The organism is Falsiroseomonas sp. E2-1-a4 (assembly GCF_051433165.1).
In the GTDB taxonomy this organism is placed as follows: domain Bacteria; phylum Pseudomonadota; class Alphaproteobacteria; order Acetobacterales; family Acetobacteraceae; genus Falsiroseomonas.
This window is the reverse complement of record NZ_JBHMFS010000014.1, coordinates 1-57,671: the sequence shown is the minus strand read 5'-3', so window position 1 is coordinate 57,671 and position 57,671 is coordinate 1. Positions and strand designations below refer to the sequence as shown.

Annotated in this window: 45 protein-coding genes (1 of these 45 running past the window's edge); 30 read left to right on the top strand and 15 right to left on the bottom strand. The window is 69.2% G+C overall.

Annotated elements, in window-relative coordinates; genetic code table 11:
- Positions 1–596, bottom strand: partial view of an ATP-binding protein gene (locus ACFHNC_RS15920; RefSeq protein ID WP_437170214.1) — the 5' end (the start) only. 2,410 nt of this gene lie to the left of the window's left edge; the window shows 596 of its 3,006 coding nt (coding positions 1–596); the start codon lies at positions 594–596; its stop codon lies off the left edge, out of view.
- Between the two features lie 311 nt (positions 597–907).
- Here ACFHNC_RS15920 and pgi point away from each other — a divergent pair, with 311 nt between their 5' ends.
- Positions 908–2,632, top strand: coding sequence for a glucose-6-phosphate isomerase (gene pgi, locus ACFHNC_RS15915; protein WP_437170213.1), 1,725 nt, complete (start codon positions 908–910; stop codon positions 2,630–2,632).
- A gap of 3 nt (positions 2,633–2,635) precedes the next feature.
- On the opposite strand, the gene ACFHNC_RS15910 is transcribed toward pgi, so the two are convergent.
- Both ACFHNC_RS15910 and ACFHNC_RS15905 read right to left on the bottom strand, forming a co-directional pair.
- Entirely contained in the window at positions 2,636–3,292 is a 657-nt protein-coding gene (locus ACFHNC_RS15910) for a flagellar hook assembly protein FlgD (protein ID WP_437170212.1), read from the bottom strand.
- Positions 3,293–3,306: 14 nt separating this feature from the next.
- Entirely contained in the window at positions 3,307–4,212 is a 906-nt protein-coding gene (locus ACFHNC_RS15905; protein WP_437170211.1) for a flagellar hook-length control protein FliK, read from the bottom strand.
- Between the two features lie 1,093 nt (positions 4,213–5,305).
- On the opposite strand from ACFHNC_RS15905, the gene ACFHNC_RS15900 reads away from it, so the two are divergent.
- Positions 5,306–6,667: a flagellar hook protein FlgE gene (locus tag ACFHNC_RS15900; RefSeq protein ID WP_437170210.1), complete on the top strand. Its 1,362-nt coding sequence runs from the start codon at positions 5,306–5,308 to the stop codon at positions 6,665–6,667.
- Here the strand turns inward: ACFHNC_RS15900 and ACFHNC_RS15895 are convergent.
- Complete coding sequence (locus ACFHNC_RS15895) at positions 6,651–6,812, bottom strand: pentapeptide repeat-containing protein (RefSeq protein WP_437170209.1); 162 nt, start codon at positions 6,810–6,812, stop codon at positions 6,651–6,653. The two genes, ACFHNC_RS15900 and ACFHNC_RS15895, sit on opposite strands and share 17 nt — an antisense overlap.
- Positions 6,813–6,929: 117 nt before the next feature.
- Between ACFHNC_RS15895 and ACFHNC_RS15890 the strand changes: the two genes are divergently transcribed.
- The 8 genes from ACFHNC_RS15890 (at position 6,930) to ACFHNC_RS15855 (ending at position 14,865) form a co-directional block, all read left to right on the top strand.
- Positions 6,930–8,459, top strand: a complete 1,530-nt coding sequence (locus tag ACFHNC_RS15890) for a flagellar hook-associated protein FlgK (RefSeq protein ID WP_437170208.1) — start codon at positions 6,930–6,932, stop codon at positions 8,457–8,459.
- 17 nt (positions 8,460–8,476) lie between these two features.
- Positions 8,477–9,517, top strand: coding sequence for a flagellin (locus ACFHNC_RS15885; RefSeq protein ID WP_437170207.1), 1,041 nt, complete (start codon positions 8,477–8,479; stop codon positions 9,515–9,517).
- Between the two features lie 241 nt (positions 9,518–9,758).
- Positions 9,759–10,235, top strand: coding sequence for a flagellar biosynthesis repressor FlbT (locus ACFHNC_RS15880; RefSeq protein ID WP_437170206.1), 477 nt, complete (start codon positions 9,759–9,761; stop codon positions 10,233–10,235).
- A 191-nt stretch (positions 10,236–10,426) separates the two neighbouring features.
- Positions 10,427–11,572, top strand: a complete 1,146-nt coding sequence (locus tag ACFHNC_RS15875) for a flagellin (RefSeq protein WP_437170205.1) — start codon at positions 10,427–10,429, stop codon at positions 11,570–11,572.
- A 65-nt stretch (positions 11,573–11,637) separates the two neighbouring features.
- Positions 11,638–12,030 (top strand): flagellar biosynthesis regulator FlaF, encoded by a 393-nt coding sequence (locus ACFHNC_RS15870; protein WP_437170204.1) that lies wholly within the window; start codon positions 11,638–11,640, stop codon positions 12,028–12,030.
- A 1-nt stretch (position 12,031) separates the two neighbouring features.
- Complete coding sequence (locus tag ACFHNC_RS15865) at positions 12,032–13,324, top strand: DUF1217 domain-containing protein (protein ID WP_437170203.1); 1,293 nt, start codon at positions 12,032–12,034, stop codon at positions 13,322–13,324.
- Between the two features lie 188 nt (positions 13,325–13,512).
- A complete protein-coding gene (locus ACFHNC_RS15860) occupies positions 13,513–13,701 on the top strand; it encodes a hypothetical protein (protein WP_437170202.1) in 189 nt (62 codons plus the stop codon).
- A 105-nt stretch (positions 13,702–13,806) separates the two neighbouring features.
- Positions 13,807–14,865 carry an AbrB family transcriptional regulator gene (locus tag ACFHNC_RS15855; protein WP_437170201.1) on the top strand — a complete coding sequence of 353 codons (1,059 nt, stop codon included), beginning with the start codon at positions 13,807–13,809 and terminating at the stop codon, positions 14,863–14,865.
- 6 nt (positions 14,866–14,871) lie between these two features.
- On the opposite strand, the gene ACFHNC_RS15850 is transcribed toward ACFHNC_RS15855, so the two are convergent.
- The gene (locus ACFHNC_RS15850) at positions 14,872–15,906 is read right to left on the bottom strand and encodes a hypothetical protein (protein ID WP_437170200.1); all 1,035 of its coding nucleotides are present in this window, start codon (positions 15,904–15,906) and stop codon (positions 14,872–14,874) included.
- Positions 15,907–15,975: 69 nt separating this feature from the next.
- Entirely contained in the window at positions 15,976–16,491 is a 516-nt protein-coding gene (locus ACFHNC_RS15845) for an adenine phosphoribosyltransferase (protein ID WP_437170298.1), read from the bottom strand.
- 227 nt (positions 16,492–16,718) lie between these two features.
- On the opposite strand from ACFHNC_RS15845, the gene ACFHNC_RS15840 reads away from it, so the two are divergent.
- The gene (locus tag ACFHNC_RS15840; protein ID WP_437170199.1) at positions 16,719–16,913 is read left to right on the top strand and encodes a DUF2842 domain-containing protein; all 195 of its coding nucleotides are present in this window, start codon (positions 16,719–16,721) and stop codon (positions 16,911–16,913) included.
- A gap of 156 nt (positions 16,914–17,069) precedes the next feature.
- Here ACFHNC_RS15840 and ACFHNC_RS15835 read toward each other — a convergent pair whose 3' ends face one another.
- Positions 17,070–19,193, bottom strand: coding sequence for a DUF294 nucleotidyltransferase-like domain-containing protein (locus ACFHNC_RS15835; RefSeq protein ID WP_437170198.1), 2,124 nt, complete (start codon positions 19,191–19,193; stop codon positions 17,070–17,072).
- Positions 19,190–19,831 (bottom strand): hypothetical protein, encoded by a 642-nt coding sequence (locus tag ACFHNC_RS15830; protein ID WP_437170197.1) that lies wholly within the window; start codon positions 19,829–19,831, stop codon positions 19,190–19,192. Before ACFHNC_RS15830 ends, ACFHNC_RS15835 begins: the two co-directional genes overlap by 4 nt.
- Before the next feature lie 240 nt (positions 19,832–20,071).
- Between ACFHNC_RS15830 and ACFHNC_RS15825 the strand changes: the two genes are divergently transcribed.
- The 3 genes from ACFHNC_RS15825 (at position 20,072) to ACFHNC_RS15815 (ending at position 22,742) form a co-directional block, all read left to right on the top strand.
- Positions 20,072–20,380 carry a DUF4212 domain-containing protein gene (locus ACFHNC_RS15825; protein WP_437170196.1) on the top strand — a complete coding sequence of 103 codons (309 nt, stop codon included), beginning with the start codon at positions 20,072–20,074 and terminating at the stop codon, positions 20,378–20,380.
- 12 nt (positions 20,381–20,392) lie between these two features.
- On the top strand, positions 20,393–22,243 hold the full coding sequence (locus tag ACFHNC_RS15820) for a sodium:solute symporter family protein (protein WP_437170195.1): 1,851 nt from the start codon (positions 20,393–20,395) through the stop codon (positions 22,241–22,243).
- A 97-nt stretch (positions 22,244–22,340) separates the two neighbouring features.
- The gene (locus ACFHNC_RS15815) at positions 22,341–22,742 is read left to right on the top strand and encodes a hypothetical protein (protein WP_437170194.1); all 402 of its coding nucleotides are present in this window, start codon (positions 22,341–22,343) and stop codon (positions 22,740–22,742) included.
- A gap of 174 nt (positions 22,743–22,916) precedes the next feature.
- On the opposite strand, the gene ACFHNC_RS15810 is transcribed toward ACFHNC_RS15815, so the two are convergent.
- The 5 genes from ACFHNC_RS15810 to modA are packed head-to-tail and all read right to left on the bottom strand — an operon-like array spanning position 22,917 to position 25,912.
- Entirely contained in the window at positions 22,917–23,054 is a 138-nt protein-coding gene (locus tag ACFHNC_RS15810; RefSeq protein WP_437170193.1) for a hypothetical protein, read from the bottom strand.
- On the bottom strand, positions 23,039–23,185 hold the full coding sequence (locus ACFHNC_RS15805; RefSeq protein ID WP_437170192.1) for a hypothetical protein: 147 nt from the start codon (positions 23,183–23,185) through the stop codon (positions 23,039–23,041). Before ACFHNC_RS15805 ends, ACFHNC_RS15810 begins: the two co-directional genes overlap by 16 nt.
- Positions 23,186–23,244: 59 nt before the next feature.
- Complete coding sequence (locus ACFHNC_RS15800; protein ID WP_437170191.1) at positions 23,245–24,396, bottom strand: ABC transporter ATP-binding protein; 1,152 nt, start codon at positions 24,394–24,396, stop codon at positions 23,245–23,247.
- Positions 24,389–25,063, bottom strand: coding sequence for a molybdate ABC transporter permease subunit (modB, locus tag ACFHNC_RS15795; protein WP_437170190.1), 675 nt, complete (start codon positions 25,061–25,063; stop codon positions 24,389–24,391). The genes ACFHNC_RS15800 and modB overlap by 8 nt, the downstream gene beginning before the upstream one ends.
- Before the next feature lie 9 nt (positions 25,064–25,072).
- Positions 25,073–25,912: a molybdate ABC transporter substrate-binding protein gene (modA, locus tag ACFHNC_RS15790; RefSeq protein WP_437170189.1), complete on the bottom strand. Its 840-nt coding sequence runs from the start codon at positions 25,910–25,912 to the stop codon at positions 25,073–25,075.
- A gap of 545 nt (positions 25,913–26,457) precedes the next feature.
- Here modA and ACFHNC_RS15785 point away from each other — a divergent pair.
- Both ACFHNC_RS15785 and ACFHNC_RS15780 read left to right on the top strand, forming a co-directional pair.
- Positions 26,458–28,770, top strand: a complete 2,313-nt coding sequence (locus tag ACFHNC_RS15785) for an ATP-binding protein (protein ID WP_437170188.1) — start codon at positions 26,458–26,460, stop codon at positions 28,768–28,770.
- Complete coding sequence (locus ACFHNC_RS15780) at positions 28,770–29,240, top strand: response regulator (protein ID WP_437170187.1); 471 nt, start codon at positions 28,770–28,772, stop codon at positions 29,238–29,240. Before ACFHNC_RS15785 ends, ACFHNC_RS15780 begins: the two co-directional genes overlap by 1 nt.
- Positions 29,241–29,258: 18 nt before the next feature.
- On the opposite strand, the gene ACFHNC_RS15775 is transcribed toward ACFHNC_RS15780, so the two are convergent.
- Positions 29,259–33,452: a PAS domain-containing protein gene (locus tag ACFHNC_RS15775; protein WP_437170186.1), complete on the bottom strand. Its 4,194-nt coding sequence runs from the start codon at positions 33,450–33,452 to the stop codon at positions 29,259–29,261.
- Positions 33,453–33,888: 436 nt separating this feature from the next.
- Between ACFHNC_RS15775 and ACFHNC_RS15770 the strand changes: the two genes are divergently transcribed.
- From ACFHNC_RS15770 to ppsA, 4 genes are all read left to right on the top strand, one after another.
- Positions 33,889–36,597, top strand: coding sequence for an HAD-IC family P-type ATPase (locus ACFHNC_RS15770; protein WP_437170185.1), 2,709 nt, complete (start codon positions 33,889–33,891; stop codon positions 36,595–36,597).
- A 206-nt stretch (positions 36,598–36,803) separates the two neighbouring features.
- A complete protein-coding gene (locus ACFHNC_RS15765; RefSeq protein ID WP_437170184.1) occupies positions 36,804–37,121 on the top strand; it encodes a universal stress protein in 318 nt (105 codons plus the stop codon).
- A 391-nt stretch (positions 37,122–37,512) separates the two neighbouring features.
- On the top strand, positions 37,513–37,740 hold the full coding sequence (locus tag ACFHNC_RS15760) for a DUF2934 domain-containing protein (protein ID WP_437170183.1): 228 nt from the start codon (positions 37,513–37,515) through the stop codon (positions 37,738–37,740).
- A gap of 114 nt (positions 37,741–37,854) precedes the next feature.
- Positions 37,855–40,323 carry a phosphoenolpyruvate synthase gene (gene ppsA / locus ACFHNC_RS15755; protein WP_437170182.1) on the top strand — a complete coding sequence of 823 codons (2,469 nt, stop codon included), beginning with the start codon at positions 37,855–37,857 and terminating at the stop codon, positions 40,321–40,323.
- Between the two features lie 142 nt (positions 40,324–40,465).
- On the opposite strand, the gene ACFHNC_RS15750 is transcribed toward ppsA, so the two are convergent.
- Positions 40,466–41,950 (bottom strand): pyruvate kinase, encoded by a 1,485-nt coding sequence (locus ACFHNC_RS15750; RefSeq protein WP_437170181.1) that lies wholly within the window; start codon positions 41,948–41,950, stop codon positions 40,466–40,468.
- A 410-nt stretch (positions 41,951–42,360) separates the two neighbouring features.
- Here ACFHNC_RS15750 and ACFHNC_RS15745 point away from each other — a divergent pair, with 410 nt between their 5' ends.
- The 10 genes from ACFHNC_RS15745 to ACFHNC_RS15700 all read left to right on the top strand — a co-directional run bounded on the left by ACFHNC_RS15745 (position 42,361) and on the right by ACFHNC_RS15700 (position 57,628).
- On the top strand, positions 42,361–50,913 hold the full coding sequence (locus ACFHNC_RS15745; RefSeq protein WP_437170180.1) for a GH36-type glycosyl hydrolase domain-containing protein: 8,553 nt from the start codon (positions 42,361–42,363) through the stop codon (positions 50,911–50,913).
- Between the two features lie 107 nt (positions 50,914–51,020).
- Positions 51,021–52,424 carry a F0F1 ATP synthase subunit beta gene (gene atpD, locus ACFHNC_RS15740; RefSeq protein WP_437170179.1) on the top strand — a complete coding sequence of 468 codons (1,404 nt, stop codon included), beginning with the start codon at positions 51,021–51,023 and terminating at the stop codon, positions 52,422–52,424.
- Between the two features lie 13 nt (positions 52,425–52,437).
- Complete coding sequence (locus ACFHNC_RS15735; RefSeq protein ID WP_437170178.1) at positions 52,438–52,806, top strand: F0F1 ATP synthase subunit epsilon; 369 nt, start codon at positions 52,438–52,440, stop codon at positions 52,804–52,806.
- A complete protein-coding gene (locus ACFHNC_RS15730) occupies positions 52,803–53,102 on the top strand; it encodes an AtpZ/AtpI family protein (protein WP_437170177.1) in 300 nt (99 codons plus the stop codon). The genes ACFHNC_RS15735 and ACFHNC_RS15730 overlap by 4 nt, the downstream gene beginning before the upstream one ends.
- A 30-nt stretch (positions 53,103–53,132) precedes the next feature.
- Positions 53,133–53,435 (top strand): N-ATPase subunit AtpR, encoded by a 303-nt coding sequence (locus ACFHNC_RS15725; RefSeq protein WP_437170176.1) that lies wholly within the window; start codon positions 53,133–53,135, stop codon positions 53,433–53,435.
- Positions 53,426–54,136: a F0F1 ATP synthase subunit A gene (locus tag ACFHNC_RS15720; RefSeq protein ID WP_437170175.1), complete on the top strand. Its 711-nt coding sequence runs from the start codon at positions 53,426–53,428 to the stop codon at positions 54,134–54,136. The genes ACFHNC_RS15725 and ACFHNC_RS15720 overlap by 10 nt, the downstream gene beginning before the upstream one ends.
- 2 nt (positions 54,137–54,138) lie before the next feature.
- Complete coding sequence (locus ACFHNC_RS15715; protein ID WP_437170174.1) at positions 54,139–54,429, top strand: F0F1 ATP synthase subunit C; 291 nt, start codon at positions 54,139–54,141, stop codon at positions 54,427–54,429.
- Positions 54,430–54,433: 4 nt separating this feature from the next.
- Positions 54,434–55,228, top strand: a complete 795-nt coding sequence (locus ACFHNC_RS15710; RefSeq protein ID WP_437170173.1) for a F0F1 ATP synthase subunit B family protein — start codon at positions 54,434–54,436, stop codon at positions 55,226–55,228.
- Complete coding sequence (locus ACFHNC_RS15705; RefSeq protein ID WP_437170172.1) at positions 55,228–56,763, top strand: alternate F1F0 ATPase, F1 subunit alpha; 1,536 nt, start codon at positions 55,228–55,230, stop codon at positions 56,761–56,763. The genes ACFHNC_RS15710 and ACFHNC_RS15705 overlap by 1 nt, the downstream gene beginning before the upstream one ends.
- Positions 56,750–57,628, top strand: a complete 879-nt coding sequence (locus tag ACFHNC_RS15700; protein ID WP_437170171.1) for a F0F1 ATP synthase subunit gamma — start codon at positions 56,750–56,752, stop codon at positions 57,626–57,628. Before ACFHNC_RS15705 ends, ACFHNC_RS15700 begins: the two co-directional genes overlap by 14 nt.
- The last annotated feature ends 43 nt before the right edge of the window (positions 57,629–57,671 follow it).

The window sequence follows — 57,671 nt, the reverse complement described above, 5'->3', positions numbered from 1 at the left end:
GGCGCCAGATCCTCCACCACCCGGCCGAATTCCTCCACCGCGATCGCGGTCAGGACGGCGCCGCGGAACTGGCCATCCGTCCCCCGCAGCGGGCGCCCCCAGGCGAAGTGCCAGCCCCCGCCCGGCGCGCCGTGCAGCAGGCTGGTGACGTGGCTGGCCTCACCCCGGAGCAGCGGCGGGAAATAGGAGGTGGCGTCCAGCGGCTGGCCGAACAGGCGGCGGTCCATGCTGCTGGCGGCCAGCCGCCCCGCCGCATCCGCCACCCAGATCGCCTGCACCTCCGGCGTACCGCGGGCGATCTCCTCCAGATCCGTCCAGTTCGCGCCGCGCAGATCCTCGAGGTTGATGTTACCGCTCAGGCGGGCGACGCGCCCGGCGGTCAGTTCCGCGATGCGGAGCAGGCGGTTGGCCTGCTGGGCCAGCAGCGCCGAGGTATTCTCCGCATCCGTCCAGCCCTGGGCCAGCGTGGCGCGGCGGTCGGCCAGGCTCGCCACCAGGAACAGCCAGGCCGCGATCAGGGCGAAGGCGGCCAGGCTGAGGGCGAACCAGCGCCCGGCACCCCCCGCGTTGCGACCCCGATCTGACGCCAAAGACATCCCTTCCCCTTCGCGGCGATGGGCGCCGCCATGCTCATTCGTCACGGGTCCACCCGCATGATTCCCTCCTCACCCGAAATGCTCTAACCCGCAGACGGGCCGGAGCCGAAGGGCAATGGAACCCGCCGCGCCTCCGGGGCTTCACGGGTGGTGGACCACGCCGGGTCGTTCCATCGGCAGACTAGCGCAGAATGGCCGGCCGGATGTTTCGGGAATGTTGCGTACCCACGAATGGGAAGCACCTCGGCGGAACCGGGCCGGTTTGCCCAACGCCCGTCAACGCGCGGGAGCAAGATGAGGGGGAGACGGCGATGACCGAGGCTGGATGTGCGGCATGGGGTGCGGTGGCGACGCTGGCGCGGCAGCCCGGGGCGGCGGGCATCCGCCGGCTGCTGGAGGCGGACCCGCAGCGCGCCGGGCGCTTCGGCTTCCGCGCCGCCGGGCTGCTGCTCGATCTGTCCCGCACCTCGCTCACCGATCCGGTGCTGGCGGCGCTTCTGGCCTTGGGTGAGGCGCGCGGCGTGGCGCGCTTCCGCGATGCCATGGCGGCGGGGCAGCCGGTGAACGGCACCGAAGGCCGTGCGGCGCTGCACATGGCACTACGTGCGCCAGCCGGCGGCTTCCATGTGGGGGATGAGGATGCCTCCGCCACCGTGCGCAGCACGCTGGACGCCATGGCGGGCTTCGTGCGCGGCGTGCATGGCGGGCAGATTCTGGGCGCCGGCGGGGACCGCTTCACCGATGTGGTGAATATCGGCATCGGCGGCTCCGACCTTGGCCCGGCCATGGTGACGCGCGCGCTGTGGCGGCACGGCATGCCGATGCGGGCGCATTACCTGGCCAATGTCGATGCCCATGCGTGGGAGGCGCTGCGCCCGCAGCTCGACCCGCGGCGCACGCTGGTGCTGGTGGCGTCCAAGACCTTCACGACGCAGGAGACGATGACCAACGCCAAGCTGGTGCGCGACTGGCTGGCGCAGGCCCTCGGTGAACAGGGGCTGGGCGAGCATGCGGTGGCGGCGCATCTGGCAGCGCTGTCCACCAACCTGCCCGCGACCGCCGCCTTCGGCATCGCGCCCGATCGCGTCTTCGGCTTCCGCGACTGGGTCGGCGGGCGGTTCAGCCTGTGGTCGGCGGTCGGGCTGTCCATCGCCCTGGCCTGTGGGCTGGAGGCCTTTGCCGGGCTGCTGGCCGGGGCGCGGGAGATGGACGACCATTTCCTGGCCGCCCCGCCGGAGGCCAACCTGCCGATGCTGCTGGCAGCCACCGAGGTGTGGCATGTGAATTTCCTCGGCTACGGCGCCCGCGCCGTGCTGCCCTATGACGAGCGCCTGTCCCGCTTCGCCGCGCATCTGCAGCAGTTGGAGATGGAAAGCCTCGGCAAGCGGGTGACCAATGCGGGGCTGCCGGTGGGGCACGCCACCGGGCCGGTGGTGTTCGGCGAGCCGGGCACCAATGCGCAGCATTCCTTCCTGCAACTGATCCACCAGGGCACAACGCCGGTGCCGGTGGACTTCGTGCTGGTGGCGCGGCCGGATCACGCCCACCCGGCCAGCCACCGCATCCTGCTGGCCAATGCGCTGGCCCAGGCGGAGGCGCTGGCGCGCGGGCGGACCGAGGCCGAGGCGCGGGCAGAGATGGCGCGCGCCAAGCTGCCCCCGGAGGAGATCGACCGCCTGGCGCCGCACCGCACCTTCCCCGGCGACCGCCCGAGCACCAGCATCCTGCTGCCAGCGCTGACGCCGGCGACGCTCGGCGCGCTGGTGGCGCTGTATGAGCACAAGGTGGCCTGCCTCGGCGCCTATTGGGACATCAACCCCTTCGACCAATGGGGAGTCGAGCTGGGCAAGCAGTTGGCCAGCGGCATCCTGCCGGCGCTGGAGGGCGGTGCGACCGCGCCGGACGCCGCGACCGCGGCGGGGACCCAGGACGCCGCGACCGCGGCGGGGACCCAGGACGCCGCGACCGCGGCGGGGACCCAGGACGCCGCGACCGCGGCGATGATCGCCGAAATCCGGCGGCTTCAGGCCGGCTGAGCATCAGGTGCCGAGGTCGCGCAGGCTGTCGTAGCCAACGCTCAGCCCGCCCATCCGCAGCGTCACCGTGCCATTGTCCCGCAGCGCGCCGGTGACCTGGCCGGTGACGGTGAAGCCCAGCGGCACCACGGCACCGGCGCTGTCGCGGCCGCTGACGGTGATGCGGTAGGTGCCATCCGGGCGCTGCGCGCCCGCGCTATCCTTGCCGTCCCAGTTCCACGCCAGGGGCGCAGTGCCCAGCGTCACGTCGCTGCTGCGGACCAGCAGGTTGTTGGCGTCCCGCACCTCGACCCGCGCAAGCCGGGCGGTGCCGGCGGCGGGCAGGTTCACGGTCGCGCTGCCGGATTGCAGCGGCAGGCGATCCGTCTCCACCGCCACGCGGCGGCCGACCAGGGAGGCGGCTTCCCCAAGCTGGCTGGCCTGCTGAAGCGCCAGCAACTGCCGCAAGGTGCTGTTGGTGTTGACCTGCTGCTCGACGGTGGAGAATTGCACGAGCTGCTGGGTGAGCTGGTCGGCATCCATCGGCGCGGTCGGGTCCTGGTTTTGCAACTGCGTGGTCAGCAGCTTCAGGAAGGTGTCGAGATCGCCCGACAGCCGCGTGCTGGCGGAATTCGCGCCGGCGGTGCTGGTTCCGGTCAGGGATGTAATCGAGCCGCTCATGGGGGGATGCTCCGTCAGACTGCGAGGTCGATGAGGCCGGGATGCGCCGTGCGGCGGGGCGGCAGGGTGGGGGGTGCTGTGTCGTTCGCCACCTGGCGTCCGGCCGCACCGCGCCACGCCTGGCCCGGCCCGGCGCCGGATTGCGGGTTGGGGTTGCCCTGGCCGGCCGGGCCGGAATCGCCCTGGCTCAGCGAGAAGGACAGGAACGGCCCACGCTCGCCGAAGCCGGCATCGGACAAGGCGCGCTCCAGATCCCGCGCATCGCGTTGCAGCAGCGCCAGGGTTTCGGGGCGTTCGGCGGTGACGCGGATGGCGGCCTCGCCACGGCTGCGGTCGATCGCCACCTCGACCCGGCCGAGCTCCACCGGGTCCAGCATCAGGGTCAGGCTGCTATCCGGGCCGAGCGCCAGGGCCACCGCGAAGGGCGCCACCTGCCGCGCCGGCCAGGCCACCTGCACGGGCGGCGCGGCACGGGGCGGCGGCGCCGGGCAGGCCATCAGCTCCGTGACGGCGGGGGCGGGCGGCGCGTCCGGGCGCGCGGCCGGCTCGGTGACCGGGCGGTCCGCGGCTGTTCGCTCGGTGATGAGGCGATCGGGGGGCGGCGGCTCGGCGGCGCGGAGGGGGCCGGTCTCGGCCTCCATGGCCGCAGCCTCCACGGTGGCGGAGAGATCGGTCGCACGCGCGGTATCGGCGACCAGATCCGCGGCTGGGACGGGACCGGCCAGGGATGGCGCCTCACCGGCCTCGGCCCGCGCGAGGGCCGAGGCGCCCTGCGGCGGTGAAGCCTGGCTCGCCGTCACGGCTGCGGACTGCGCCGCCGCGACCGCCACAGGCGGCATGACGACAGGGCCACCGGGCACCGCCGCAACCCCCGCGGCCTGCCCCGCGACGACCACGGCGGCGGCAGCCGGGCGCGACATATCGGCTGGGGCGGGCTGGTCAGATGGCGTGGGGCTGTCCGGGACCGTTGCCGGGCCGGGACTGAGTGATGCCGCGGCGGGCGGCGCAAGACCAGCGGGCGCGGGTGGCGCGGAGAAAACCGGTGCGGGCGGCGCATTGGCGGTCGCCGCGGGTGCCGCAGCCGGGGCTGATGCGACTAGGGCCGATGCGGCCTGAGGTAATGCGACCGGGGGTGATGGTGATGTGACCTGGGCCGATGCGACTGGGGATGATGCGACTGGGGCCGGCACGGATGGGGTTGATGCGGGCGCCGCCATGGCCGCAGCCGGGGCAGAGCCGGGTGGCGCGGGGAAAGCCGGCGAAGGCGGCTCGGCGGTCTCTGCCCCAGGGGCTTCGGGGAAGAGCGACGCGGAAGACCCTGGCGCGGGCACACCCGCTGCCGGGATGATCGAGGCGGGCGGCGTTGCGGAAGCCGCCGCGGTGCCAATGGGCGCGTTGGGTGGCACGGAAGCGCTGGCCTCAGGCTTGCTCGGGCCCACGGCCTGCTGAACAGGCGGGGCACTGACCTGCGGGTCAATCGGCGGCGGCTCGATCGGGGATGGGTCGAGAGGCGGCGGCGCAACAGCTTCCGTGGCGGCTGGCGACACCGCGGCGGGGGAAGCCGGTTGCGGTGCCGCCAGGCCCGGCGCATCGGGCGCGGGCAGCGCCTCGCCCTGGGCCGAATCGACGGCAAGCGGATCCGCCGGCAAACCCTCCTCCGGCGGATGCTCGTCCGCCGCCGTCGGCAAGCCGGCCGCAGCCCCCATGGCGCGATCGAGCAGCGCCGCAAAGCCGCTGGCGGCGTCCGGCAGGATACCGATGGCGGTGGGGGGTGGCGCCTGGGCGGGCCGGGCGGCGGGCTGGATCTCCATGGCCAGCGACAAGGCAACGCCTGTGCCAGCCGCCAGGCCGCGGCGCCCGGCAGGGACGGGTCGCGCGCCGGCAGCTTTTGCCCCCACCCGGCAGGACCGGCCCGGCGCGGGGCCGCAAGGGCTGGCACGGCGGTTGCCTCGCCCTCCGGCCAACCCCCTTCGCGGCGCCACTGGCCGCCTGCCCCACCGGAGACCTCGCCCCATGTCGCTGCTCGGCTCGATGACCACCGCGATCAGCGGTCTTTCCGCCCAGGCGCGGGCGCTCGGCCATGTGTCCGACAACGTCGCCAACAGCCAGACCGTCGGCTTCAAGCGCGTCGATACCAATTTCACCAGCTGGCTCACCCGATCCAACCTGCGGCTGCACATGCCGGGCTCGGTCGAGGCGCGGCCGGACTACACCAACACCATCCAGGGCACGGTGGAGCAGGTGGAGAATCCGTTGGCCATGGCCATCGCCGGCCAGGGCTTCTTTTCCGTGGCGCAGGCGCGCGGCGGCCAGGGCGATTCGGTGGTGTTCGACGACCGGCAGTTCTTCACCCGCAACGGCGACTTCGCGATGGACCGCGACGGCTACATGGTCAACGGCTCCGGCTACTATCTGGAGGGTTGGCGGATCCAGCAGAATGGCGAACCGGACCGCACCAATCTCGGGCCGATCCGGATCAGTGAGCTGGTCTACAACCCGCAGCCCACCACCACGATCGGCCTGGCGGCGAACCTGCCGGCGAATGTGCCGACGGTGGCCGCCATTCCGGCCACCGCGCCCTGGGCGCCGGCCGAGGCGCCGGTCAGCAGCGTCATCCAGATCTTCGATGCGCTCGGCAACCAGCAGCAGGTGACGCTGGATTGGTGGCGCCTGGATGTGGACACTTGGCGGCTGCGCATCACGCCGGACAACGACACGCTGGCCCCGGCCAATGGCATCTTCGCCGACATCAATTTCGGCGGCCAGATCGCCGCCGGTCCGCCGGTGGTAAATGCGCCGCCCGGCACGATTTCCTCCATCGTCCCCCTCAACGCCACCACCGCCACGACCCCGATCGCCACGGGGGAACAGGCCGCGATCAACCTGAATGTCGATTACGGCTTCGGCAATCAGGCGATCTCGCTCGGCCTCGGCGGCTATGGCCTGCCGACCGGCCTGACCAGCTATTCCGGCACGGAATACAGCGTGCGTGACCTGCGCCAGGATGGCGTGCCGCTCGGCGCCTATTCCGGCGTGACGGTGCGGGAGAATGGCGATGTCGCGGTGAATTACGACAATGGCCAGACGCGCATCGTGGCGCGTGTGCCGGTTGTCGCCTTCAACGATCCGGACAAGCTGCAGCGCCTGGACGGACAGGCCTTCATGCGCACGGTGGAAAGTGGCGAGGCGCGGGTGACGGATGCGGCGACGAATGGCGTGGGCAAGCTGGTCACCGGCTCCATCGAACGCTCCAACGTCGATATCGCGGCGGAATTCTCCAAGCTGATCCTGGCCCAGCGCGCCTACACCTCGAACACCCGGATCGTGACCGCGGCGGATGAGATGCTGCAGGACACGATCAACATGAAGCGCTGACCGAGATGACACCAGATTCCATTGATCGGACCCTGCGGCCGGCGTCACCGCGCAGGCGTGGTCCACGCATAAGTGCTCCGCGCATGCGTGCTCCACGCATACGTGCTCCGCGCATGCGTGCTCCACGCATACGTGCTCCGCGCATGCGTGCTCCACGCACGACGCCGGCCGAGGCCGCGAATGCGGCCCGCCGCGTGTGCGGCGAGCCAGGCAAAGCGCCGGCGCCTGAGGCGCGGATTGGTCACGATCCGCGGCATTTGGCATGAGCCTCGACCTCGCGCTCTCCGTCGCCACCAGCGGGCTGCGCCTGCTGGACCGCCAGATGGCGCGGGCGGCGGATGACATCGCCAATGCCGGCACCGTGGGCCACACCCGCAAATCGCTGGAGGGCAATGCGCTGACCATTGCCGGCGCCGGGCAGGGCGTGCGGGCGAATGTCATCACGCGCGATGTGGACCTCGCCGTGCAGGCGGCGCTGCAACGCGCCGGCGGTGATGCGGCGGCGGCCGGGCTGCGCGAACGCCTGCTCGGTGGGGTGGAGGCGGCGCATGGCACGCCGGAGCTGGGCGACAGCCTGGGCGGGCTGGTCAGCAGCCTCCAGTCCGCCTTCATCGAATTGCGCGAGGCGCCGGCCGATGCGGTGCGCCGCAGCGCGGTGGTGACGGAGGCGCACACGCTGGCCGGCCGGCTCAACCAGGTCTCGGACGCGATCGGCGTCGCGCGGCAGGGCGCGCATGATGCGCTGCGGGCGGAAGTGGCGGCGGTGAATGCTGGCCTGTCCGACGTGGCGCGGTTGAACAGCGTGATCAAGCACGAACTCGCCGCCGGCCGCAGCGTCGCCGCGCTGGAGGATGAGCGCGATTTGGCCATCGGCGCGCTGGCCGGCTCGCTCGACCTGTCCGTGATCCGCGGCAGCGCAGGCGATGTCACGCTGGTGGCGCGCGGCGGCATCGTGCTGCCGCTGGTGCAGGGCAGCACGCCCTTCTCGCTGGCCGATGCGACGGTTGGCACCGGCGCCTTCCATGGCGGCGCCGGCACGCTGCCGGGCGTGATGCTGAACAACCGCGACGTCACGCGGCAATTGGCCGGCGGGCGCATGGGCGCCGCGGCGGAGCTGCGCGACGCGACGCTGCCGCGGATGCAGGCGGAGCTGGATGTGGCGGCGTCCCAGATTTCCCACCGGTTGGAATCGCAGGGGCTGCGGTTGTTCACGGATGCCGGCGGCACCGTGCCCGATCCCACCCTGCCCTATGCCGGCAGCGCCATGGTCGGCTTCGCCGGCGCCATCCGGGTGAATGCGGCCGTGGTCAACGACCCTGCGCTGCTGCGCGACGGCACGCATGATGTGGTGGGCGACCCGGCCGGCCCCAGCGCCTTCACCACCAACCCGCCCACCGGCCCGGCCGGCTTCGCGACGCTGCTGAACCGCGTGCTGGATTTCAGCTTCGGTGCGGAACAGGCCACAGGCGTGGCGCAGCCGGGCTTCGCGACCGGCGGGCTGGGGCCGGATGGTACCTTGTCCTCCCCGCTGTCGGGGCTGCGGACGCTGGCGGGCTACGGTGCGGCGCTGGTCGCCGAGCAGACCGGCGCCCGTGCCGCGGCGACGGAGGCCGTGGGCCGCGCGACCAGCCTGGGTGAATTGCTGACCAGCCGGATGAATGCGCGGTCCGGCGTGGATGTCGATGCGGAGGTCGCCGCGATGGTGCAGTTGCAGACCGCCTACGGCGTCAATGCGCGGGTGATTTCCACCATCCAGGCGATGTGGGATTCGCTCTTCAACGCGGTCCGCTGACCAGGGGAGGCCAGGCCATGTCCATCATCGGCAGCATCGGCAATCTCGCGGTGGACCAGGCGGCGCTGCGGCTGCGCCTGGATACCGCCTCCCGCCAGGTTTCCACCGGGCAAAAGGCGCAGGTCTTCGGCGACCTGCGGCCGGAGGCGCGGCGTGCCATCGACCTTCGCGGCGAGGTAGCGCGGCGCGAGGCCTATGCCAACGCCGCCGATCGCGCGCTGGCCCGCGCCGATGCGACGCAGACCGTGCTGTCCCGCCTGCAGGAGATTGCGGCGACGATGGGGTCGGAGGCGCTGCGCGCCAAGACCATGGCCGCCACCGGCGCCGAAGGCCTGGCGCGCACCGCCTCCGCCGCGCTGGAGGAGGTGGCGGCGCTGCTGAATACGCGCCATGGCGGCGAATACCTGTTCAGCGGCTCGGACGTGAACGCGCCGCCCGTGCCGGATGCCGAGACTGTGCGAACCGGTCCGATGGCCACCGCCATCGCCGCCGCCGTCGCCACGCTGGATCCGGCCAACGCCGCGGCCGTGCTGGCGGATAGCGTGACGGCGGCAACCGGCGCCGCCACCACGCCCTTCTCCGCCTTCCTGGAGGGTCCCGGAACCACGGAGGCGCAGCGCGCGGTGCAGGTGGCGGATGGCGAACGCGTGCAGGTCGGCGTCTTCGCCAACCGCAGCCAGGATGGGGCGGTGGCTACAAGCTGGGGTCGCGAATTGCTGCGCAACCTGTCGGTGATGGCCGCCGCGACACCCGCGGTGGCGGCGACGGACCAGGGCTGGGCCGATCTGATGGATGGCGTCGTCACCGCGATGGGTGCCGCGGCAACCAGCCTGGCGAATGAACAGGGCATGCTGGGCGCGGCCGAACAGCGGATCGGCGCCATACGCTCCGCGCACAAGGACACGCTGGTGGCGCTGCGGGCGCAGCTCGGCGCCGTTGAGGAAGTGGATCTGGCACAGGCCGCGGCCGAGATGAGCCAGCTCAAAATGCGACTGGAGGCCTCCTATGAGGTGACCAGCATGCTGTCGCGGCTATCGCTCACGGCGCTGCTGCGCTGATGGCGTCCCGCCAAGCTCTTCAACCCCCGGCCTTCAACCCTGGTTAATGCCGATGCACCATGATGCAGGGGCGTGGTGTGGACCAGAATGGGACGGGGCCGCACCACGCATCCTCGTAGGATCGAGACCGCGGCGCAGGCCGCGTGGTGGCGAAGAATTCGCGAAGGCCGGCATTCGCCGGCACCCCGGAATGGCGGAATTGCTACCCCCGCCGCCATGCCGACAGACTTGGGAGAGTCGCATGTCCACGTTGGTGCTCGAAATGCGTGCCGGCGAGTTGATGGTTGTGAACGGCGCTTCGCTGCGCTTTCGCAGCCGCACGCGGGTCGAGTTGGTAGCGAAGGCGCGCTTTCTGTTCGGCAAGCAGGTGATGTCGCCCGAGGGGGCGAACACGCCTTCGCGCCGAATCTATTTCGCGCTGCAATGCGCCTATGTCGGCCCGGAGGAGGAGCGTGAGGCGGCGATGGCCGACGCGCACCGCCTGGTGGCCGAGTTCCAGGAGGCCACCACCTCCGACATGGCGCGGCAGTTGCTGGAGCGTTCGCTGGCGCTCGCCGAGCAGGATGAATGGTACCAGGCGCTGCGCCTGGTGCGGCATGTGATGCGGCACGAGGCGACGGTGCTGGGGCTGGACGTGCAGACCGGTCTGCCCGCGCCGCTGGTGGGGCTTGCCGCGGCAGCCGCTGCGCAGGCGGCGACGCGCCCGCATCTGGACTGAGGTTTCACGAATTTCCTGCCCCTTTGGCGCCGGGCTTTACCACCCGTTCATGCCGCCGGAGGCAGGATGCCACTGCAGGTCCACAAGCTTCGGACCTTTAGCCGGACGGGCGACTTGGCCCGGCCGGTCCCGCGAGTGGGAGGCAAAATGCCGCCCCGCTTGCGGAACGCCTTTCAAAGGAGATGGGGACCATGTCCTCCGTCAACACCAACATCGCCGCCATGGCGGCCGTCCGCTCGCTCAGCACGATCAGCCAGGACATGGGCAAGACCCAGCAGCGGATCGAGACCAGCCTGCGCATCAGCAAGGCGAATGACGATCCGGCCGTGTTCTCGATCTCGCAGAGCATGCGCGCCGACCTGAAGGGCATGTCCGCGGTGAAGGACAGCCTGGCCTTCGGCAAATCGGCGTTGACCGTGGCACGCGACGCGGCGACCAACATCTCCAACGAGCTGGCGACGCTGCGGCAGACGGTGACGCAGGGCCAGCAGCAGGGCCTGGATGTCGCGCAGATCAACAACCAGATCACCAATGCGCTCGAGAACATCGATGCCTACGCCCGCACCGCGACCTTCAACGGCGTCAACCTGCTGACCGCGGGTGTGGCCGGCGTGCCGGGCGTGGATGGCACCAACCTGAACGTGGTGCGCGACATCAGCGGCACCGCCACCGCCATCACCGGCACCAACAGCACCTCCGCCGGCCTCGGCATCGCGGGCCTCACCGCATCGACCGGCGCGCGCAAGCTGGATTTCGGTGCCACGCTGGCGCCGGCGCTGGGCGAGAATCTGTCGGTCACCATCGGCGGCCGCACCAAGATCTTCGAATTCAATGACGGCTCCGCGACGTTGACGGCGCAGCCGAACGCGACGACCGATGTCTATGACGTGCAGTTCACGGCCGCCGACAGCCCGCTGACGATGGTCTCGAAGCTGATCAACACGATGCAGGAGAACGGCGTCAACGCCTCACTCAGCAGCGCCGGTGAGCTGATCATCAGCGGTGCCTCGACGGCGCTGACCACCTCGATCACCGGCGCCACCGCGGGCGTGGTGCCGGGTGGTACGGAGGCGATTGCCGCGGTGGCCGGCGCCATTGACCTGATGGGCACGCGGCTGTCCAACCTCGGTGCGAATCTGCGCCAGGTCGAGGGGCTGCAGAACTTCACCTCGCAGCTGAACGACTCGATCAAGGAAGGCCTCGGCTCGCTGGTCGATGCCGACCTCGCCGAGGAAAGCGCGCGGCTGACCAGCCTGCAGACCAAGCAGCAGTTGGCGACGCAGTCGCTGTCGATCGCCAACCAGCAGAGCCAGTCGCTGCTCAGCCTGTTCCGATAAGCCTGATGCGGGCGCCCTGGCGGTGACGCCAGGGCGCCTGCGCCCTTTTCCGCGCCGGAGGACTCATGAGCGTCTCGCGCTATGCCGCAACCCAGAACGCCGTCGCCTCTCCGCGCGAAATCGAATTGCGCGCCTTCCGCTACGTCAACGGGCTGATGGCGGCGGCGACCGACACACTCACCCGCGCCGTGGCGCTGGAGAAGGCGCATCGGCTGTGGTCGATCCTGATCACCGATCTCGTCTCACCCGGCAACCAACTGCCGGAGGATTTGCGCGGGCGGCTGATCTCGCTCGGCTTCTGGGCGCAGAAGGAAACCGGGCTGCGGCTGGATGATGGTGGCAGCCTGGAGCCACTTATGGCGCTGCATCGCGACATGATCGAAGCGCTGGAGGCGCAGCGCGGCCTTCCCGCCCCGCTGGCCACCGCGGCGCCGCCTTTCGCCGCCCGGGTCGCCTGACATGCTGCCCGGCCTCGGCGCGCTGACCGCTTTGGCCGTCGCCCAGCGCGAGGGGGGCAATCTGCAGGCGCGCTTCGCCGCGCGGCGCGACAATGAAGCGGCGATGACCCGCTTCCGCGAGGCCGCGACTCAGCACGATACGGTGGAATCCTTGCTGAAGGATCGCCGCACCCTTCAGGTGGTGCTGGAGGCGTTTCAGCTTGAGGGTGAGATCGACAAGCGCGGCATCCTCCAGAAAATCCTGACCGAAGACCCCGCAGCGGAGGGCAGCCTGGCCAACCGGCTGACCGACCGGCGCTGGCGCGAACTGGCCCGGGCCTTTGCGGGGCGCGAGGCCTCGACCCAGACGCCCACGCAGATCGCCGCGCTGTCCACCACGGCGGTGGGCGAAATCTCGCTCGCCCGCATGGCCGGGCTGGATGCGGGCCAGGTGCAGGCGCTGACCACGGCACAGGTGCGGGTGCTGGATGCGGCGCAGATCCGCGCCATCGGCAGCAGCGAGATCGCGGCGCTGGATGTGCAGGATGTGGCCGCGCTGGACGTGGCACAGGTTGCGGCGCTGCGGCCTTCGCAGGTTGCGGGGATGCGGACGGATCAGCTTGCCGCCATCGATGCCTCCGCTTTCGCCGGGCTGGGCGTGGCGCAGTTGCGTGCGCTGAACACGACGCAGATCGCGGCGCTGGGCAACGACCAGCTCGCGGCGCTGGGCACGGATCAGCTCGCCGCCTTCTCCGGCAGCCAGGTGCGTGCGCTGAACGAGACGCAGCGCGCGGCGCTGAGCACGACGCAGCTTCGCGCACTCGGCAGCGCCGGCCCGCCCACCGCGGCGCAGGAGGCGGCGGCGGCGGCGCTGGAGGTGCGGAGCCCCTTCGAGGATGGGGCGCTGCTCGACCGGCTGGCAGCCGATGCGATGACCAATCGCTACGAGAAGGCGATGGGCGATGGCAATGCCGGGCTGCGGGAGGCGCTGTACTTCATCCGCAACGCGGAGAAGATCAATACCATCGCGGAGCTGATGACCGACAAGGCGATGACCGCGGTGATGCGCGGCGCGCTGGGCCTGCCCGATAGTTTCGGCGTGCTGGAATTCGAGCAGCAGAAGCGGCTCCTGACGGCGCGGGTCGATCTGGATGCGCTGAAGGATCCGCAGGAGGTGGTCAAGCTGGCGCAGCGCTACCTGGCGCTTGCGGCCCCCTCGCAAACCGCGAGCAACCCGATCCTGTCGCTGTTCAGCGGCCGTGACGGTGCCTCGCTCGATAGCCTGGTCGGTAGCGGTATTTCCCTGCGGGCCTGACGCCGTACATCCGTCCAACAGCAGCCTGGCAGCAAAGGCGCCTCAGCCGCTGACATCGACCTTGGGGTCCGAGGAGGGCAGCGGCGGGTTTGCGATAGGCGTCAATCTCCCGCGGGGTCGGGATGGATTGGCGAAGCTCCCCATCCGGTGCGCGAAACTCCAGCACCACCAGGCTCAGCGACGTGTCGATGCGAAGCTGGCTCGAAGGCGCCGGCGCGGCGGGCGGCGGGCTGGCGGGTGTGCCGGCGGCCGGCGGGCTGGACGTGGGCGGGCTGCGCAGCGACTCGGTCGCAGTGCGCGCCGCCGCGACGGGTTGGGTGGCGCTGAGCATGAAGGGACTCCCACGAAAATATGAGACAACGCCTCATCTAGCGTGACGCTTGTTAAGGAAGCGTGAATCGGAGGGTGCTGGAACCTTCCCCGGCCTAGTTTGACCCCGGCGGCAGGCGGGCCGATGCTGTGGTGCACAAGATGGCGGTACCGTGACGAGCACCTCCTCCCCCTCCCCGCCCCTGTTCGCACATCTGCTGACCGCCCTGGTGGCGACGGGGGGCGGCGCGATCGCTTGGCTGCTAGATATTCCGCTGCCCTGGATGCTGGGCGCCATGGCGGCCACCGGGGCGCTGGCCTGGAATGATCGCGCGGTGGTGGCGGCGCCGGTGCGGCCCATCGCGCTGCTCTGCCTCGGCCTCGGCCTGGGGCAGACCTTCACCACGCCGGTGCTGGCCGCACTCGCCACCGCTCTGCCCTGGCTGCTGGTGGCGGCGGTGGTCAGCATCATCGTCGGCGCGCTGGTGGCGCGCTTCTTCGCCCGCATGGCCGGGACGGATGCGCGCACCGGCTATTTTTCCGCCGTGCCGGGCGGGGTCATCGTCATGGCGGTGCTGGCGCAGCGCTACGGGGTTTCGGTGCCGGCGGTGACGCTGGCGCAGACCATCCGCGTGATGGTGGTGGTGGTAATCTTCCCGCCGCTGATCACCTGGCTCGCCCCGCGCGGCGGCGCCGGCGCCTTCTTCGCCGAGCGGCCGCCGGTGGACCTGGCCGGACTGGCGCTGCTGATTGCGGCGGGGCTGGGCGTGGCGCTGGTGATCCGCATGCTGAACCTGGCGAATCCCTGGATGCTCGGTCCCTGCGCGCTGGTGATCGTGCTCTCGGCCTTCGAAATGCTGCCCTCCGGCGTGCCGCTCTGGATGATCGATGCGGCGCAGGTCGGCATGGGGGCCGGGCTCGGGCAGCGGATGAGCAAGCGCTTCCTGCTGGCCTCCCGCCGCCTGGCGCTGGCCTCGGTGGGATCGACCCTGATTTTGTCGGCGCTGATGGCGGCGCTCGGCATCGGCCTCGGGCTGATCTCCGGCCTGCCGCCGGCAGCTTCCGTGCTGGGCATGGCGCCGGGCGGCATGCCCGAGATGACCATCACCGCCAAGGCGCTGGATCTGGCGGTGCCGCTGGTGCTGGGCTTCCACCTGGTCCGCACCGTGGTGTGCAACCTGCTGGTCGGCCCGGTCTGGAAGGTGGCGGAGCGGCTGGGGCTGGATAAGTAGGGCGGTTCAGCTCGACCGGTAGTTCAGCCGCCGCAGCAGCCACAGCCGGTAGGCCAGCGCGACATCCGGCGGCGGGCACAGCGTGCCGAGCAGCAGCGTCGTCTCGCCCGGCCCGATTCGGCGGGTGCCGGCTTCGGGCGCATCCGGCGCTTCCTCCGGCCAGCTGCGCGCGGCACCGCGCCACAGCGCGACGACATCGGCCGGGGTCAACGCCGGCAGCACCAGCAGCGCCCGGCCGCGCAACGCCGCCGCGGCGGCGCGGGCGGCGGTGAGCAATTCCGGATGCGCCGGGTTCGGCATCAATTCGCCGAGCGCGGGCACGTTCGGCAGGGACAGGTCCCGCGCATTCCCCGCGCCGTCGAAGGCGAAGACCGGGATGAGGCCGAGCTCGGCGGCCCGCGCTTCCGCCATTGTGCCGGACAGCACCAGCCCATCCGCCGCCCCCTGGCCCACCGCAGCCTCCGTCGCCGCATGGCGGCGGGTGCTGTCGGCGGGGGGGCAGAATACCGGCACATTGGCGCGGCCGAGCAGATCCAGCGCCAGCAGCGCCGCCACCTCCGGCGCCGCGGCGGAAGGCACGGCAATTCGCAGCGGCGCGTTCAGCGGCGCGCCCGGGCGCAGCGCCAGCAGGCTGGGCTGCACGCTGCCGCAGATTCCGGGCCAGTGGCGCGGCTCGTACCGGGCCCTGGTGTCGCCCACCAACTGCGCCTGCACCGCGAGTCCGGGCAGCAGCAGCAGCAGCGGTCCGTCGCGCAAGGTTGCGGAGGCGAAGCGGTTGGCGGCGGTGATGCCATCCGGCCCGCCCAGCACCGAAACCCGCAGCGCCGCCGCCCGCACCAGGCCGCGCGCCAGCGCAGCGGCGGCGCGCGTGGCCAGCAGTTCCGCCGTGCCGCCATCCGGCCCCGGCGCCAGAACGGTGGCGGATTCGGGCACCAGGCCGGTGGTTGCGGCACGGCCGGCACGCGGCCATGCCAAGGCCGCGAGCGCCGTGGCCGACAGCAGTCGGCCGGCTGCCCGGCGGGTCGGGCGGAAGTTTCCCATCCCTGCGGCGTCCATTTCGACGCTCACCTAGCCGCCCGATTGGGGCAGAAACGTGGCAATACCGTCGGCCTAGCTGTCGTAGCGCAGCAGCGATTCGAAGGGCACGTCGATGCGTGCGCGACCGCCGAGGAAGGTCAACTCGATCAGCGTGGCCGCGCAGGGCACCTCCGCGCCGGCCTGGCGCAGCAGCGAAATGCCGGCGGCGAGCGTGCCGCCGGTGGCCAGCAGATCATCCAGCACCACCACGCGGCTGCCCTTCTGCACGGCATCCGCCTGCATCTCGATGCGGTCCGTGCCGTATTCCAGCGCGTAGTTGAGACCGATGGTCAGGCCCGGCAGCTTGCGCGGCTTGCGCAGCATGACGAAGCCGAGCCCCAGTTCCAGCGCCAGCGGTGCCGCCACCAGGAAGCCACGGCTTTCGATGCCGGCCAGCATGTCCGGCTTGTGCGGGCGGATCACATCCGCCATCCGCGCCATGGCGGTGCGCCAAGCGGCGCCGTGCCGCAGCAGGGTGGAGATGTCGTAGAACAGGATGCCGGGCTTCGGGAAATCCGGGATGCCGCGGATATGGTCCTTGAGGTCGATGCTGGGATCGACGGCGAGGCGGTCGGGATTGGGATCGGCCATGCTACGGGTCGCGTGCTCCTGCCGCGGCGCGCTGTGCCGGGCCACCCTGCGGGCCGGGCCGCGCTGCCGCGCCGGCGGAAGCTACGCCGGCGCGGGCCGGTGCCGCAACCTTGCCCGCCTGCGGCGCGGAAGACCCGGCCTGCCGGGGGCTTGGCGGATGCGGCAGGCTGGGCCACATGCGGTTCATGTCGCGTACCACACTCGCCCTGCTGGGCGGCCTCCTCGGATTCCTGCTGTATGTGATGGCCGTGGTGGCGCTGGCCGACCACGTGCTGAAGCTGCATTGGCTGGTGCAGCTTGCCTATTTCATCATCGCCGGCATCGCCTGGGCCTGGCCGGCCAAGTGGCTGATGTTCTGGGCGGCGCGCAGCCGGGGGTGAGGCGCCGCGGACCGAGGGTTGTACCAAATCCCGCAGATCGTGACCGATCTGCCCTCAGGCGCCGCGCTTTGCTTGGCTCGCCGCACTTGCGGCGGCGGCCATTCGGCCGCTCGGCCGGCGTCGCCGGCCGCAGGTTCTGAGCAACGGGGTTCGGTATTACATCCCCTGCAGCAGGTCGCGCAGCATCTCGCGGATCAGCTCGATGCGGCCCAGCGCGTCCTTCAGGCTTTCCTGGTCCTGGCGGCTGAGGCGTGCCACCTCGACGCGGTTGCTGGGCCGGATGCCGGCCTCCAGGTCCGCGATCTGCTGCGCCAGCACCAGGCGCAGCAGGAAGCCCTGCACATCGGCCAGCAGTGCCGCATCCGTCTCGCCGCGGCCGGCGCGGGCGGCAGCCTGCACCAGGCGCTCCGGCGTGGACAGCGCCGTCACGCCGTGGCGCAACGCGATGACCCGCGCGCCGGACGTGATGGGTAGCAACGCGCCGGATTTCAGATCCACCCGCCCCGCCTCATCCTTGCGGATCCGCCCGAACATCCCGAGCGGCGCGGCGTGGCTGCCGGCCGCCTCACCCATGGCGCGCAGCAGGGCCGGGGCGCCGCGCGCCGTCTCGGTCGCCGTCTCGCGCAGCGCGGCGGCCAGCGCCGCCCCGTCGCCGGATGAGGCATGGGCCGGCGTGAAATCGTAGAAGATGTCGAGGTTCAGCATCGCCGCCGGCTCCGGCCGCCGCGCCCATTCGGCCAATTGCCCGCGCCATTCAGACAGGCGCCGGCGCCAGGGCCGGTTGCGCGCCATCACGCCGCCCTTGCACAGCGGAATGCCCGCCTGGTCCAGGATGTCGTTCACCCGCAGGGCGAGGCGGGTGAACCAGTCCTCCGCCGAGTCGAGGTCGCCGGCATAGCCATCGGCGATGACCAGCGCATTGTCCTGGTCCGGCGCCAGCAGGCTCTCGCCACGTCCGCCGGAGCCCAGCACCAGAAGTGCGTAGTCGGCGGGCGGCGGGCCGAGTTCGGCTTCCGCCAGTTCTGCTGCGCGGGCGGTCATGGCGCGGGCCTCGGCGGCGATGATGGCGGCCACGGCGCGCGCCTCCAGCCCATCGGCCAGCAGCCCGGCGGCAAGGCCGGGCAGCGCCGCCTGCACGCGGGCCAGCTCGGCGGGGCGCGTCGCGGTGGCGATCTCGTCGCCGACCGTGAGTGTGGCCAGCGCGCGTTCGCGCAGCAGGGTGCGGAGGGTGAAGATGCCCGTCAGTCGTCCGCCCTCCGTCACGCCGAGGTAGCGCAGGTTGCGCCGCGCCATCAGGCCGAGCGCGCGGTAGAGGAAGGTCTCGGCCGGCGCCGCGATGACCGGCCGGCTCATGAATCCACCCACCGGCGCGGTGGCGGCCTCCGCGCCGCATTCCGCCATGGCGCGCAGGATGTCGCGCTCGGTGACCAGGCCGTGCCCCTCCGGCGTTTCCACGAACACGCTGCCGATGCCGCGCGCATGCATGAGCCGGGCTGCCGCATGCACGCTTTCCGTGGCGGCGATGGCGATGATGGGGCTCGACATCACATCAACCAGCCGCTGGCGGTACAGGAAGCTGTCGGTGGCGCGCTGGCCGCCCACGCGCAGTGCCGCGAGTGCGAAGTCGGGCCGGCCGGCGCCGGCGGGGCGGTCGAACCAGCCGGCCTGTTCCTGCCGGGCGATGAGGTCCGTGGCGCGGCGGCTGAGCGTCTCGGCCTCGCCCAGGGTGCGGATACCGGCCGCCTGCAGCCGCGGCAGCAGGGCTGCGTAGATGCGCGCGGTGGCCTGCGCGTCGCCCCAGGCGGTATGCCGGCCCGTGACCACCACGCCAAGGCTGAGCGCCAGGCTGTCCAGCGAGGTGTCCACCAGACCGCGGTCCAGCCCCGCCGCCAGCAGCGCCACATCCAGCACGCGCGGCTCGCGCCAGGCCAGGCCGTGGCGCTGCGCCTCGTGCCGCAGCACCGCCAGGTCGAAATGGATGGAATGGCCCACCACCACCGCCTGCCCGGCATAGGCCAGGAATTCGGGGAGGATGGCGGCCAGGCTGGGCTGCTCCGCGACATCGGCGTCGGCGAGCCCGTGCACGCGGCTGGCGATGGGCGGGATGGGGCGGCCCGGATTCACCAGCCGGTTGAAGGGGGGCGCCTCGGCCAGATCGGCGCCCTGCATCCGTACCGCGCCGATCTGCACGATGCGGTCCTGCCGCACATCGAGGCCGGTGGTCTCGGTGTCCAGCACCACGACCCCCAGCGCGATCAACGGCGTGGCGGGGCCCGTCACCCCGGCGGGACCATGCGGGCGGAAAGCTGGGCGGCGAAGGCCGGCAGGTCCAGCATGCGGCGCAGCTTCGCCTGGTACTCGATGAACCGGAAGGCGACGTTGTTCACGACCATCATCTGGTCGGCCTTGCGCACGCTGTCCTCGATCGGGGCGTGCTGCAACAGGCGCAGCGCGGTGGCGATGGAAATGGCGTCGGGCTTCAGCGGCGTGCGGGACAGGTACACATCAAGGCGCGCGTCGAATTCCACCATCAGGTCGGCCCAGCCGCAATCGGCGCGGTGTTCGGGCAGGGCCTCGCTGTCCAGCACCTCGCGATACAGCGCGGCCAGGCCGCGGGCGCGGGCCTGAGGGTCGGGCGGCAGCAGGTGCCGCAGATCCGATTCCAGGATCAGGATGAGATCCTGCGCGGCAACGCCGAAGCCTTCCCATTTACAGATGGTCAGCGCGTGTCCGAAATCCTGGTCGCTGAATAGGCGCGGGCCAGCCAGCAGGGTGCGGGCGCGCAGATAGGAATAGCTGGCGCCCTGCGCCAGATAGGCCGCGCCGGCGCGAATCGCCTCCACCGCCGCCGGCCAATCGGCGCTGCGGCGGCCGCCGAGGAGTGTGCCGATCCATTCGCGCACGGGGAATTCCAGCATGATATCCTCGGTTTGCCTCCAGGCCGCGCGGCACCATTCGCGGCCACCAAATCCGACCGTCCGGATTTTCCAGATTAGGTTTGACAGTCTTTTACTGGTGCGCAACCATAATTTTGCGCAGCAATCGGTCACCACGCACCGTGCGGAACGAAAAATTCTAACCCCGGTGCAGGCAGAGGATGTTGCGCTGATCGGAACCTGGGGGCGAGTCCACGTGGAGCAGGGCCGGACACGACAGCCATGCTCGTCTTTCCCCTCAACTGGGAATGGGAGGAGCAAATCTTGACAGAAAAGATCGCTGTCGAAGTGGCTGAAGCCCACTGGGCAAAGACCCGCAACCTGATGTGGATCTCGCTCGGCATCTGGGTCGTGTTCAGCTTCTTCATCCACATGTTCGTCACGGTTCTGAACGGCGTTGTCATCGCCGGCTTCCCGCTTGGCTTCTACATGGCCGCGCAGGGCTCCCTGATCGTCTTCGTCATTCAGATTTTCTGGTTCTCACACCGGCAAAATCAGATCGACGAAGAGTTCAACGTCGCCGAAGATTAGGGGGGATCACCGATGGCATTATCCATGAAGGGTGATTTCACCGACAACCTGGGGAAAATCTACGGCATTTATGTCGGTGGGTTCGCCGCCTTCGTGCTGCTCATGGCCATTGCGTCCATGGTCGGCATACCGGACCGCTTCATCCTGTGGGCCTACATGGCCGCGACGATCGGCATCTATGCCTTCATCGGCATCATGTCCCGGACGGCGCAGGTCTCGGAATACTACGTCGCCGGGCGGTCCGTGCCGGCCGTCTACAACGGCATGGCCACCGGCGCGGACTGGATGTCCGGCGCCAGCTTCGTCGGCATGGCCGGCACGCTGTTCGTGCTGGGCTATGACGGGCTGGCCTTCGTGCTGGGCTGGACCGGCGGCTATGTGCTGGTTGCGGTGCTGCTCGCGCCCTACCTCCGCAAGTTCGGCGCCTATACCGTGCCGGACTTCCTGGGCACCCGCTATGGCGGCAACGCGGCGCGCCTGGTCGGCATCGTCGTGCTGTTCGCGTGCTCCTTCACCTACATCACGGCGCAGGTCTATGCGTCCGGCATCATCGCGTCGCAGTTCCTCGGCATTGATTTCCGTTGGGCGGTGTTCGCGGGGCTGGCGGGCATCCTGGTCTGCTCGATGCTGGGCGGCATGAAGGCGGTGACCTGGACGCAGGTGGCGCAGTACATCGTGCTGATCGTGGCCTACCTGCTGCCGGCCATCTGGATGTCTACCGTGCAGTTCGGCATCCCGATCCCGCAGCTGACCTATGGCGGCGCGCTGACGCAGATCGCGGAGTATGAGCGCATCCTGAACGTGGCGCGCACCCATGTGGCCCCGTTCCAGAGCTACAGCCCGCGCGACTTCTTCTTCCTGATCTTCTGCCTGATGGTCGGCACCGCATCGCTGCCGCACATCCTGATGCGCTTCTTCACCACGCCCACCGTGCGTGAGGCGCGTAAGTCGGTCGGCTGGTCGCTGTTCTTCATCTTCCTGCTGTACTTCACGGCGCCCGCCTATGCGGCGTTCTCGAAGTTCAACGTGATGGGGCTGTTCGTCGAGGCCGAGAACTTCCGCCTGGCCTTCACCGCCATCCCGGCCTGGATGCTGGAATGGGGTTCCATCCAGGGGCACCAGCTCGTCACCATCTGCGGGGTGAAGGCGGAGTCGGTGATGGCCATCCAGACGGCGTGCGAGGCGCGCGGCCACGTCGCCGGCTTCCCTTATAGTGAGCTGCGCCTGAACAACGACATGATCGTGCTGTCCACGCCCTCAATCGCGGGCATGCCGATCTGGGTGGTGGGCCTGGTGGGTGCGGGTGGCTTCGCGGCGGCGCTGTCCACGGCCGATGGCTTGCTGCTCGCCATCGCCAATGCCCTCAGCCATGACGTCTACTACAAGATGATCGACCCCAAGGCCGACACGAAGCGCCGGCTGCTGGTGGCGAAAATCCTGCTGGTCATCGTCGCCATCGCGGCGGCGCTGCTGGCGCGAACCCAGCCATCGGACATCCTTTCCATGGTGGCCTGGGCCTTCTCCATCGCCGCGGCGGGGCTGTTCGCGCCGCTGGTGCTGGGGGTCTGGTGGAAACGCACGACCAATCTCGGCGCCATCCTCGGTATGGCGGCGGGCTTCTGCGTGACGATGTTCTATCTCGTCGGCAACGTGTACGGCATGGACATGGCGCCACGCAGCGGCGACGAGATCAGCTGGTTCGGCGTCGCGGCCATCTCCTCGGGCATCTTCGGCGTGCCGGTGGCCTTCATCGTGACCATCGTGGTCTCGTTGATGACACCTCCGCCGAGTCCGGAAATGCAGGACTTCGTGGACCGGCTGCGGTTGCCGAAGGGCGGCAACATGATGGTGCAGACGCACTGACGCGGCTTCGCTGAACGGGTGCGCCAGGCCACTGGCGCACCCGGCTTCCGGCGCGGAGCCTTCCGCGCCGCTGCCCCTTTCTGGAACGGTCTTCCCGATGCAGGCTTCCGCTCTTCGCGGACTTTTCTACGTTGCGCTCGCCTATGTCATGGCGGTGGGCACCTTCCTCCTCGGCGGCGCGCCCCCCATCGTGGCCGTCTACCTCGGCGGCACCTATGCGCTGACCGCCATCACGGCGCTGCTTTTCTCGCGCGGGGTGCTGGAATTCGCCATCGGCGTGGATCGCGACATCGCCTTCTTCGTCGTGCTGCGCCGGATCACGGACCCGTTGCTGGCGCTTGTGTCACCGCTGTCACCGGGCTTCCTGCTGCCCTTCGCCGTCTCGCTCTACGGTGCGTTCCTGTTCTTCTTCCTGAAGCTGTTCCTGTTCGGCGATGGCTTCCTCGGTATTCCGCCGCTGTTCATCCTGCTGTACCTGCTTATTGTATCGCTCATGTAATGGGCGCGTAGCAGGCTGGCGCGGCGCAGAAATCCGCCAGGCCGCAGCAGCGCGGCGATACGCCCCTCGTGCCGTCAGCGGCCGGCCTGGTTCAGCGTGTCGCGTGTCGGCCACGCATGCGGCCCGGCGCGGCCTGGCCGAGCAGCGGAACGGCGTTGGCATTGACATGGGCGATCACCAGGCGTTCCGCACGCCGCGCATCTCGAAGATCTCGGCAAGTTCGGCGGCGTCCTGGCGGGTGACGGTGGCGCCGCGATGAGTGCGCAGGGTGACCAGGCCTTCGGCATTGAGCTGGTTCAGCGCCGCCTGCACAGCATCCGGCTGAAGCCGAGCCGGGCCGCGACAACTTCCGGCCGGATGCGCTTCCCCGGCGCGAGGCGGCCGGACAGGATTTCTTCCCGCAGATGGGCAAGGCAGAGCGCCTGGGCAGATTCGCTTGGCATGGTGCGGCAAGGGTCCCGGCGGCAATGCAGCGGCACCAAGCCGATGCACATTGGTGCCGTCAAGCACGCGCCGGGCCGGCCAGGATGACCCGGTCATCGGGTGGCACCTGCGGCATCAGGTGGATCGCCTCGCGCAGCAGGGAAACGGTGCAGCCCTCCCCTGCCGCCAGGCCGTTGCGCAGCGCCGCGTGCAGCGGCATCGAGAAGCCGAGCGTGCCGCGCGCTTCGTCACCAACATCGAGCGTGATGCGCGCCTCCTCCCCCATCGGCAGCAGGTCCAGCACCCGGGCCGGGACGGGGTTCTCACGCTCCCCGGCGGAGGGCCGGCCGCGGCGATGCAGCACGACGCCGGCGCCCGCCACCAGCCAATCCACCAGGGCGCCGGGCGGATGCTCGGGTGCGGGCGCGACCTCCAGCAGCCGGTCACCCCAGCGCAGGAAGGTGGCCTCGGGCTCATGGCGCTCCACGCGGCCCTGGAACAGGTTGTGCAGGTCGAGCAGTCGCGCGACCTCGGCGCTGGCGGGGCGGGTCAGCAATTCGGCCGGCGTGCCGGTCTGCAGGCCGCGGCCGCGATGCATCACCACCATGCGGTCGGCGAGCGCCAGCGCCTCCTCCAGGTCATGCGTCACGAGCAGGATGGGAATGGCGAGGCTGCGGCGCAGCGCCGCCAGCTCGGCCTGAAGACGCCGGCGGGTGGCGCGATCCACGGCCGAGAAGGGCTCGTCCAGCAACAGGATGGCGGGATCCCGCGCCAGCGCCCGCGCGACGGCCACGCGCTGCTGCTGGCCGCCGGAAAGCTCGGCCGGGCGACGATCCTCGAGGCCCGAGAGATGGACCATCGCGAACAGCTCCCGCACCCGATCCGCGCGCGCCGGCCTGGGCACATGGCCCATCGCCGCCAGCACATTGGCCGCGGCGGTCATGTGCGGAAACAGCGCGTAATCCTGGAAGACCAAGCCAACCGGGCGGCGGTGCGGCGGCAGGTCCTGGCCGGTCGGGGGGTCGAACCAGGTCGCGCCGGCACAGTCGATGCGGCCCTGCTCGGCGCGATGCAGCCCGGCGATGCAGCGCAGCGTGGTGGATTTGCCGGCACCTGAGGGGCCGACCAGGGCGAGCAGTTCCCCCGGCGCGATGCTCAGCGACAGGTCGAGCGGGATCGGGATTTTTGCCGCCAGGCGCAGCCTCAGCCCGGTGCCGGCCGCGTCACGCATCCCGGGCGCGCCGGCCGACGCGGCGGGAGAGGGTGTTGGTCAGGCCCAGCGCCAGGATCGACACGCCCAGCAGCACCGCGGACATGATCGCTGCACCCCGCTCATCGAAGGCCTGCACGCGGTCATAGATGGCGATGGCGATGGTCTGCGTCTCGCCGGGAATTGCGCCGCCCACCATCAGCACCACGCCGAATTCGCCGAGCGTATGGGCGAAGGTCAGCACCGCGGCGGTGGCAATGCCGGGCCAGGCGAGCGGCAGCTCGATACGCAGGAACACGCGCCAGGGCGCCATGCCCGAGGTTGCGCCGGCCTCCCGGATCCGATCGGGGATGGCGGCGAAGCTGTTCTGGATGGGCTGCACCGCGAAGGGCAGGTTCACCAGCACCGAGGCGAAGAGCAGCCCCTCGAAGGAAAACGCCAACCCATGGCCGAACACGGCCTGCCACGCCTGACCGAGCGGCGAGAGATTGCCGAAGGACACCAGCAGGTAGAAGCCGACCACGGTAGGGGGCAGCACCAGCGGCAGGGCCACCGCGGCCTCGACGAAGCCGCGGCCCGCGAAGCGCCGATAGGCCAGGATCCGCCCGAGCCAGATGGCGAAGGGCACCAGCAGCACCAGCGTCCAGAGCGCCAGGACGACCGAGAGGCGGAAGGCTGTCCAGTCCACGCGGCGCCCCTACTCGCCCGGCAGGCCGAAGCCATAGCGGCGCATGATCTCGCGCGCGGCGGGCTGCTGCATGAAGGCGTAGAAGGCGGTGGCGACCGGCCCGGCACGGCGTGTCAGCACCATGCGCTGGCGCAGCGGTTCGTGCAGCGTATCGGGCAGCAGCGCGTAGGTGCCGCGGCCTTGCAAAGCGGGGGCGAGCACCAGCGAATAGGCCACGATGCCGCCCTGGCTACCCCCGGCAAGCGCGAATTGCGCCGCCTGGGAGACGTTCTCGCCCAGGACCAAGCGCGGGCTGATGCCCTCCCACAATCCGGAGGCGCGCAGCGCTTCCTGTGCGGCACGGCCATAGGGCGCGTGTTCCGGGTTGGCGATGGCAAAGCGGGTAACGCGACTGCCGGCGAGCGCGGCACGGATTCCCGCCATGCCATCCATTGTGCGGATCGGTGAACCCGGCGGCGTGAACAGCACGATGCGGCCGATGGCGTAAAGCTCGCCGCGGTCGCGGGTATGGCCGCCCTCGGCCAGGCGGAAGACAAAGGCCTCATCGGCCGAGAGGAACATCTCGACCGGGCTGCCCTGCTCGATCTGGCGGGTGATGTTGCCGGAGGAACCGAGCGAGAGACGCAGCTCCTGCCCGGTCTCGGCGCGGAACGTCTGGGCGATCTCGGCAAGGGCGAATTGCAGGTCGGAGGCGCCGGCGATCAGTGGCGGCCCCGCCTGGGCCTGGGCCTGGGCCTGGGCCTGGGCCTGGGCCTGGGCCTGGGCCTGGGCCTGGGCCGGGCTGGCCATGGCCCAGGCGAGCATGGCCAGGGCAAGGGCCGCCGCCCTGCGGTCGCGGATCAGGGGCATGGACTGCTCCGTCGCTATCTTTTCGTATGGATACCGATGAGCGTGGGTTAAGGCAATCGTCCCACCTGGCTAACACAGCCCTGCTTACCTGCCTGCGAACCCGCCGGACCATGGCGTCCGACCGCGCGTGGCGCCGTGGGGATCGTACGGCCGGTACCGGCATCATCCGCCAGCCGGCGCGGCCCGGGCTTCCATCGAGGCTAGCGTGGTTCCCGCTCTACCCGTCATGCTACTCATCTGCAGGACGGCATGTTCCACTCGGTCCGGTGTTGGGCCTGTCAAACCCGTAGTCTTACGGCCCCGACATGGATTAAATGCCCCGCACTCTACGGATGGTAAATCCCGCTGCTTACGCTGAACAAACCGCGAACTGAGAAAGCCAACTCCACTGCCCGGTCTGCGGTCCGAGGTGCGACTTCCCGGGCCTATCGCTATGCCTGGGTGGTCGCTGGTCTCGGGGCGGCGCGGACACGGCATGGCGTGATGACATGCTCGCTACCGCGGGCAGCATGCGGCGCGTTCGAGACTTTTCTGATGGGTGACCCATGATGTCCGCTGCGCCCATCTCCGGTGCCGATGCCGCACCGGATCTGCGCCTGTGCGAGAATGAACCCATTCGCATCCCTGGGCTCATCCAGCCGCATGGCGTTCTGATCGCGCTATCGGTTGCGGACATGCTGGTCGCCGCAGGCAGCGCCAACCTGGCAGAGGCGACGGGGATCGATGCCGCCGCGGTGATCGGCCAGCCGATGGCGGCGTTGTTCCACCCGCAAACTACCGAGCAGGTGCTGGCGGCGTTGCGCCGGAGCGAACCGGCGGGCGCCATTCCGGTTCCGGTGCGGTTCCAGGGCGACCCCGGACAGCGAATGCATCACGCGATGATGCATCGCCAGGATGACCTCGCCATTATCGAGATCGAGGAACCGGCCAAGGCACCGCCAGCCCCCGACGCGGCAGGTGACCTGTTCCCCCTGCTTTCGGCCGCGATCGATCGTCTGCAGACGACGAGTGATACCGCCGCACTCTGGGCGCAGGCGGTGCGCGAAGTGCGTCTGCTCACCGGCTTCGACCGGGTGAAGCTCTACCGCTTCCATGCCGACTGGAGCGGCGAGGTGGTCGCCGAGGACCGGGTCGATCATATGCCGGGGTTCCTGGGGCTGCACTTCCCCGCCTCCGACATCCCGGCGCAGGCCCGGGAGCTGTATCGCAGCAACCCGACGCGCATCGTCCCCGATGTCGCCTATGTGCCGGTGCCGCTGCTGGTCGCGGCGTCGCGCGCCGGCCGCGCGGTCGATCTGAGCTCTGCGCAACTTCGCAGCGTGTCGCCCGTGCATCTTGAGTATCTCAGCAACATGGGTATCGGGGCGTCCATGTCGGTGTCGGTCATGCGCGGCGGGGAACTCTGGGGGCTGATCGCCTGCCATCACGCCCGGCCGTTGCACGTCCCCGCCGAGCGTCGCCAGGCCTGCCGGCTGCTGGCGCAGGTCCTCGCCTGGCAGCTTGCCGTCGCCGAGGAAGCCAGCGTCGCGCGGCACAGCGCGGATGTGCGCGCGTTGCAGGCGCGGGTGCTGGAGGAGACGACATGCGGCATCGACCATCGCGAGGCCATCCTCCGCCATGCCGGCGCCATGCTCGCGCTCATGCAGGCAGGCGGATTCGCCCTCGTGACGCCGGAGGCGACAACGCTGATCGGCGCCACGCCGGCGGAGGCTGCCGTGCGCGATCTCGCGACCTGGCTCGCCGGGCGCGAAGGTTCGGCGGCCAGTTTCGAGACGGATCGACTGGGCCTCGTGCACCCGCCGGCCAGCGCCTTCGCGGCCGTGGCGAGCGGGGTGCTGGCGGTTCCTGTTTCACGCCCGCCGCGGCAGATGATGATGTGGTTCCGCCCCGAGGTTGCGCAGACCGTCACCTGGGGCGGCGATCCGCACAAGCCGATGCAGTTTTCCCCGGACGGCCCGGACCGCCTGACGCCGCGCCGTTCCTTCGCAGCCTGGCAGCAGACGGTGAGTGGGCGTTCGCGACCCTGGCAGCCGCATGAACTCGTCGCGGCCGGTGAGCTGCGCGACCTCGTGCTGGACGTGCTGGTTCGACGGGCCGAGGAGCTCGAGCACATCAACGTCAAGCTCGCGCGCAGCAACGAGGAGCTGGAAGCCTTCGCCTATGTCGCCGCGCACGACATCCGCGAGCCGCTGCGCCAGATCGAGACCTTTGCCAGCATGCTGGAACGGGCGGTCGGCGGCGGCTCCTCCACGCAGGGCGCCCGGATCGGCCGCTGGGTCGAGGGGATCGAGGCATCGTCGCGGCGGCTGCGCATGCTGATCGACGACCTGACGGAGTTCTCCCGGCTGGGGCGCTCTGCCCAACCCCTGGCGCCGACATCACTGGGCGAGATCCTGGTGGACGTCGAGAGCGACCTGGCGCCGGCGATCGCCGAGGCAGGAGCCGTCATCACCACCGACGAGGAACTGCCACTGCTGTATTGCGATCCCGGCCAGCTTCGCCGCGTGCTGCAGAACTTGCTGTCCAACGCCATCAAGTACCGCCATCCCGAACGCAAGCCCCGCATCTCCATCACGGTGTCAGCGATGCCCGGCGAAAGCACGCCTTCGCAAAGACCGATGCTGTGCGTCGGCCTGGCCGACAACGGGATCGGCTTCGAACCGCGCTTCTCCGAACGCATCTTCGAGCCGTTCCAGCGTCTGCACGGCGCCGACCGTTATCCCGGCAGCGGCATCGGCCTTGCGATATGCCGCAAGATCATCGACCGCCACGGCGGCGTCATCAGTGCCGAAGGCCGACCAGGAGAGGGCACCATCATTCGCTTCACCCTTCCCACGCCGCCCGTGGGGTCGCCGTGATGCTGGCTCCGCCGGAATTGCCGCAAGACAAGCCCCTGATCGTGGTGGCCGAGGACAGCCACCACGATCGGCTGATCATCGAGGAAGTGTTCCGCGAAGCGGATGTCGGCGTGGAACTGCGATTCGTCGACAATGGAGAGGAACTGCTGGACTACCTGCTCCGCCGTGGCGCCTACGCGGACGGAGAGGCGGTGGCGCCCTGGCCGGCCGTCGTGCTGCTCGACATCAACATGCCGAAGGTCAATGGCCACGAAGCCATTCGCGCGATCCGCGCCCATCCGCTGCTGCGGCACCTGCCGGTGGTCGCCCTCTCGACCTCCGACAGCCCCAAGCAGATTGCCCTGGCCTATGCGCTCGGGGTGAATTCCTTCATCACCAAGCCAGCGCGCTTCGACAGCTTCGTCGAGCTGATGAGGAAGTTTGCTGCCTACTGGCTCACCGGCGTCCGGCTGCCGCAGGAACGCGACTGAGCCGGAGCACGCGCCGCGTCACAAATCGCCTGCCGTGGACTTGGCGGAAAGATCGGTGAACAGCGCGACGCCGAAGATCTGCGCCACCGGGTCGCGTCCGGCGGCGGAAAGCGGCAGGAGCAGCCTTTCGAACAGCACGGGGCGGCCAGCGTCCTGCGTATAGCGTGCATAGTCGTAGTGCACGCCCCGGCCCTCGATGCAGCGCTGGCAGGCGGCCGTGGCCCGATCGCCGAAGACCTCCGCCACCAGCCCATCCTGCCCGGCGTCCAGGATGTCTCCAACCAGCGAGCGGCCAAGCCGTTCCGCAAGCGTGCGGCCCACCGCGGCATAGCGGAACCGGCCTTCGCCGAGCACATCGAGCAAAAGCGCGTTGTCCCGGATCTCGTCCGGCAGGTCGTCGCCGGCGAAGGCCCCGGCGGCCGACATCCCGGCTGCCGCCCAGCTGGCCAGCCAGCGCCGGTGCAGATCGCGCAACAGGTTGCTGCGTATCCGGCTCGTCAACCGATCGGGGCCGGCGTTGAATGCGTCTGCCGCCACGGGGCTTGTCGGAGCCGCTCCGAGCCGGCCAAGCCCATGCAGCACCGCACGCGCCAGCGCCGCCTCGGAGAAGGGCTTGAGCAGCACCGGCGTGTCGCCAAGCGTCGCACCGCGACCGAAGCCGGTGATGTAGATGACCGGCAATTCGGGGGTTTCGCGGCGCAGCCGCGCTGCGAGAACAGGCCCCCCCGCCCCGGCCATGACGACATCCGTCACGAGCATGTCGATGTTCCCGTCCGCAACGGCCAGCGTTTCGGCCGCCTCGGCGCTGGAAGCCTCCAAGACGCGATAGCCGAGTTCCCGCAACAGATCGGCGGTGACGGGACGTACGCCATCGTCATCGTCGACCAGGAGAATCGTGGCGTCACCATGTCGCGACCTGTCGAGCGCCTCCCCGTCGGGCATCGTGAAGAATTCCTCGGGCAGGGCGGCGGGCACGATGTCCGCCCGCGGCACGAACAGCTCGACGGTCGTACCCTTGCCCGGCATGCTCAACAGCCGCAGCGTGCCGCCGGATTGCTCGGCAAAGCCGTGCGCGGACGCCAGCCCGAGGCCCGTTCCCTTGCCTTGCGGCTTGGTCGTGAAGAAGGGCTCCGCGGCGTGTTTCAGCGTCTCGGGGTCCATGCCCGTCCCGGTATCCGCGATGGCAATGCAGATGTGCCCGCGCTGCCGCCGCAGGCCTGGCGGCAGATCCGCTTCCGCCGACCTGCGTGCCGAAATGGTCAGCGCCCCGCCATTCGGCATGGCATCGCGCGCATTCGCCGCGAGGTTGATGAGGGCGGTTTCCAGCCGGATCGGATCGATGATCACCGGCCAGAGGCCTTCCTCGATCTCGAAGGCGCAGCGCACGCGCGTGCCCGCGGTCTGGCAGATCAATTCCTCCGCACCGCGAAGCAGCGTACTGATATCCACCCGCCGAGGCCGCAGTTCCTCCTTCCGCGCGAAGGCCATCAGCTGGGCGATCAGCCGCGCACCACGTTCCGAGGCTTCCAGGCCCTGCCGCACGAGGTCGCGTGCCCTCGGGTTTTCGCGCACCTGCCGGGCGAGAAGGCGGTAGCCGCCCTGGATGGCCGCCAGGATGTTGTTGAAGTCGTGCGCGACGCCGCCGGTGAGGTGGCCGAGCGCCTCCAGCTTCTGCGACTGCAGAAGGCTCGACTGCATGTCGTCGCGCCGCAGCATCTCGGCGGCGAGCTCGGCGGCGGCGCTCGTCAGGGCGCGGGTGCGCTCCGCGACGCGTCCCTCGAGCCGGTCGAGATCCTCGCGCAGCGCCACCTCCGCGCGCTTCTGATGGTCGATATCGAAGACAACGCCGCGCAGCGCCTGGATCCCGCCATCGGGCCTGACCGCCACGCGCCCCAGGCTGCGCCGCCAGGCGGTGGAACCATCGGGCAGGACGACCCTGTATTCCTGCTCGTAGTCGGATTGCGTTCTCAGCGCCTGGACGACGGCGGCGCTGCGGCGCTCGCGATCATCGGGAAGGACCGCATGGGCCAGCGAGTCCCAGTCAGGCGACGCGCCCTCCGGCAGGCCGTAGAGCGCGAGGCAGCGCGGTGTCACGTCGAGTGCGTCGGTCTCCAGGTTCCAGTTCCAGGCGCCGAGGTCGGCCGCTTCGGTCGCAAGCCGCAGCCGCTCCTCCGCCTCGCCGCGGGCAGTCTCGGCGCGGCGCAGGTCATGCACGTCAATGGCAGTGCCGACCCAGCGCAGCATGCGGCCTTCCGCATCGCGGTCCGGAACCGCGCGCACGAAGAAGCGGCGCCAGGCGCCGTCGTTGCGGCGGAAGCGGTATTCGAGGCTATAGGGAAACCCCGTGGCGACCGCCTTTCGCCAGCACGACACCACTTGAGAGATGTCGTGTGGATGCACGAAGCTGGCCCAGCCGTCGCCCAGCAGCGCCTCGGCAGGGCCGCCGACAAAATCCTGAAAGAAGCAGTTGCTGAAGGTGTAGTTGCCTTCGGCATCGGTGACGAACACGAAGGCGGGCAACGCATCTGCAAGCGTCCGGAAGCGCTGCTCGCTGCTGCGCAACGCATCGAGCGTGCTCCGGCGTTCCGTAACATCCTGATTGGTGCCGATCAGCACCGGCCCGGTGGGGCGGTGCGCAAGCGCGGAGCGGGAATGAATCCATCGGAATTCGCCGGTATCGTCGCGTCGGATTCGGAACTCCTCGTCCATCCGCCCGGTATCCTGCGCGGCCCGCATGGCCTCGTGAATGCGATCCCGATCCTCGGGATGAACAATGCCGAGCCATGCTTCAAGATCGAGATAGACGGCCGGTATCGGAGCAATGCCGCATTGCGCGTAGTATCCGTCGCTGAGCCAAAAGATGCCGGTCGCCATCTGGTATTCCCAGATGGCCAGCCCGGACCCGTCCTGGGCCTGACGCAGGCGCTGCTCGGCCGTTCGCAGCGCCTCTTCCTCGGCGCGGCGGGCGGTGATGTCGTGCCCCTCCGGCACCATGTAGATGACGTCGCCCAACGCGTCGCGCACGGGCCGGATGGAGAAGTCGATGATCGCGGTGCGTCCCGCGGCGCCCCGGACTTCGACTTCGTAGTGGACGAAGCGGCCGGCGGCGGCGTCCGCCAGCGCGGCGCGAAGCCGCTCCGGCGTTGCGGGATCCGGCGCCGCCGTCCACCACTCCGCCTGCCAGAACGGCCGCCCGACGACATCCTCCGGCTGAAGCCCGCCAAAGTCGAGCGCGGCGCGGTTCGCTTCCAGCAGCGTGCCGTCGAGGGCGAGCAGGCCAATGAACTGGAAGGTCGAATCGAAGATGCCGCGGAAGCGAGCCTCGCTCCGGGCGAGTTCTGTTGCAGCCGCGCGGCGTTCCTGCTCTGCGCGTCGGCGTTCGGTGACGTCGATGTTGACGCCCAGCATGCGTCGCGGCGTACCATCCGCAGCGGCTTCGACAACGCGCCCGAGTGCCAGAAGCCAGCGCTCGGCCCCGGTCTCGGCCCCGGTCTCGGTCCCGGTCTCGGTCTCGGTCCCAGTCCCGGCCCCAGCAGGGAGCAGGCGGAACTCGGCTTGGTAATGGCCCGCATGGTCGCGAAAGCCAGCGCGAGCGGCGTCCAGCAGGTTGGTGCGGTCCTCCGGGTGGACCATCGCGAGCCAGCCTTCATAGGTGGGCGGGGCGTCGCGGGCCGGGTCCATGCCGTGCAGCCGAAACTGCTCCGGCGACCACGACACACGGCCGGCCGGGATATTCCATTCCCAGGTGCCGACCGCGGCGGCCTCCTGCGCCAGCCTGAGCCGCGTCGCGGTATCGCCGAGCACCCGCCTCGCATCCTCGGCCTCACGCCGGGCCAGGATATGGCTTGTGACATCGCGCGCGGTAACCAGGACGCCGTTGGCCGCCGCCGCTGGATCGGCATGCTGCGCGACGAAATCCACATCCCACCACGTCGCCGCATCCCCTGGGGTTCGCCTGCCGCGCACACCGGAGAAGGACCGGGAGCAACCCGTCGCGAAGACTTCGGCAGCTTCTGTGACCAGGTCAGCGCCTTCGAACAAGCCGGTGACATCGCTTGCTTCGCCGCCGGCCTCCCGGACCAGAACGGTCCAGCGGCGGTTGGCGAAAACGACGCGGGCATCTGCCGATAAAAGCGCGATTGCACATGGCACATCGTCGAGGGCACTGATGAGCCACCCGCCATCGCTGAGCGCACCGCCGAGTGTGGGCACGTCGTGAGTCACGTCGCCCCCTAACGCCCTGGCAAAACGATGATCTTCTAGAACGGTTTCCCCTGCAACAGGCTTTCGGCGGCGGGAGGTCGCCGCTTGGGTCACTAACCGGCGAGCCTCTTATGGTTTTTACGGCGTGGTGGTGGCGTGGCGGCGCGTCCGAACGGCACTTGTTGTGACAGCTCAAAGTTTGTGGATCGCCCGACCACCCTGCTGGTCGCCACTCTGTCAGCGCGCCCGGCGCAGGAGAAAACCAACCGCCTGGCGCGCGACGCCGGTCGCCGCCCCACCCTTCGCGATACTGGTGCCGGAGGAGGGCACAGCGGCGGCAAACCGGGTCAACCCCAGGGGTCGCCCTGTCGCCTTTGCGGTTGCGGGCCTATGATGCCTGCATATTCACGCGCCCCATGCCGCGGGGCCTGTCAGGACCCCAGCATTGACGGAAGCCGCAACTGGAACCCGTGAGTTCAGCGCCGGGACGCATGCGCGTGATGTAGCCGAGGTCATGGCCGAACTGGAATCCTCCCCTCAGGGGCTGACCAGTGAGGAAGCCAGGCGGCGGCTTTCGCAGCATGGCCCCAACGCGCTGCCGACGGGCACGCGACGCCACCCTTTCCTTCGCTTCCTAGCACATTTCAACAATGCGCTGATCTATTTCCTGCTGGCCGGTGCTGCTGCGGCCGCCGTACTCGGGCACGTGGTCGATAGCGGCGTGATCCTCGCCGTCGTGCTGGTCAATGCGATCGTGGGCTTTCTCCAGGAGGGCAAGGCGGAAAATGCCCTTGCAGCGATCCGCGACCTCATCGCCCCAAAGGCGCATGTCCTGCGGAATGGTCAGCGCATCAGCGTGGCGATGGCGGAACTGGTGCCCGGTGACATCGTGCTGATCGAGGCCGGTGACCGCGTGCCCGCGGACCTCCGCCTGCTGCGAGCCCGCAGCCTGCGGATCGACGAGGCGATCCTGACCGGCGAATCCGTTGCCTCCACGAAGCGCGCCGAGCCCTCGCCCGGCGCGGCCGCGCTGGGCGACCAGCACGGCATGGCGTTCTCGGGCACGCTGGTCGCGACAGGGCAAGGCACCGGGGTGGTGGTCGCCACGGGCCTGCGGACCGAGATCGGTCGGATCAGCGAATTACTCGGCAGCGTCGAGGAACTGACGACGCCACTGCTGCGCCAGATCAACCGCTTCGGGCAACGCTTCACCTGGTTCGCCTTCGCGGGTGCGGCGGCCCTGTTCGCCTTTGCCGTCGGCCTGCGCGGCTTCGCCTGGGACGAGGCGCTGATCGCCGTCGTCGCGCTGGCGGTCAGCCTCGTGCCGGAGGGATTGCCCGCCGTCATCACCATCACGCTGGCAATCGGCGTGCAGCGCATGGCCGCGCGCAACGCGGTGATCCGGCGGCTGCCGGCGGTGGAGACGCTGGGCGCGGTCTCGGTCATCTGTTCCGACAAAACGGGCACGCTGACGCGCAACGAGATGACGGCTCGGCGGCTCGTCACGTCCGAGGAGACGCTGCTGGTGCAGGGCGCCGGGTATGATCCGGGCGAGCCTACCCTCTTTGCGGAGGGTGGTCCGGACGGACATGCCACCGCGCTGTCGCTGATCCGGGCCGGGCTGCTGTGCAACGACGCAAGGCTGGGCCACGATGGCACCGCCTGGCACGTCGAGGGCGACCCGATGGAAGGGGCGCTGGTCACGCTGGCCATGAAGGCGGCGTTCAACGCCGATGAGGCGCGCGCCGAATGGCCGCGCCTGGACGAGATCCCCTTCGACGCGGCGCATCGCTTCATGGCGACGCTGCACCACCGGCCGATGGGCGAAAACATCGTGCTGGTGAAGGGCGCGCCGGAGGCGGTTCTCGCCATGTGCGACCGCCAGGAAGCCACGGGCGGCAGCGTGCCCCTCGATGCGGGCTACTGGTCGGCGCGCATCGTCGAGGCGGCCCGCGAAGGCGAGCGTGTGCTCGGCTTTGCCATGCGCCACATGCAGGGTGACGCGCAGGGCGTGGATTTCGCCGATGTCGAGCGGGGCCTGGTCTTCCTCGGCGTCATCGGTTTCATCGATCCGCCGCGCGATGAGGCGATCCGCGCCATCGCCGAATGCCGTTCTGCCGGCATCGGCGTGCGCATGATCACGGGCGACCATGCGGCCACCGCCCAGGCCATCGCGCGCCGGCTTGGCCTCGGCGAGGATGCGGCGGTGTTGACGGGGCAGGATCTCGACCGGCTGTCACCCGAGGCATTCGCCGCGGCAGTGCGCGACACGGTGGTGTTCGCGCGCACCAGCCCCGAGCACAAGCTGCGCATCGTTGAAGCCCTGCAGGCCGAGGGGCGCGTCGTCGCCATGACGGGCGACGGGGTGAATGACGCTCCTTCTCTCAAGCGCGCTGATGTCGGCATCGCGATGGGCATCAAGGGCACCGAGGCGGCGAAGGAAGCCTCCGAAATGGTGCTGATGGACGACAACTTCGCCTCCATCGTCGCCGCCGTGCATGAGGGGCGCACGGTGCATGACAACATCCGCAAGGTCGTCGGTTGGACACTTCCCACCAATGGCGGCGAGGCGCTGACGGTGATCGTGGCGATCCTCTTCAACTTCGCCATGCCGATGTCGCCGGTGCAGATCCTGTGGGTCAACCTGATCCTGGCGGGCACCCTTGGCCTGGCGCTCGCCTTCGAACCGTCCGAGCCGGGCGTCATGCGCCGCCAGCCGCGCCGGCCCAATGCGGGGCTGCTGACGCCGTTCATCCTGTGGCGCGTCACCGTGGTGTCCTTGCTGTTCGCCGGCATTTCGCTCGGCGTCTTCTTCTGGACGCTGGGCCAGGGGCGGGATCTGGAAACCGCGCGCACCATGGTGGTGAACATGCTGGTGGTGCTGGAGATCTTCTACCTGTTCAGCGTGCGCTACATGCACATGACCTCCTTCACCTACACCGGCGTGAAGGGCACGACGCCGGTGCTGATTGCGCTGGGCGTTGTCATTCTCGGGCAGTTAGCGTTCACCTACCTGCCGGCGATGCACGCCATCTTCGGATCGCGCCCGCTGACACTCGCGGACGGAGCGCTGATCCTGATCATCGGTGCGGCGAGCTTCGTGCTTCTGGAGATCGAGAAGTACTTCGTGCGTCACCGGTTCCGGGCCGAATAGCCGACCCGGCTTGGGCATACGTCATTCGTTCGCGGTGGGCCTGTCGATGCAGCGCACCACCAGGTCACGCAGCGGGACGATGCGGACCAGCAGCGGGGGCGGAAGGTCCCGCAGGTTTTCCGTCGGAGCGGCCTTACCGCCACTTGCTGGCTGCAGTCGACATCTCCGGGCCCTCCCCGGCACGTCGCGCCTGGGCTTCGTCAAGCATGGTGCTGGCGGGCCTCTCTCCGGAGGCCGTCGCGGGGCACGTGACAGCGACCGCCGTGCAGGCCCAGGCGGATGTGGCCCAGTACCTCCGAGGGCTCGATTTCGACCTGGGATCGCGGTTGCCGCCGGTTGTGGTGCATGAGGGCACGCCGGCGGAAGCGCTCAGGAATGCGGTGGGCCGCCTGTCGCCAGATCTTGTGGCGATAGGCACACGCGCCCACGGCGCCATGGGGCGATTGCTGCTCGGCAGCACAGCCGAGGAGGCGCTCCGGACGCCCGGTTGTGACGTCCCGGCAGTGCCGCCCGCGGCGGGATGACGATGGAGAGCGCAGCACTGGGTGATCCAGCCTGCGACAAAGTGCTGGACCCGGAACCTTCACAACCGGTCTCAGGGGCCTGAATCCGAACGGTCTGTCCAGCTGAAGTTGCTGAAGGACCTGGCGTGGTGGACCGGCCCCCTCGGCTGAACGCACTCATCCCTATGGTCGCTTTGGTCTGGTGCCGCACCGGCGCGCGTGGGCGATGGGGCGCCGCCGCCTTCGAGGCTGCCATCTGATATCTGGCCGCGGTCTCCGCGATCCGTCGGCACCGCTTTCGTAGCATCCGCGCAGGCCGCATCCCGGCCGCGATGCCGATTGACGTGCATCAAGGTGTGTTCCGCAACGCCCTGCGAGTATTCTGCCTTCGCCCAAGAAGATGGAGGACAAAATGCCCGAAATCGATGGCCAGGACGAAGGCCAGATCCGCGAGATCGCCTACTTCTTGTGGCTCCATGAAGGTTGCCCGGAAGGGCGCGCCGATGACCACTGGATGCTGGCCTGCGGCAGTCTCATCGTGCAGGAGCCTTCCGCGCCGGATGAGGCCAAAGCGCCCCCCGCGGTGGACATTACCACCCCAAACAGGCCGGCCACGGCCGAGGCCCCGCCAAAACCTTGAGATGGGTCCTCGCTCCGGCTCGCGCGGCCGGAATGCGGACGACCACGAGGCCTGCGCCTGGGACTGATCGAGCGGCCCGGCCATGGGTGCAGCAGCAGGATGCAATTCGCGACGATGGCCCCGCCCGTCGTCGCCAAAGCCCGGCACGCGCCCCCGGCGCAGACCGGCTATCTGGAGGACCACCCTATGTCGGACGTTGCCATCGTCTGGTTCGAGGAAGTCGGGCTCAAGGATGTGCCGAGGGTGGGCGGCAAGAACGCTTCGCTCGGCGAGATGGCTCGCAGCCTGGCGAAAGAGGGTGTCAGCGTGCCCGATGGTTTCGCGACGACGGCCAGCGCCTACCGGGACTACGTGGCCGCCAACGGGATCGAAGCACCGCTGCGCGCACGTCTCGCGGCACTTGCCGCCGGGCAGGAGACGCTGCAGGAGACGGGCGAGGCCATCCGCGCCCTGTTCCTGGCAGGGCAGTTCCCGCCGGCCATCGCCGAGGCCCTGCGCGCCGCCTATCGCGAGTTGGCCCGCCGGCGCGGCGGTGCGGCGGCACCCGCCGTCGCCGTCCGCAGCAGCGCCACGGCCGAGGATCTGCCGCAGGCCAGTTTCGCCGGCCAGCAGGAGAGCTTCCTGAACGTGCGCGGCGAGCAGGAGCTGCTCGACATCTGCCGCCGCTGCTACGCCTCGCTCTTCACCGACCGCGCGATCAGCTACCGCCAGGCGCAGGGGTTCGACCACCTCGATGTGGCGCTGTCGATCGGCGTGCAGATCATGGTGCGCTCGGATCTGGCGGGTTCGGGCGTGATGTTCTCCATCGACACCGAAACGGGCTTCCCCGGCGCCGTCGTCATCAGCGCCGCCTGGGGGCTGGGCGAGACGGTGGTGCAGGGCACGGTGGAGACCGACAAATACCTCGTCTTCAAGGCGCTGCTCGCGGAACCCCGCTTCACGCCGATCCTGGAGAAGACGCGCGGCGCGAAGGATCAGAAGATGATCTACGCCACCGGCGGCAGCGCGCGCACCGCGATGGTGGAAACCACGCGACGCGAGCGCGAGGCGCTGGTGCTGGACGATGCCGAGATCCTGCAGCTCGCTCGCTGGGCCGTGGCCATCGAGCGGCACTACGGTCGACCGATGGACATGGAATGGGCCAAGGACGGCGAAACCCAGGCGCTGCACATCGTGCAGGCAAGGCCGGAGACGGTGCAGGCGCAGCGCGCGGCGTCCGGTGGCCTTCGCACCTGGCGGCTGAAGGATCGCCGGGCGCGGCCGCTGCTCAGCGGGGCCGCCGTGGGCGACGCGATCGCGACGGGCGAAGTCTGCCTGATCCGTGGCCCGCGCGACATCGCGCAGTTCCGCGATGGCGCCATCCTGGTGACGGAGGCGACCGACCCCGACTGGGTGCCCATCATGAAGCGCGCCGCGGGCATCGTCACCGACCAGGGCGGCCCGACCAGCCATGCCGCCATCGTCAGCCGCGAACTGGGCCTGCCCGCCGTGGTCGGCACCCGGACGGCGACGGCGACGCTGCGCGATGGCCAGGCCGTGACGCTGTCCTGCGCGGAGGGCGACCAGGGCCATATCTATGAAGGCAACCTCGATTTCTCCGTGGCGGACATCGACCTGGCGGGGCTGCCCCAGACCCGCACGAAGATGATGCTGAACCTGGCCAACCCCGCCGCGGCGCTGCGCTGGTGGCGCCTGCCCTCCGCGGGCGTGGGGCTGGCGCGGATGGAGTTCATCATCAACGCCCATATCCGCATCCACCCGATGGCGCTGGTGCATTTCGACCGCGTGGAGGATGCGGCGGCGCGGCAGGAGATCGAGGCGCTCACCCGCGGCTTCACCGACAAGACGGAGTTCTTCGTGGATAGGCTGGCGCGCGGCATCGCCAAGCTCGCGGCGCCCTTCCACCCGAACCCCGTCATCGTCCGGCTGAGCGACTTCAAGAGCAACGAATACGCGCACCTGATCGGCGGCGCCGCCTTCGAGCCGATCGAGGAAAACCCCATGCTCGGGCTGCGCGGGGCCTCGCGCTACTACAGTGACCGCTACCGCGAGGCCTTCGCCCTGGAATGTCGCGCGCTGGTGCGTGTGCGCGAGGAGATCGGCCTGGGCAATGTGGTGGTCATGGTGCCGTTCTGCCGCACCCCCGCCGAGGCGGACCAGGTGCTGGCGGAGATGGCGCGGCACGGGCTGGAGCGCGGCCGCGACGGGCTGCTTGTTTATGTGATGTGCGAAATCCCCTCGAACGTGATCCTGGCGGAGGACTTCGCGGCGCGCTTCGACGGCTTCTCGATCGGCTCCAACGACCTGACGCAGCTCGTGCTCGGCGTGGACCGGGATTCCGCCGAACTGCGCGGGCTGTTCGATGAGCGTGATGCCGCGGTGACGCGGATGATCGCCGATGTCATCGCGCGTGCCCATGCCTGCGGCGTGACGGTGGGCATCTGCGGGGAGGCGCCGAGCAACCACCCCGAATTCGCAGCCTTCCTGGTGGAACACGGCATCGATTCCATCTCGCTCAATCCGGACAGTTTCGCCGCCACGGTGCCGCGGGTGGCGGCGGCCGAGGCGAAACGCACAACCTGATGCGCGAGAGCCTGGCCCGAGCCCTTGATGGCAGGGTCAGTGGCGGGGATGCCGGGTCGTGCGGTGCGCAGGGCATTTAGGCCGAGCTTTCGCAAGGTGGTGAGGTTTCGGGCGGGGGCCCGCCCCTGGCATTCCGCCGCGTTCAGGCCTGAGGCACCGCGGCGCCGCCAACGGATTTCCAGCTCTGCAGCGCGCGCAGATGGGGCGTCTTCTTGGACTGGTGTCCGGCCATGCGCCGCAGCAGCCCGTCCAGCGCCTCCACCGCCTCGCCGACATGGGGGCCCTTGTTCAGCATCACGCATTCGGCCCGGGCGGCCATGGCGGCATCCGTCATCTCGCCCCGCGTCGGCAGGCCGGATTTGACGAGGGTCTCCAGCACCTGCGTGGCCCAGATCACCGGCACATGCGCGGCTTCGCACAGCCAGAGCATTTCCTCCTGGATTTCAGCGAGGCGCGCGAAGCCGATTTCCACGGCCAAATCCCCCCGCGCGATCATCACGCCGAAAGGCTGCCGCCCGGCGGCCTGGACCAGGATGTCGGGCAGGTTGCGCACCGCCCGCAGCGTCTCGATCTTGGCCACGATGCCGATGCGCCGCCAATCCGCAGGCCGACGGTGGGCCAATTCCGCCTGGAGGCGCGCCACATCCGCTGCGTCCTGCACGAAGGAATAGCCGACCATGTCCGCCAGCGACACCACGGTGTCGAGGTCCTTCAGATCCTTCGGCGTCAGGGGGTCGAGGCCGAGATCGGTGCCCGGCAGGTTCAACCCCTTCTCCGGCCGCAGCGGCGCGCCACCAGGCTTGGTGCGGAGGATGCGAAGCAGGGCGGCGCCGCCGGGCAGCAGCGCCTCCACCTGCGCGGTGATCTTGCCATCATTGATCGCGACCGCCGTGCCGGGCGCCATGCGGTCCAGGATGGCGGCGGGCACGCACTCCGCCTCGAAGCCCTGGCCCGGCCCCTCCTGCAGCGGCGGCCCCGGGCGCAGAACCAGCGTGTCGCCAGGCTGCAGCCGCCTTTCGTCCGAAGGCAGCCGCACCGCGCCGGTGCGGATCTTGGGGCCGGCAATGTCCATCAGCACGCGGATCTGGCGACCCTCCGCCGCACCGGCGGCGCGCGCATTCGCGGCCATGCGAGACCAGAGGCCGGCATCGTCATGCGCGCAGTTGATCCGCACCAGATCCATGCCGCGCCGGACGAGGTCCCGCATCAGGGCCGGCTCGTCGGCGGCCTCGCTGGGCAGGGTGACGAGGATGCGCCCCTCGCGCGCCTCCGGCGGGGGGCCGAACAGTTCCGTGGCGTTCCGGCGCAGCCCCGCCTCGCCGCGGAAAAATCGCCGGGGCGCCGGGGGCCAGCCCAGGCCCTCGGCGGGGGCGCGGCCAGCCAGCGTCTCGAGCGTGCCGCCCACGGCGTCGAGCGTCGCGAGCACCCGCCCTTCCAGGCGCCCGAGGGAGGAAAGGCCATGGCGCATCAGGTCGCGCTGCAAGGGCCGCAGGTCCCGCCGCCGCAATGCGAGGTAATGCGCGAGGTTCAGCGCGCCGGCGGCGAAGGCGGTGCGCTCGAGGGAGGGCTGCCAGTGCCGGTAAATCGCGCGTCCCTCCGACGCCACGTCACGCCGCAGCCGCGCCATGTGCAGCGCTAGTTCGGCGACGGTTGCCGCACCGGAATCATCGGAACCAGGAGAGTGGGCGGGAGGAGTTGTGGACATGAGCATGAAAGATAGCCGGGCCGGCGCCTTGCTGCCACGCGGCAGACGGTTACCTTCTCGCGACACTTCCGTCCGGATCGGTCGCCGCGCGAAGCGCCGCCGCGCCAGCGGTTGCATTCGGCCCCGCACGCCCCGGAGAATTCATCACCGTCTCAAGCTTCAGGCATTACTGCATTGCAGCACCCCACGGGCCCAAAGCGACGGAGCGCCCGTCGGACCTGCCGCATGATCCGCCGCGGACGCAACGCTGGAAACCCGAATGAACCCCGAGCAACCCTCAAGCTCCTGCGGCGTTGCGATGGCGTAAACGTCGCTGCCGGAGCAGAAAAGCCGTGTTTCTCGAACTGCTCAGGCCTGCCGGTCAAGCAATTTGGAACGATACGGAACCTGTTCGTGCCGAGATATTCGGCATCGAGCGGCTTGAAATGCATGGCAAGAGTCTCGCGGCGAGTCAGACCATCACTACACGAAAAAGCTTGGGTGACCCATTGGGTCGACGCCTCGCCGACAACGCGACGCATTTGCTCGAGTGTTATATCGGCATGGTGCAGGCGGTCGACGAGGCAAGGCCGGTTACCCCAGCCACCGAATGGTTGATTGACAACTTCCATCTGGTTGAACGGCAAATCCGCGCAGTTCACGTCCACCTGCCTCCGCGTTTCTACCGCCAGCTACCCAAGCTCGCCAACGGCCCGTTCGCCGGCTATCCGCGCGTGTTCAGCGTCGCATGGGCGTACGTCGCCCACACTGACAGCAGCTTCAATCCGACGATGTTCACCCGCTATCTTCGCGCCTACCAGACGGTGCAGCCGCTCACCATCGGAGAGCTTTGGGCCAGCTCCATCACCCTCCGTATCGTGCTGATAGAAAATTTGCGCCGCCTGGCGCAGCGCATGCTCGCCGACCGATTGGCCGAGCAGGAGGCCGACCGCATCGCCGACAGGCTGCTCGACGCAGCGGGGACGCCGGACGAACCGGCGTCGGCGCTATTCGCGGGCATCGCGGGCGGGCCGATCGCTGATGCCTTTGCCGTGCAGCTCGTACACCGGCTGCGCGATCAGGACCCGTCGGTCACGCCCGCATTGGCCTGGCTGGACCAGCGTCTGGAGGCGCAGGGTACGACCGCCGACGCGGCGCGGCAGGAATTACAAAGGAGCGAAGGCGCGGCCAACGTCACGGTGCGCAACATCATCACGAGCCTGCGCTTGATCGCTGACGTGAACTGGAACCAGATGTTCGAGAGCGTCAGCCTGGTCGACGACGTTCTCGCAGCGGGCAGCACGTTTGTTGCCATGGATTTCGCCACAAGGAACCTTTACCGCAGCGCCATCGAGGAGCTGTCCGCACGCTCGTCCAGCAGTGAGATCGTCATTGCCCGCAGTGCAGTGGCCGCCGCACAGCGTTCTCCGGATGATCCGCGAAAGTCCGACCCCGGATATTATTTGTTGGCCGGAGGGCGGCGTGATTTCGAAATCGAGATCGGCTTTCGACCTCCATTCCGCGCCTGGCCAAAACGCTTGAATCGTGCCCTGGGCATCGGAGGCTATGCGAGTGCGGTGGTCTGCACGACGCTGATCCTTCTCGCGCTTGCGCTGTACGCGATGGGGGCGATGGGGCTTGGCTGGGGATGGTTGGTGGCGCTTGCCGTCTTCGGCATGATCCCGGCCCAGGATCTGGCCGTGTCCCTGATGAACCGTGTTGTCACCACCGGCTTCGGCGCACGGCTGCTGCCCGGGCTGGAGTTGCTGGGAGGCGTGCCGCCTGAGCTTCGGACGATGGTCGTCGTTCCAACCCTGCTGACCTCCGTGTCCGCGATAGACGAGCTGGTTGAACGGCTCGAAGTTCATTACCTGGTCAGCCCCGCCGGTTGCGTTCATTTTGCGCTGCTGACCGACTGGACCGATGCACCGGACGAACAGGCGCCCGATGATGAGGCCCTTTTGGCGGCGGCGACCGCAGGCATTGCCGAACTGAACCGCCGCGTGGGTCCAGGGCCCGATGGCGACCGCTTTTTCTTGCTGCACCGCCGCCGGGTGTGGAACGCCGGCGAAGCATGCTGGATGGGCTGGGAGCGCAAGCGCGGCAAGCTGCACGAATTCAACCGGCTGCTGCGCGGTGCGGTGGACACCAACTACATTGCGCCCGACGGGCACGCGCCGCGCGTGCCCGTCGGTGTGCGCTACGTAATCACGCTCGATGCCGACACGAGGCTGCCGCGCGACACGGTGCGTCGGCTGATCGGCAAGATGGCGCATCCGCTCAATCAACCGCGCCTTGATACCGTGGCCGGGCGCGTGGTCGAGGGTTACGCCGTGCTACAGCCGCGCGTCACGCCGTCACAGCCTATCGGCACCGAGGGTTCGGCGTTTCAGCGCATTTTCTCCAGCGTGAGCGGAATGGATCCCTACGCGCTGACGGTGTCCGACGTCTACCAGGATCTGTTCGGGGAAGGCTCCTACGCCGGGAAGGGCATCTACGAGGTTGATGCCTTTGAGGCTTCGCTGGCTGGCCGAGTTCCAGACTCCACCCTGCTGAGCCACGATCTGTTTGAGGGCGTGTATGCCCGCTCCGGCCTCGCCTCGGATGTCGAGGTCGTCGAGGAATTTCCGTCGCGCTACGATGTCGGGGCCCAGCGTCACCACAGGTGGGCGCGCGGTGACTGGCAGTTGCTGCCCTGGATCCTGGGCAGGAAGGCCCTGCGCCCGGCGGGACACAGCGGTACCATACCGGCCATCGGCCGCTGGAAAATGATCGACAATCTTCGCCGCTCATCGTCGGCGCCAGCGGCGGTTCTGGCGCTTCTGGTCGGCTGGATGCTCCCGTCGCCCGCGGCGGCGCTGGTTTGGACATTGTTGATACTGGCCACCATTGCGCTGCCGACGCTGCTGCCAGTCGTCGCCGCCATCTTGCCGTGGCGGAAGGGGGTCACGCTCGCCAGCCATACCCGCGCCCTGGCGCATGACCTTGCGACGGCGCTGGCGCATTCAGGGCTGCTGGTGACCTTCCTGGCGCATCAGGCCTGGCTGATGGGCGATGCGATAGCACGCACGCTGTGGCGGCTTTTCGCTTCGCACCGGCATCTGCTGCAATGGGTGCCGTCGGCGGAAGCTACGCGCAGCCGCCGGCTGGGCCTGGGCGGCTCCTTCCACGCGATGAGCGGTGGGTTGGTGGTTGGCGGGGTGGCTGGTCTGGTGGCCGTACTGTCTGGGCATTGGTTGCTGGCCGGGCCCTTCGCATTGCTGTGGTGGGCGTCGCCCGCCGTGGCGCGCTGGGCCAGCTCCGCGCCCCGCTCGGCGGCGCGGCTGGCCATCCTGCCGGTTGAACGTCAGGCCTTGCGGCTGACTGCTCGGCGCACCTGGAGGTTCTTCGAGACGTTCGTTACCGCCGCCGACAACATGCTGCCGCCCGACAACTTCCAAGAGGATCCGGAACCGGCACTGGCGCGCCGCACCTCCCCCACGAACATTGGCCTCTATCTGCTTTCGGTGGTCAGCGCGCGCGATTTCGGCTGGATCGGAACGGTTGAGGCGGTCGATCGGCTGGAGGCCACGTTGGCAACCATGGCCCGGATGGAACGTTGCCGCGGCCACTTCTACAACTGGTACGACACGGGCAACCTTCGCCCGCTGGACCCGAAATACATTTCCTCCGTTGATAGCGGCAATCTGGCCGGGCACCTCATCGCCCTGGCCAATGCCTGCCGGCAACTCCCGCGTGCGGCGCCAACGCCATTGATCGGCATCGTCGATGCGATCGAGCTCGCCCGGGAGGAGACCGCGCGCCTTAACGATGGCCATCGGACCCAGACGACCACTTGGCGGCAGCTTGATGCTGCACTCGCAGCGCTCGGGGCCACGATCGTGGTGCAGCCGGAGCGGGACCACGCCGTCCAGGCCGACCTTGTCATCGAGATCGCGCAGGCGCTGGCCTTTGAGCGCGGCAACGGCGCGGGCAACGACCTGCTGTTCTGGGTGAAGGCCTGCCGGAACGCGATCCGCAGCCATCGGCGCGACCACGACCTTGATGCCAAGGCCGAGGCGGCGCTCGACGCGCGGCTGGCCGCCCTGGCAGAGACCGCGCGTGCCATGGCCATGGCCATGGAGTTCGGCTTCCTGCTCGATACGGAGCGCACGCTGCTCTCGATCGGCTATCTTGTGCCCGAAGACACGCTTGACCCAAGTTGCTATGATCTGCTGGCCTCCGAAGCGCGGCTCGCCAGCTTCTTCGCCATCGCCAAGGGCGATGTGCCGGCGCGGCACTGGTTCCGGCTGGGGCGTGCCATGGTGCCGGTCGCCCACAGTGCGGCGCTGTTATCGTGGTCGGGTTCGATGTTCGAATACCTGATGCCGTCGTTGGTGATGCGCGCGCCAGGTGGCAGCCTGCTGGAGCAGACCAACCGCCTGGCGGTGCGCCGCCAGATGGAGCATGCGGCGGCGCTGCAGATCCCGTGGGGCATCTCGGAATCCGCCTATAATGCGCGAGACCTGGAACTGACCTATCAGTATTCCAACTTCGGTGTGCCCAACCTTGGGCTGAAGCGCGGCCTCAGCGAGAACAGCGTGATCGCGCCCTATGCCACCGCACTGGCCGCCATGGTCGACCCCAGGGCGGCATGCGCCAACCTGGCCCGGCTGGCGCAGGCCGGTGCGCGCGGCCGCTACGGTTTCTACGAGGCGATAGACTACACCCGGACCCGGCTTCCCAAGGGCGCCGAATGCGCCCTCGTCCGGGCCTACATGGCGCACCATCAGGGGATGACCATCGTGGCGCTGGCCACGGCCCTGGACGGTGGTTTGATGCGGCGGCGCTTCCATGCCGAGCCAATGGTGCAGGCAACCGAATTGCTGCTGCACGAACGCATGCCCCGCGAAGTCGCGAGCATCCGGCCGTTCGCGGTGGAAGTCAGATCGGCTGGCCGGACGTCCGAGGCGGATCGCTCGGGCGTGCGCCATTTCACATCGGCGCAGCAGGCCACGCCCGCCACGCATCTGCTCTCAAACGGCCGTTTGACCACCATGCTCACCGCCGCGGGTTCAGGCTATATGCGTTGGGGAGACATTGCGGTCACACGCTGGCGCGAAGATGCGACCTGTGACGATTCCGGTTCCTACATCTACCTGCGTGACGTGAGGTCCGGCCGGGTCTGGTCGGCCGGGGCACAGCCTACCGGTGCGAGGCCAGACAGCTATGGCGTCACCTTTCACGAAGACCGTGCGGAATTCACCCGCAGCGACGGTACGCTGACCACGACGGTCGAGATCCTTGTCTCATCGGAGAACGATGCGGAGGTCCGTCGCGTTTCGTTGGCGAACACCGGCACCACCATGCGCGAAATCGATGTCACCTCCTATGCCGAGTTGGCACTGGCCCGGCCGGCCGACGACATCGCACACCCCGCTTTCTCCAAGCTCTTTATCGAGACCGAATATGTCCCCGAACTGGGGGCCCTGCTGGCGACACGCCGCAAGCGGGGGCCCGACGACCCGGGAATCTGGGCGGCGCATCTGAGCGTCGTGGAAGGCGTGGCACATGGCGCGCCGCAGTTCGAAACCGATCGCGCCCGATTCCTGGGGCGCGGTCATGGGGTGAGCAGCCCCGCCGCCATGGCCGGCAGCCGCGACCTGTCGGGCACGGTGGGCACGGTGCTCGACCCGGTTTTCGCCTTGCGCCGCCGGATCCGCGTGGCACCCGGCGCGGTTGTGCGTGTCGCCTTATGGACGATGGTGGCGCCGACGCGCGAGGCGCTGCTGGACATCGCGGACCAGTACCGTGACGCCGGCGCATTCTCGCGCGCCGCGACGCTGGCCTGGACCCAGGCACAGGTGCAGATGCATCACCTGGGCATTGCCCCCGGAACGGCGGCGTTGTTCCAGCACCTCGCGGGGCATCTGGTGCACGCCGCGCCGACCATGCGCGCCAGCTCGGAGACGATCTGCCGTGGCGGCGGCCCGCAATCAGGGCTTTGGCCACAGGGCATCTCGGGCGACCTGCCCATCCTGCTTCTGCGGATTGATCAGGCCGACAACCTTGGCGTCGCGCGGGAATTGCTGCGGGCCTTCGAGTACTGGCGGGCCAAGCAGCTCGCTGTGGACATTGTCTTCCTGAACGATCGCCAGTCATCCTACACCCAGGATCTGCAGGAGGCGCTGGAGGCGCTGGTTCGAACCAGCCGCGCGCAGCACGGCGGCGAGCCCCGGCTGGGCCGGGTCTACGTCCTGCGGGCTGACCTCATTTCGGCCGAGGCACGCGCCCTTCTAGGGGCTTCGGCACGGGTGGTGCTGGTGGCCCGGCGCGGGGGCCTGGCGGATCAGATAGACAGGATTTCGCCGGTAGCGCGCGATGCTGCCGAGCAGGTGCCAAGGCGGTTGCCTGCTGCGCCGTCGCGTGCCGCAACCGAGGCGCCGACACCCCCATCGTCGAAGCTTGAACTGTTCAACGGGCTGGGCGGCTTCGACCAGGATGGTCGCGAATACGTGACACTTCTCGGCCCCGGCCAATCAACGCCCGCACCCTGGATCAACGTCGTGTCCAACCCGCATTTCGGCTTTCACGTGCCGACCGAGGGCGGTGGCTTCACCTGGGCGGTCAACAGTCGGGAAAACCAGATCACGCCGTGGTCGAACGACCCGGTCTCCGACCGCCCGGGCGAGGCGTTCTATCTGCGCGACGAGGAGACCGGCGCGGTCTGGACACCCACCGCGCTACCGATCCGTGATGAGGCGTTGGGGTATGTGGCGCGGCATGGCCGCGGCTACAGCCGTTTCGAGCACGAGGCGAACGGTATCCGGGCGGAGCTGACGCAATCCGTGCCGCTCGCCGACAGCATCAAGATCTCGCGCCTGCTGCTTACCAACCGGTCGGGCCGCGCGCGGCGGCTCAGCGTGACCGCCTATGTGGAATGGGTGCTCGGGCCTTCGCGGACCGCGACGTTGCCTTTCGTCACCACCGCGATCGATTCCGAAACCGGCGCGATGTTCGCGCGCAACCCGTGGAACATCCCGTTTGGAACACGCGTCGCCTTTTTAGATCTGCGGGGCGCGCAGACCAGCTGGACGGGCGACCGGCGTGAATTCATCGGGAGCAATGGCTCGCTGGCGGACCCGGCGGGCGTGGCCAGTACGGCGCCGCTGTCCAATACGGTCGGTGGCGGGCTTGACCCCTGCGGGGCGATGCAGAGCCGCGTGACGCTGCCGGCGCATGGCAGTGTCGAGATCGTGTGCTTCCTGGGCCAGGCGGCTGACGCGCAGGCGGCGCGTGCGCTGGTGACACGGTACCGCGCCGCGGACCTTGATGCCGTCGCCGCCGAAGTGACGGCGCATTGGGACGATGTGCTTGGCCGCATCCAGGTTCGCACGCCCGACAGGCCGATGGACATCATGCTGAACGGATGGCTGCTCTACCAGGCGCTGTCGTGCCGCGTCTGGGCGCGGGCTGGGTTCTACCAGGCCAGCGGGGCCTATGGCTTCCGCGACCAGTTGCAGGACGGCATGGCGCTGGTTGCCTCGCGTCCGGCGGAGACGCGCGCGCATCTGCTGCGTGCCGCGTCGCGGCAATTCGTCGAAGGCGACGTGCAGCACTGGTGGCTGCCCCATTCCGGCCAGGGTGTGCGCACGCGCATCTCCGATGATCGCGGATGGCTGGCGCTCGCGGTGGATCACTACATCACGGCCACGGGCGATGCCGCCATCCTGGACGAACAGGTGCCCTTCCTGGAAGGCGCTGTGCTGGCACCAGGCGAGCATGAGCGCTTCTTCCAGCCGGAGGTGGCCGAGACGACCGCCACGCTGTTCGAGCACTGCGCCCGCGCGTTGGACCAAAGCATGGCGGTCGGCCGCCACGGCCTGCCGCTGATGGGCACCGGCGACTGGAACGACGGCATGAACCGGGTGGGCGAGAAGGGCGAGGGCGAAAGTGTGTGGCTCGGCTGGATGCTGCACAGCGCCTTCACGGCTTTCCGCCGGCGCGCCGCAGCACGAGGCGACGTCGATCGGGTCGCGGCCTGGCAGGAGCATGCGTCCAAGCTGCAGTCGGCGCTTGAGCGCGAGGCGTGGGATGGCGATTGGTATCGGCGTGCCTTCTATGATGATGGCACGCCGCTCGGCAGCGCGGCTGGGACGGAATGCCGCATCGACTCCATCGCCCAATCCTGGGCCGTGCTGTCCGGCGCGGCCGATCCGGTGCGCGCGGAGCATGCGATGGCTTCGGCGGAGCGCGAACTGATCCGGCCAGCCGAGGGCCTCGCCCTGCTGTTCACGCCGCCCTTTGATCAGACAACGGAGGATCCAGGCTACATCAAGGCCTATCCGCCGGGCGTGCGGGAAAACGGCGGGCAGTACACCCATGCGGGTCTATGGCTGGTCATGGCATTTGCCGCGCTTGGCAAGGGCAGCAAGGCCGGCAGGTTGTTTGCAATGATGAACCCGATCAACCACGCCCGCACACGCTCGGACGTGCATCGCTACAAGGTGGAGCCGTACGTCGTGGCCGCTGACATCAGTGCAACGCCACCTCATGTCGGCCGCGGCGGCTGGACCTGGTACACGGGCTCCTCCGGCTGGATGCAGCGTGCCGGCATCGAGAGCATTCTGGGGCTGCGCCTGCAGTCGGGAACGCTTCTGTTCGACCCCTGCATCCCTGCGGACTGGCCTGGATTTGAGGTCACGCTGCGTCATGGCACGGCACGCTACGAGATCCGCGTCGAGAACCCGGAGGGCGTCGAGCGTGGCATTGCCGAGGGCAGCTTGGATGGGGAGCCGATCGGGGGCGGCCCGTTGCGCCTCCAACTGGTCGATGATGGCGCAAGCCACCGGTTGTTTGTGCGCCTCGGCCTGCGAAAGCCCGCGGCTGCCGGGGCCGTGTCGTCCACCGGAATACATGCTCGATGAGTTCGTGCCCTTTTCTTCAGTAGGCACATAAACTTTTTCGCAAAAATGGTCCTACCCTGCGACGACTCATCGGTGCAACATGCATGGCAGCCTGAGGAGAACTGGCGATGACGGAGCGCGAAACGCGCATCGGCCATATCGTAAGGCTCGGCGGCGGTGTCGCCGACATTCGCTTCGAAGGGCGTCTGCCCGCGATTTCGACTCGCCTGGTAACGCTGACCGACCCCGAGATTGTGATCGAGGTCGCCGGGCTTCCGGGTGAGAACATCGCCCGCGGGCTTGTGATGAATCCCTCGCCCGAGCTGCGCATCGGCCTCGCCGTGCGCGACACCGGCGGCCCGATCGACGTGCCCGTAGGCGAGGCACTGCTCGGCCGGATGTTCAACATTTTCGGTGACACGATCGACGACGGCCCGCCCCTCGGCGAAATGCGCCGCAGGCCGATACTGCGCGCACCCGTGCCTCTCTCGGCGCGTCGGGTCGAGGGTGCGATCTTCGAAACCGGGATCAAGGCCATCGACCTGCTGAGCCCGCTGGAGAGCGGCGGCAAGGCGGGGCTGTTTGGCGGCGCCGGCGTGGGCAAGACCGTGCTGATCACCGAGATGATCCACAACATGGTTGCCGAATACGACGGCGTCAGCCTGTTCTGCGGGGTCGGCGAACGCTCGCGCGAGGCTGAGGAACTGTATCGGGAGATGGGCGAGGCGGGCGTTCGAGACAACACCGTGATGGTGTTCGGCCAGATGAATGAAAGCCCCGGCGTGCGCTTTCGCGTGGCCCATGCCGCGCTGACGATGGCCGAGTATTTCCGCGACGATCTGCGCCGCAACGTGCTGGTGCTGATCGACAACATCTTCCGCTTCGTGCAGGCGGGGTCGGAGGTTTCGGGCCTGCTCGGCCGCATCCCCAGCCGGGTGGGCTACCAGCCAACGCTGGGCACCGAACTCGCCGAGCTCGAGGAGCGGATCTGCTCGACCGACCGCGGCACGATGACCTCGATCCAGGCCGTCTACGTGCCGGCCGACGATTTCACCGACCCAGCGGCCACGCACACCTTCGCCCATCTTTCGGCCTCGATCGTGCTGTCGCGAAAGAAGGCCTCCGAGGGTCTCTATCCGGCGATCGACCCGCTGCGCTCCTACTCGCGGATGCTGACGCCTGCGACGGTGAGCCAGCGCCACTACGATGTCGCGCGCGGGGTCCGCACAACCCTAGCCGAATACGAGGACCTGAAGGACATCATCGCGATGCTCGGCCTGGACGAGCTTTCGGAGCGGGATCGCGCCACCGTCCGCCAGGCCCGCCAGCTGGAGCGTTTCCTGACCCAACCCTTCTTCTCGACGGAGGCGATGACGGGCAATCCGGGGCGCTTCGTCACTCTCGACGAGACTCTGGAAAGCTGTGAGCAGATCCTCTCCGGAGCCTTTGCGGATCGCGACGAGGGCGATTTCTACATGATCGGATCGGTCGCCGACCTTGACAGCAAGACGGAGGGCGCCGATGCGGCTTAGGGTCATCACGCCGATGTCCGTCCATGTCGATCAGCCCGCGCGGCGGATCGTGGCGGAGGGGCCCGACGGGCATTTCGGAATGCTGCCCAATCACATCGATTTCGTCAGCGAACTCGTGCCGGGCATCCTGGTCTACGAGGCCGAGGATGGCACCGAGCGATTCGTCGCGGTCAATTCCGGCACGCTGGTCAAATGCGGCGAGGAGGTGCGGGTGGCCGTTCGCGGCGCGGTCGAGGGCGAGGACCTCGGGGAGCTGCGGGCCCTGGTCGATGCGGATTTCCGCCGGCGCGACGAAGACGAGCGCGAGGCCCGCGCGGCGCTGGCGCGCCTTGAGGTGAGCATGATCCGCCGCTTCCGCGACCTGGGCTCGCTGTCGTCATGACCGGTGAGCACGACAGGAAGAGCGAGACCGAAGCCGAGACCATCGCCCGCAAGTCGCGGCGGATGGAGGCGGCCCGCAAGAGGGGTACGGCGAGCCCGTGGCGTGGCCTCGGGATGTTCGGGCTGGTGGGCTGGTCCGTCGCCGTGCCGGTCGTGGCCGGTATCGCGCTGGGCATCTGGCTGGACCGGCACTGGCCGGGCACGGTTTCCTGGACGCTGACGCTGCTCGTCGCGGGCGCGGTGCTGGGAGCGCTCAACGCATGGTTCTGGGTCCAGCGGGAGGGACGGGATGATTGACCGTTTGTCGCAATCACATGGGGAGACGGCATGAGCGCCTCGGCCCTCTCGCTCCTTGCCGCGATGCTCGTGGGGGCGGGCATCGGCGCCCTCTATATGGCGCTGCTTTGGCTGGCGGTGCGGCGTCTGCCGCAGGACCGTGGCGGCCTCGCGGGCTTTGTCGGGCTCAGGATCGCACGGGCGGCGCTGCTGCTGGCCGCGATGGCCGCCGCGGTCGCCTTGGCCGTGCCGGCCGAGGGGCTTGTCGGGGCGCTGGTCGGGTTCATCGCCGCGCGGTTTGCCGCGACGCGCCTCGCGGGCCGCGGCACGCCGGCGGGCGCAGCATGGAAATAAGCCCCGACAGCTGGGTCCTCTACGATTGGCGGGGCTGGCAGCTCAATGCCACGATCGTCTTCACCTGGCTGGTGATGGCGCTGCTCGTCCTCGGCTCCTGGGCGATAACGGCGCGGCTGAGCGATGGTGAGACCGTCTCGCGCTGGCAGGTGATGCTGGAAGTCATTGTCTCGGGCATCCGTGACCAGATCGCGGAGATCGGCGCGGACAAGCCCATCCGCTACCTGCCCTTCATCGGCACGCTGTTCCTGTTTATCGCCACGTCGAACGTGTTGTCGGTGGTGCCGGGCTATCAGGCGCCGACCGGATCACTCTCCACCACCGTCGCGCTGGCGATCTGCGTGTTGATCGCGGTGCCGCTGTTTTCCATCGGTGAACGCGGCCTGGGCGCCTATCTGCGCGCCTATCTGCAGCCGACGCCGCTGATGCTGCCCTTCAACATCGTCGGCGAAATCTCACGTACCATCGCCCTCGCCGTGCGGCTCTATGGCAACGTGATGAGCGGGACGGTGATTGTCGGCATCCTGATCAGCGTGGCGCCCTTTTTCTTCCCTGTGGTGATGCAGTTGCTCGGCCTGCTCACAGGCCTGATCCAGGCCTACATCTTCGCCATTCTCGCGATGGTCTACATCGGTTCCGCCAGCCGCACGCGCCGCGGATCCGAAAGCCCGGCCGCGCCCCCGAACCCCACAGGAGACTGAGCATGGATGCAGCAACCTGGGTTGCCGTGGTCTCGATCTTTACCGCAGGGCTGACCATCGCCATCGGCTCGATCGGCCCCGCCCTGGCCGAGGGGCGTGCCGCGGCGCAGGCCCTGCAGGCGATCGCGCAGCAGCCTGAGGCCGCGAACACGATCACGCGGACGCTGTTCGTCAGCCTCGCGATGATTGAATCCACGGCGATCTACTGCTTCGTGGTGTCGATGATCCTGATCTTCGCCAACCCGTTCACGGAAATCGTCGCGACAAGTGCCGCGAGAGCTGGCGGGGGCTGAATCCATGCAGATCGACTGGCTGACGGTCGCTGCGCAGATCTTCAACTTCCTCGTTCTTGTCTGGTTGCTGCAGCGCTTCCTTTATCGCCCCATCATCCAGGCCATGGCGCGCAGGGAGGAGCGCATCGAATCCCGCCTGTCCGAAGCGAAGGCTGCGCGCGTGGAGGTTGAGGCGGAGGCGGTCCGCCTGCGCGAGCGGCAGCAAGCGCTGGAAGCCAGCCGGGAGAAGGCCCTGGACGATGCGCGCCGGGAGGCCGCCGCGCTCCGCGCCCGCCTCGAGAAGGACATCCAGGAAGACATGGAAGCGAAGCGCACGGCCTGGCGCGCGCATCTGGACGACGAGCGGGAGGCCTTCGCGGCACGGTTGCGGCAGCGCGCCGGCCATCAGGTGCTCGACATCGTAGGCCGCGTGCTGCGGGACTATGTGGGCAGCGACCTGGCCGGCCAGGTGGCCGGCACCTTCGCGGACCGCCTCGCGGCCCTTGATGCTGGCGAGCGCGACAAGCTCATGCGCGCGGCATCACGCGCGGAGGGGCCGGCGCGGGTGGACAGCGGCGTCGCGCTCAAGTCTGGCGCACGCAGCCAGGTCACGCGCGCCATTCATGAATGCGTCGCGCGCGACATCGCCGTCGAGTATCATGAGGACGGCGACCTGCTCCTCGGGATGCGCCTGGTCATCGGGGAGCAGACGGTCGAGTGGTCCGCCGCCCGGTTCCTGCACCGCCTTGAGACGACGCTCGATGAGGTGATCGAGGGCACCGGTCGCCACCGCCCCGGCGGCGCACCGGCTACCAGCTGATGAAACTCGCTGACCTGCACGGCGATCTCTTCGCCCCACTTGAGGATGCGCTGGCGCGTGTCCGGCCGGCAATCGAACTGGCGGAGGTCGCGCATGTCCTGTCCGTCGGCAACGGCATCGCGGAGGTGGTGGGATTCACTGACCTGCGCGCCGACGAACTGCTGACCTTCTCCGGCGGGGTCATGGGGATCGCCTCGAACCTCAGCGAACATCGCGCCGGCGTTATCGTCCTTGGCGCGACCTCGCGCTTGCGGCCCGGCGACCCCGTGCGGCGCACCGGCCGTGTCGTGGACGTGCCGGTGGGGGCGGGCCTGATCGGCCGGGTGGTGGATGCATTGGGCCGCCCGATCGATGGCGGCAGCCCGATTGACGCCGAGCGGTTCCTGCCCATCGAGCAGCCGTCCCCGCCCATCATGCACCGCGCGCCGGTCCAGGTGCCGCTGCAGACCGGAATCAAGGCCATCGATGCCGGGATCCCGATCGGCCGGGGGCAGCGCGAACTCATCCTCGGCGACCGCCAGACCGGCAAGACCGCCATCGCCGTCGATGCGATCCTGAACCAGCGCGACAGCGGCGTGCTGTCGATCTACTGCGCCATCGGCCAGCGCGCCTCGGCGGTCGTGCGCGTCATTCAGAGCCTGCGCGAAGGCGGCGCGATGGAGCGTACGATCGTCGTCGTGGCCAGTGGCGAGGATGCGCCGGGCCTGCAATTCGTGGCCCCCTACGCCGCAACCTCCATGGCCGAGCACTTCATGGCCGCCGGGCGCGACGTGCTGATCGTCTATGACGATCTCACCCGCCATGCGCGGGCCTACCGCGAGTTGTCGCTTCTGCTGCGCCGGCCGCCCGGGCGCGAAGCCTATCCCGGCGACATCTTCTATATCCACTCCCGCCTGCTCGAGCGCGCGACCCAACTGCGGGAGGAATACGGCGGTGGGTCGCTCACGGCGCTGCCGGTGGTGGAGACGCAGGCGCAGAACATCTCGGCCTTCATCCCGACGAACCTCATCTCGATCACCGACGGGCAGATCTATCTGTCGCCAGGGCTGTTCGAGAAGGGGCACCTGCCGGCCATCGACATCGGCACCTCGGTCAGTCGCGTGGGCGGCAAGGTGCAGCTGCCCGCATTCCGCGCCGTCGCCGGCAATTTGCGGCTGATGTACGCGCAGTTCGAGGAGCTGGAGACCTTCGCCCGCTTCGGCACGCAGCTCGACGCCGAGACGCGCCGCAGGCTTACGCGCGGCCTGCGGGTGCGCGAGGTGCTCAAGCAGCGCGAGCACGACCATGTGGACGTGCCCGAGCAGATCGCGGCCCTGCTGGCGGCGACGGAGGGCCTGTTCGACGATCTCGAACCCGGGGCGGTGGCCGGGGCCGAGCGCACGGTCTGCGCGGCCGTGCGCGCGAACCTGCCCGACCTCTGCGACCGGATCACCGAAGGTGCGAAGTTGGGCGACGAGGATCGCGCGGCGCTTATCAAGACGTTGCGAGAGGCGCTGTCCGGCGCGGAGGCAGGAACAGGCAATGGAAACGCTTGAGAGCCTGTCCGACGCCCTCGATACCACGGGCGACATCCAGTCCATCGTGCGCACGATGAAGGCGCTGTCCTCCGTCAGCATCCGGCAATACGAGCGCGCCGAGGAGGCGATGGCGGATTATGCGCGCACCGTAGATCTGGGCCTGATGGCGCTGCTGCGCCAACGCCGGGAGGCGGGCCTGCGCCTGCCAGGTACGGACAGCGGGAGCGGCCGTGAGGGGCTGATCGTGATCGGTTCGGATCGCGGGCTTTGCGGACGCTACAACGATACCATCGCGCGCTTCGCCCAGGTTCGGCTGGACGGGACGGAAACGGTGCTGGGCGTGATCGGCGCGCGCGTCATGGCGCGGCTGGAGGCGGAGGGGCACCGCGCAGAATTTCTTCACCGCCTGCCGGGTTCGGTGGATGGGATTTCGCGCCTGGTCCAATCGGTCATCCTGGAGATAGACCGATGGACCCGGCTGCACGGGGTCGGGTCCGTCTCGCTTGTGCACAACCGCCGGGAAGGCCGCGTCGCCGCACGGCCGCAGGCCCACCGGCTGCTGCCGCTGCCCGAGGGGTATCTGCGCGACCTGTCGGAAACCCGCTGGCCCGGGCGGTCACTGCCCTGCTTCCGGATGAATCCCGAGCGGCTGATGTCATGGCTCGTGCAGCAACGGCTTTTCGTGGTGATCTATCGGGCCATGGCCGAGGCGCTGGCGAGCGAACATGCATCCAGGCTGGCAGCCATGCAGGCGGCTGAGCGTAACATCGAAGAGCGACGGGACGATCTGCGCCAGATCTATCGCGTCCGGCGACAGGAGACGATCACGCGCGAACTGCTGGACGTCGTCTCGGGCTACGAGGCCGCCCGCTCCGCCGAGTGAGGCATGCGCCTTGTCCGGCCAGCGCGGGTGGTGATGCCGCGCC

Excerpts from the sequence above, each read along its gene's own strand:
- ACFHNC_RS15715 (WP_437170174.1), top strand. The coding sequence starts at position 54,139 with ATGGATGCAGCAACCTGGGTTGCCGTGGTCTCGATCTTTACCGCAGGG.
- ACFHNC_RS15780 (WP_437170187.1), top strand. The coding sequence starts at position 28,770 with ATGCTGGCTCCGCCGGAATTGCCGCAAGACAAGCCCCTGATCGTGGTG.
- ACFHNC_RS15750 (WP_437170181.1), bottom strand. The coding sequence starts at position 41,950 with ATGGCGCGGCTGCGGCGTGACGTGGCGTCGGAGGGACGCGCGATTTAC.
- ACFHNC_RS15705 (WP_437170172.1), top strand. The coding sequence starts at position 55,228 with ATGAAACTCGCTGACCTGCACGGCGATCTCTTCGCCCCACTTGAGGAT.
- ACFHNC_RS15830 (WP_437170197.1), bottom strand. The coding sequence starts at position 19,831 with ATGCTGGAATTCCCCGTGCGCGAATGGATCGGCACACTCCTCGGCGGC.
- ACFHNC_RS15865 (WP_437170203.1), top strand. The coding sequence starts at position 12,032 with ATGCTGCCCGGCCTCGGCGCGCTGACCGCTTTGGCCGTCGCCCAGCGC.
- pgi (WP_437170213.1), top strand. The coding sequence starts at position 908 with ATGACCGAGGCTGGATGTGCGGCATGGGGTGCGGTGGCGACGCTGGCG.
- ACFHNC_RS15870 (WP_437170204.1), top strand. The coding sequence starts at position 11,638 with ATGAGCGTCTCGCGCTATGCCGCAACCCAGAACGCCGTCGCCTCTCCG.
- ppsA (WP_437170182.1), top strand. The coding sequence starts at position 37,855 with ATGGCCCCGCCCGTCGTCGCCAAAGCCCGGCACGCGCCCCCGGCGCAG.
- ACFHNC_RS15825 (WP_437170196.1), top strand. The coding sequence starts at position 20,072 with ATGCTCGTCTTTCCCCTCAACTGGGAATGGGAGGAGCAAATCTTGACA.
- ACFHNC_RS15815 (WP_437170194.1), top strand. The coding sequence starts at position 22,341 with ATGCAGGCTTCCGCTCTTCGCGGACTTTTCTACGTTGCGCTCGCCTAT.
- ACFHNC_RS15905 (WP_437170211.1), bottom strand. The coding sequence starts at position 4,212 with ATGTCGCGCCCGGCTGCCGCCGCCGTGGTCGTCGCGGGGCAGGCCGCG.
- ACFHNC_RS15730 (WP_437170177.1), top strand. The coding sequence starts at position 52,803 with ATGACCGGTGAGCACGACAGGAAGAGCGAGACCGAAGCCGAGACCATC.
- ACFHNC_RS15890 (WP_437170208.1), top strand. The coding sequence starts at position 6,930 with ATGAGCCTCGACCTCGCGCTCTCCGTCGCCACCAGCGGGCTGCGCCTG.
- ACFHNC_RS15765 (WP_437170184.1), top strand. The coding sequence starts at position 36,804 with ATGGTGCTGGCGGGCCTCTCTCCGGAGGCCGTCGCGGGGCACGTGACA.
- ACFHNC_RS15910 (WP_437170212.1), bottom strand. The coding sequence starts at position 3,292 with ATGAGCGGCTCGATTACATCCCTGACCGGAACCAGCACCGCCGGCGCG.
- ACFHNC_RS15710 (WP_437170173.1), top strand. The coding sequence starts at position 54,434 with ATGCAGATCGACTGGCTGACGGTCGCTGCGCAGATCTTCAACTTCCTC.
- ACFHNC_RS15850 (WP_437170200.1), bottom strand. The coding sequence starts at position 15,906 with ATGGGAAACTTCCGCCCGACCCGCCGGGCAGCCGGCCGACTGCTGTCG.
- ACFHNC_RS15875 (WP_437170205.1), top strand. The coding sequence starts at position 10,427 with ATGTCCTCCGTCAACACCAACATCGCCGCCATGGCGGCCGTCCGCTCG.
- ACFHNC_RS15760 (WP_437170183.1), top strand. The coding sequence starts at position 37,513 with ATGCCCGAAATCGATGGCCAGGACGAAGGCCAGATCCGCGAGATCGCC.
- ACFHNC_RS15785 (WP_437170188.1), top strand. The coding sequence starts at position 26,458 with ATGATGTCCGCTGCGCCCATCTCCGGTGCCGATGCCGCACCGGATCTG.
- modA (WP_437170189.1), bottom strand. The coding sequence starts at position 25,912 with ATGCCCCTGATCCGCGACCGCAGGGCGGCGGCCCTTGCCCTGGCCATG.
- ACFHNC_RS15735 (WP_437170178.1), top strand. The coding sequence starts at position 52,438 with ATGTCCGTCCATGTCGATCAGCCCGCGCGGCGGATCGTGGCGGAGGGG.
- ACFHNC_RS15860 (WP_437170202.1), top strand. The coding sequence starts at position 13,513 with ATGCGAAGCTGGCTCGAAGGCGCCGGCGCGGCGGGCGGCGGGCTGGCG.
- ACFHNC_RS15840 (WP_437170199.1), top strand. The coding sequence starts at position 16,719 with ATGTCGCGTACCACACTCGCCCTGCTGGGCGGCCTCCTCGGATTCCTG.
- ACFHNC_RS15820 (WP_437170195.1), top strand. The coding sequence starts at position 20,393 with ATGGCATTATCCATGAAGGGTGATTTCACCGACAACCTGGGGAAAATC.
- ACFHNC_RS15725 (WP_437170176.1), top strand. The coding sequence starts at position 53,133 with ATGAGCGCCTCGGCCCTCTCGCTCCTTGCCGCGATGCTCGTGGGGGCG.
- ACFHNC_RS15805 (WP_437170192.1), bottom strand. The coding sequence starts at position 23,185 with ATGCCAAGCGAATCTGCCCAGGCGCTCTGCCTTGCCCATCTGCGGGAA.
- ACFHNC_RS15800 (WP_437170191.1), bottom strand. The coding sequence starts at position 24,396 with ATGCGTGACGCGGCCGGCACCGGGCTGAGGCTGCGCCTGGCGGCAAAA.
- ACFHNC_RS15720 (WP_437170175.1), top strand. The coding sequence starts at position 53,426 with ATGGAAATAAGCCCCGACAGCTGGGTCCTCTACGATTGGCGGGGCTGG.
- atpD (WP_437170179.1), top strand. The coding sequence starts at position 51,021 with ATGACGGAGCGCGAAACGCGCATCGGCCATATCGTAAGGCTCGGCGGC.
- ACFHNC_RS15900 (WP_437170210.1), top strand. The coding sequence starts at position 5,306 with ATGTCGCTGCTCGGCTCGATGACCACCGCGATCAGCGGTCTTTCCGCC.
- ACFHNC_RS15885 (WP_437170207.1), top strand. The coding sequence starts at position 8,477 with ATGTCCATCATCGGCAGCATCGGCAATCTCGCGGTGGACCAGGCGGCG.
- ACFHNC_RS15700 (WP_437170171.1), top strand. The coding sequence starts at position 56,750 with ATGGAAACGCTTGAGAGCCTGTCCGACGCCCTCGATACCACGGGCGAC.
- ACFHNC_RS15895 (WP_437170209.1), bottom strand. The coding sequence starts at position 6,812 with ATGCGCGGAGCACGTATGCGTGGAGCACGCATGCGCGGAGCACGTATG.
- ACFHNC_RS15880 (WP_437170206.1), top strand. The coding sequence starts at position 9,759 with ATGTCCACGTTGGTGCTCGAAATGCGTGCCGGCGAGTTGATGGTTGTG.